The 57,671-nt window shown below is 47.5% G+C and carries 35 protein-coding genes (2 of these 35 running past the window's edge); 4 read left to right on the top strand and 31 right to left on the bottom strand.

What is annotated here, in order from left to right; genetic code table 11:
* The 14 genes from BUB18_RS22120 to BUB18_RS22185 form a co-directional block, all read right to left on the bottom strand.
* On the bottom strand, nt 1-140 hold the start of the coding sequence (locus BUB18_RS22120) for an RICIN domain-containing protein (protein WP_083550535.1). The gene continues 4,798 nt to the left of window position 1, outside the view; only the first 140 of its 4,938 coding nucleotides appear in the window; it begins with the start codon at nt 138-140; its stop codon lies beyond the left edge, outside the window.
* A 104-nt stretch (nt 141-244) separates the two neighbouring features.
* Nucleotides 245-2,269: an alginate lyase family protein gene (locus BUB18_RS22125; RefSeq protein ID WP_073085227.1), complete on the bottom strand. Its 2,025-nt coding sequence runs from the start codon at nt 2,267-2,269 to the stop codon at nt 245-247.
* Nucleotides 2,270-2,321: 52 nt separating this feature from the next.
* Nucleotides 2,322-3,764: a glycosyl hydrolase family 28 protein gene (locus tag BUB18_RS22130; RefSeq protein ID WP_073085228.1), complete on the bottom strand. Its 1,443-nt coding sequence runs from the start codon at nt 3,762-3,764 to the stop codon at nt 2,322-2,324.
* A gap of 16 nt (nt 3,765-3,780) precedes the next feature.
* Complete coding sequence (locus tag BUB18_RS22135; protein ID WP_073085229.1) at nt 3,781-4,269, bottom strand: CHRD domain-containing protein; 489 nt, start codon at nt 4,267-4,269, stop codon at nt 3,781-3,783.
* Between the two features lie 23 nt (nt 4,270-4,292).
* Nucleotides 4,293-6,062 (bottom strand): RagB/SusD family nutrient uptake outer membrane protein, encoded by a 1,770-nt coding sequence (locus BUB18_RS22140; protein WP_083550539.1) that lies wholly within the window; start codon nt 6,060-6,062, stop codon nt 4,293-4,295.
* Between the two features lie 16 nt (nt 6,063-6,078).
* The gene (locus BUB18_RS22145; protein WP_073085230.1) at nt 6,079-9,159 is read right to left on the bottom strand and encodes a SusC/RagA family TonB-linked outer membrane protein; all 3,081 of its coding nucleotides are present in this window, start codon (nt 9,157-9,159) and stop codon (nt 6,079-6,081) included.
* 27 nt (nt 9,160-9,186) lie between these two features.
* Nucleotides 9,187-10,965, bottom strand: a complete 1,779-nt coding sequence (locus BUB18_RS22150; RefSeq protein WP_073085342.1) for a RagB/SusD family nutrient uptake outer membrane protein — start codon at nt 10,963-10,965, stop codon at nt 9,187-9,189.
* Between the two features lie 16 nt (nt 10,966-10,981).
* Nucleotides 10,982-13,846 carry a SusC/RagA family TonB-linked outer membrane protein gene (locus BUB18_RS22155; RefSeq protein WP_073085231.1) on the bottom strand — a complete coding sequence of 955 codons (2,865 nt, stop codon included), beginning with the start codon at nt 13,844-13,846 and terminating at the stop codon, nt 10,982-10,984.
* A 97-nt stretch (nt 13,847-13,943) separates the two neighbouring features.
* Complete coding sequence (locus BUB18_RS22160; protein WP_073085232.1) at nt 13,944-15,014, bottom strand: LacI family DNA-binding transcriptional regulator; 1,071 nt, start codon at nt 15,012-15,014, stop codon at nt 13,944-13,946.
* Nucleotides 15,015-15,424: 410 nt separating this feature from the next.
* Nucleotides 15,425-19,633: a hybrid sensor histidine kinase/response regulator gene (locus BUB18_RS22165; RefSeq protein ID WP_083550545.1), complete on the bottom strand. Its 4,209-nt coding sequence runs from the start codon at nt 19,631-19,633 to the stop codon at nt 15,425-15,427.
* A gap of 116 nt (nt 19,634-19,749) precedes the next feature.
* Nucleotides 19,750-20,607, bottom strand: coding sequence for an alpha/beta hydrolase (locus BUB18_RS22170; protein WP_083550549.1), 858 nt, complete (start codon nt 20,605-20,607; stop codon nt 19,750-19,752).
* Between the two features lie 7 nt (nt 20,608-20,614).
* Nucleotides 20,615-22,069 (bottom strand): cellulase family glycosylhydrolase, encoded by a 1,455-nt coding sequence (locus BUB18_RS22175; RefSeq protein WP_073085235.1) that lies wholly within the window; start codon nt 22,067-22,069, stop codon nt 20,615-20,617.
* Nucleotides 22,070-22,146: 77 nt separating this feature from the next.
* On the bottom strand, nt 22,147-23,739 hold the full coding sequence (locus tag BUB18_RS22180) for a RagB/SusD family nutrient uptake outer membrane protein (protein ID WP_073085236.1): 1,593 nt from the start codon (nt 23,737-23,739) through the stop codon (nt 22,147-22,149).
* Between the two features lie 17 nt (nt 23,740-23,756).
* On the bottom strand, nt 23,757-26,879 hold the full coding sequence (locus tag BUB18_RS22185) for a SusC/RagA family TonB-linked outer membrane protein (protein WP_073085237.1): 3,123 nt from the start codon (nt 26,877-26,879) through the stop codon (nt 23,757-23,759).
* Nucleotides 26,880-27,198: 319 nt separating this feature from the next.
* Here BUB18_RS22185 and BUB18_RS22190 point away from each other — a divergent pair, with 319 nt between their 5' ends.
* Nucleotides 27,199-28,164, top strand: coding sequence for an alpha/beta fold hydrolase (locus BUB18_RS22190; RefSeq protein WP_083550552.1), 966 nt, complete (start codon nt 27,199-27,201; stop codon nt 28,162-28,164).
* On the opposite strand, the gene BUB18_RS22195 is transcribed toward BUB18_RS22190, so the two are convergent.
* The 3 genes from BUB18_RS22195 to BUB18_RS22205 are packed head-to-tail and all read right to left on the bottom strand — an operon-like array spanning nt 28,161 to nt 32,197.
* The gene (locus BUB18_RS22195) at nt 28,161-29,237 is read right to left on the bottom strand and encodes an NAD(P)/FAD-dependent oxidoreductase (protein WP_073085239.1); all 1,077 of its coding nucleotides are present in this window, start codon (nt 29,235-29,237) and stop codon (nt 28,161-28,163) included. The two genes, BUB18_RS22190 and BUB18_RS22195, sit on opposite strands and share 4 nt — an antisense overlap.
* A gap of 5 nt (nt 29,238-29,242) precedes the next feature.
* Nucleotides 29,243-31,147 carry a LodA/GoxA family CTQ-dependent oxidase gene (locus tag BUB18_RS22200; RefSeq protein WP_073085240.1) on the bottom strand — a complete coding sequence of 635 codons (1,905 nt, stop codon included), beginning with the start codon at nt 31,145-31,147 and terminating at the stop codon, nt 29,243-29,245.
* 24 nt (nt 31,148-31,171) lie between these two features.
* Entirely contained in the window at nt 31,172-32,197 is a 1,026-nt protein-coding gene (locus BUB18_RS22205; protein ID WP_218588082.1) for a catalase family protein, read from the bottom strand.
* A 403-nt stretch (nt 32,198-32,600) separates the two neighbouring features.
* Here BUB18_RS22205 and BUB18_RS22210 point away from each other — a divergent pair, with 403 nt between their 5' ends.
* Nucleotides 32,601-34,130: a DUF4394 domain-containing protein gene (locus BUB18_RS22210; RefSeq protein ID WP_073085242.1), complete on the top strand. Its 1,530-nt coding sequence runs from the start codon at nt 32,601-32,603 to the stop codon at nt 34,128-34,130.
* 59 nt (nt 34,131-34,189) lie between these two features.
* On the opposite strand, the gene amaB is transcribed toward BUB18_RS22210, so the two are convergent.
* The 13 genes from amaB to BUB18_RS22275 all read right to left on the bottom strand — a co-directional run bounded on the left by amaB (nt 34,190) and on the right by BUB18_RS22275 (nt 54,916).
* Entirely contained in the window at nt 34,190-35,710 is a 1,521-nt protein-coding gene (gene amaB / locus BUB18_RS22215) for an L-piperidine-6-carboxylate dehydrogenase (RefSeq protein ID WP_073085243.1), read from the bottom strand.
* A 1-nt stretch (nt 35,711) separates the two neighbouring features.
* Nucleotides 35,712-36,602, bottom strand: coding sequence for a DUF1338 domain-containing protein (locus BUB18_RS22220; RefSeq protein WP_073085244.1), 891 nt, complete (start codon nt 36,600-36,602; stop codon nt 35,712-35,714).
* 4 nt (nt 36,603-36,606) lie between these two features.
* The gene (locus tag BUB18_RS22225) at nt 36,607-38,904 is read right to left on the bottom strand and encodes an aminotransferase class III-fold pyridoxal phosphate-dependent enzyme (RefSeq protein WP_073085245.1); all 2,298 of its coding nucleotides are present in this window, start codon (nt 38,902-38,904) and stop codon (nt 36,607-36,609) included.
* 4 nt (nt 38,905-38,908) lie between these two features.
* Nucleotides 38,909-40,807 carry an MGH1-like glycoside hydrolase domain-containing protein gene (locus BUB18_RS22230; protein ID WP_143160047.1) on the bottom strand — a complete coding sequence of 633 codons (1,899 nt, stop codon included), beginning with the start codon at nt 40,805-40,807 and terminating at the stop codon, nt 38,909-38,911.
* Between the two features lie 5 nt (nt 40,808-40,812).
* Nucleotides 40,813-43,920, bottom strand: coding sequence for a beta-galactosidase, LacZ type (locus BUB18_RS22235; protein WP_143160048.1), 3,108 nt, complete (start codon nt 43,918-43,920; stop codon nt 40,813-40,815).
* Nucleotides 43,921-43,962: 42 nt separating this feature from the next.
* A complete protein-coding gene (locus BUB18_RS22240; RefSeq protein WP_083550561.1) occupies nt 43,963-45,492 on the bottom strand; it encodes a RagB/SusD family nutrient uptake outer membrane protein in 1,530 nt (509 codons plus the stop codon).
* Nucleotides 45,493-45,512: 20 nt separating this feature from the next.
* Nucleotides 45,513-48,584, bottom strand: a complete 3,072-nt coding sequence (locus BUB18_RS22245) for a SusC/RagA family TonB-linked outer membrane protein (RefSeq protein WP_178372180.1) — start codon at nt 48,582-48,584, stop codon at nt 45,513-45,515.
* A gap of 203 nt (nt 48,585-48,787) precedes the next feature.
* Nucleotides 48,788-50,455 (bottom strand): tetratricopeptide repeat protein, encoded by a 1,668-nt coding sequence (locus BUB18_RS22250; protein ID WP_083550569.1) that lies wholly within the window; start codon nt 50,453-50,455, stop codon nt 48,788-48,790.
* Nucleotides 50,456-50,494: 39 nt separating this feature from the next.
* Nucleotides 50,495-50,995, bottom strand: coding sequence for a tetratricopeptide repeat protein (locus tag BUB18_RS22255; protein ID WP_073085254.1), 501 nt, complete (start codon nt 50,993-50,995; stop codon nt 50,495-50,497).
* A gap of 101 nt (nt 50,996-51,096) precedes the next feature.
* Nucleotides 51,097-51,651, bottom strand: coding sequence for a hypothetical protein (locus tag BUB18_RS22260; protein ID WP_073085256.1), 555 nt, complete (start codon nt 51,649-51,651; stop codon nt 51,097-51,099).
* Between the two features lie 266 nt (nt 51,652-51,917).
* Nucleotides 51,918-52,820: an aromatic alcohol reductase gene (locus BUB18_RS22265; RefSeq protein WP_218588083.1), complete on the bottom strand. Its 903-nt coding sequence runs from the start codon at nt 52,818-52,820 to the stop codon at nt 51,918-51,920.
* A 100-nt stretch (nt 52,821-52,920) separates the two neighbouring features.
* Nucleotides 52,921-53,814: a helix-turn-helix domain-containing protein gene (locus BUB18_RS22270; protein WP_073085260.1), complete on the bottom strand. Its 894-nt coding sequence runs from the start codon at nt 53,812-53,814 to the stop codon at nt 52,921-52,923.
* 229 nt (nt 53,815-54,043) lie between these two features.
* Entirely contained in the window at nt 54,044-54,916 is an 873-nt protein-coding gene (locus BUB18_RS22275) for an AraC family transcriptional regulator (RefSeq protein ID WP_073085262.1), read from the bottom strand.
* Between the two features lie 86 nt (nt 54,917-55,002).
* Here BUB18_RS22275 and BUB18_RS22280 point away from each other — a divergent pair, with 86 nt between their 5' ends.
* Both BUB18_RS22280 and BUB18_RS22285 read left to right on the top strand, forming a co-directional pair.
* On the top strand, nt 55,003-55,569 hold the full coding sequence (locus BUB18_RS22280) for a short chain dehydrogenase (protein WP_073085264.1): 567 nt from the start codon (nt 55,003-55,005) through the stop codon (nt 55,567-55,569).
* 6 nt (nt 55,570-55,575) lie between these two features.
* Nucleotides 55,576-56,067 (top strand): lipocalin-like domain-containing protein, encoded by a 492-nt coding sequence (locus tag BUB18_RS22285; protein ID WP_073085266.1) that lies wholly within the window; start codon nt 55,576-55,578, stop codon nt 56,065-56,067.
* A gap of 530 nt (nt 56,068-56,597) precedes the next feature.
* Here BUB18_RS22285 and BUB18_RS22290 read toward each other — a convergent pair.
* Nucleotides 56,598-57,671: the 3' portion of a hypothetical protein gene (locus tag BUB18_RS22290; protein WP_073085268.1), read on the bottom strand. 1,023 nt of this gene lie beyond the right edge of the window; only the last 1,074 of its 2,097 coding nucleotides appear in the window; the start codon falls outside the window, past its right edge; it ends in the stop codon at nt 56,598-56,600.

The raw sequence follows: 57,671 nt of genomic DNA on the forward strand, positions 1-57,671 counted from the left end.
ATGGTCAGGTCCGAAGCGGACAACGGAATACCGGGATGCACAAATTGCTGTGCATGTATTTTGAGGGAACAGAAAAAAATCAACAGCACTGTTCCTATAACCCGGAACAGGCTGGTACGTGGAATTAAAGTTTTCATCATATAATACTATTGGTGAGGGTTAAAAAAAGACATATTCTGCTGCACGCATTGCTTTCTCCTACCGGCTCTTATATTGATGCTGATACTATATCCGTTCGTATATACTATTTCCTTGTGAAGCGGTTTACCACCGTTACGCTGTCAAATGTTGCAGTGTTTAAATTGGCGTTACCGGATGATACGGCCATGCCTACATAATAGTCAGCAGCCATAGATACTGCTACCGGCGTACCTATTGCAAACCAGGTGCGGCCATCGGTGGACTGATACGCCGTAATAGTATTCCCGCTTTTCTGCAGGCGGAACCAGGTAGGCGTGCGCGTGTAGGCGTTACCGGTAGTAAAGTTCATTTTGCCACCAGTGGTGGTACGACTACCAAATCTTGCTTCCCGCACACCTCCATCACCGGAGGTCATACTGAAACTAACCGCATCAGCGGCGAGGGACTCACGTATCATGATCCCCGTTTTCTGGCCTCCGCCACCATGCCAGGTAGCAGCCGCCAGGCGGGCAGTAAGGGTAACATCTCCCGATATTTTTTTATACACATAGCTTGCACCATCCGCCGTACCACCAACGCCAGCACCTGAGCCGCTGACTACGAAAGTGCCGTTGCTTACATTCGCATAGCCGGCGCTGCCTGCGGTGGCTACAGTACCAATGTTAGCAACAGCCCAGCCCGCAGGTAATGCGCCGGTAGCGGCAGGTGTGGCATTAGCTTGTGCCGACTGCTGACTACTGCCCGCCTGATTTACCGCTTTTATCACATAATAATAACGGGTACCGTTTGTAATAGCTCCATCTTCATACAACGGGTTAGTTCCTTTGTAGGAGGCGATGGTCGTATAGGGGCCACCGTTAGTGGTAGCCCGCAACACTTCATAGCCATTGGCGGTAGCCACAGGATTCCATTTGAGCCAGACTTTTCCTACACTGGCAGTTGCCTGCAGACCAGCAGGTGCGGCCGGCGCAGGAGCAGCCGGATAAGGTGAGGCTGCGGCATTGAGCGTATAGCAAAGCGTGCCAAAACCCAGGTTATCGTCGTGGGCGTATCCTTCCGGGCGGTTTACTTCTGCCATGGCTTTTACATAGGGCGCATTCAGCCCCTTTCTCACCACATAATGATTGTAAATCATTTCCCAGATGGGGCGCTGCAACCTGCCCCTGCCAAAACTATTTTGTTCGGATGCCCAATAATTCATCACCTCATCACAATTATTGTAAGTGGTATAGGGCACCTCCTTCCAGAGATTGTATTTGGCTGTGTACTCTGCTCCTGCCAACAGGCGGTTATTATCGTAGCCATACAAATCCTGCCCCTGGTTCCAGGCTATCTGGCAAAAGGTGGCCAGCATGCCTATGCCCAGCAGGGCATGTTCCTGATCGCGGCCGGTTTCCTGCCACTGTGCGAGGCCACCCGGATGCAGAAAGGGGATTGCTTTCGTGATATTTCCATTGCCTGCCCCGGATTTAAAATAGGTGACGGCTTCATTGTATTTGTCCCTGTCGTCGCACAACACACCAATGGCCAGGATGGCGGTGATATTGCAGATATCCCAGTTAGCCCAGTAGTGCGTGATGCAGGTATTGTTATGGCGGGTTAAAAAGTCGTGACAGTTCGGATACAGGTAGTTGGTCATCATGTTTTTAAACTGCTGAAAATCCGCCGGCGACCAGTTGGGGTACAGCCGTAATATTTCACCTGCCACCGCAAATTCATACGTCGCTATACCCATCAGGCCGGGAATATCCTGCCCACTTGGTACCTGGTTAACTGTATAAGCCCAGGCGTTCAGAATTTTGCGTGAACAGGCAGCGTATGCCGTATCGCCGGAAATGTACCAGCGTAATGCATTCAGGTAGGCCGCCACTGCATCTGCCGAAGCACGCTGCCTGCTAACACCCATGTTAGGCTGCGGGGCCGGCGTATAGGTATGCTGTGCTTTGGGATGCTGTGTTAAGGCAGTCCAGCTGTCGATCCAGGGATGTGCCCCGGCAGCCACCTGTGTTTTCATGCGGTCTAAATCAACCCGCGAATGCAGGCCTCCCGGATGTATAAAATTTTGTGCAGCCGCCACCAGTGGGTTTAATAGCAACAAAAATATTAACCCGTATTTTATTTGATTCATGGTAAGACATTAATTTATCATTCCTAACAATCCTGCGTTACTTCGCAGGCCACTATTTCGTTACGCCTGTCAAACTTTTTTTAAGAGACGGCAGGTTTTTGAAGGATATATTTTCGGTAAACTCCCCGGTTTTAATATTGGCTTCTTCCAGGCTGGTCATAACTTTACCGTTGATTCGCAGGTTTTCGAAGGATACATCCTTTACCAGGTGCGCTTTATCCAATCCATCAATGAGTGAAGGAGAATGATTGAAACCGTTATAGCTGATATTCTTAAAAGATACCTGTTCTATACCTCTGCCCGGCGCGGCATTATACTTCTCGAAAAAAGCTACTTTTAACTGCAGCAGCTTCCCTTCCTGGAAATTATCTATCCGGATATCTTCAAAACGAACATTGCGCACCAGGTTCAGATCCGCAGCCTGTATAGCCATACAGCCTTCTGCACTGGGGTCATCCTCATCCAGCTCCAGTATGTCGATATTTTTAAACAGGAGGTTTTCAATCACGTCGCCGGTAGTTGCTGTATTGCCGTGCACACCGATGTTAATCGTATGCGCTACATCTGCCCACAGGATGGAATTAGTAACCGTATAGTTTTTTGCGTCCCCATAAAACTCCCAGCGGTGGCCGTATACGGCGATACAATCATCGGAGTTACGCATAAATACGTCGTCCACGGTTACATCACTGCAACTCATAAAGTCCAGTCCGTCGCTCCAGGAGCTGGCGCTAAACGACTTCAGGTTACGGATGGTCAGGTGATCTGATTCACCGGCAAACACCGTGTAATGCTTAGGATTAACTACGATGATGCCATCCACTGTCACATTACTGGAATGCCGGATCTCCACGCCTCTTTGTGGCTGATCAATAATACCACGGCCGATGATTTTTACATTTTTCACTTTATCGCAGAGCAGTTTCCCCCTGACCACGGCACCACCAGCTATGTATACGGTTTTGCCTGAGGTGATGTTAAACGCGTCGCCGGGAAGGTCTTTCGGCACATGCAAGCCTGGCCCGAAATAGACCACGTTCGGGTCTTTCGGGTTCGGCTGAAAGGTTTCGATCGGATTGGCGAACAAATGGAGGTTATGCAATTTGTCCCCATCAAATTCTATAGACAGCTTGGAAGGTTTGGTCAGCGTAAAGGTGATACTGTTACCATTCAGTTCAGGTTTTATATCCGCTGCATAAGGGCGAATTTTTATCGTGTTGGCGTTCCCGTTATTCTTCTGAACAAACACCTCCACCGTTCCTGAAAAATCAAAATACACCATGGAGGCATCCTGTGGTTTGTCCAGGTCTACTTTTACATTGTATTCATAGAGGTCCTGCCACTCCCCGCCTTGCTGCCTTACCTTTACGGTATAATCATCATTGTGCATACCGTACACCACCGCTTTGGGAGCCGGATAGGTTACCAGTTGCTGGGCCTTTGCGGTGAAGCAGCACAAGCCTGCCAGGAAAATCTGAAATAAAATCTTTTGCATATTTAACTTGATAGTTTTATTGTTTGGTTGGGGCCAACTGCCCGCGGATAATACCGTTTGGATACTTTTTGGTATTAATGGTGAAGTACCAGGCTCCTGCAAGGAAGTCTTTCCTTTCATCCGCGGTAAATCCTTTTATCCCTGCCAGTCCCAGGTTGATGCTGGATGCACTGTGAGTACTCACAAACGGCAGGGAGCGCACTAAAGGGCCATTTTCTGCCGGACCCGCAGGGCCGTAAAAATTCACGGATATGATGGTATCTTTCGCGGCGCCCCATAAGTCTTTCCAGCCGATGGTAAATGTGAGGCCATTCCCCTGCTCATCGTAAAAACCGTTGAAGGTTCCGCTGAACGTTGTATCCAGGCCAGGCACCAGTTGCCTGCTGCTGGCCAAGGAAGTAACGGTATACTGTGTACTGTTGATCCGCTCCAGTTCACCTCCTTTAGTACAGCTGATCGCTGCCAGTACAACTATCACCATCATCGCAGTTATCATGCTTTTCATAATTCTATCATTGAAATTGTGTTTTAATACCCGGGCGTTTGTTTCAGTGCCGGTGATTTCGTCAGCTCACTTTGTGGTATAGGCCAGAAATACATCGCATCCGTAAACACGTGTTTTCGGATGGTGATTACACGATAGGAAAAACTTCCGTTGGCGGCCCTGGTAATTTCCATCCCGTGGGTTTCTGCATTTTCTGTTTGCGGCGCTATTTTCCAGCGGCGTACATCCCAGAACCGGTGCTCTTCAAAGGCCAACTCCACGCGGCGCTCATGCCGGATGGCTTCACGCATTTCGTCTTTGGTCATACCCTGCTTCAATCCGTACATATTATTGGCGCCAGGGGTTATTCCTGCGCGACTCCTGATCAGCTTTAACCAGTCGTAGACATCTGCTGTAGGACCGGCGTATTCATTAGTGGCTTCGGCTGCATTTAACAGCACTTCGGCATAGCGCATTACTACCCATGGTCGATACAATTCGCCACCACCGCCATTACACATCTTGTAACGGAAGTAGCCGGTGAGGGTGCCCGTGGAAGTGTAGATACCATCCAGGCTGGCGCTGGTGGCAGCCGCATTTCCTGTGGGAATTACCCCGGTATAGGTATTCACACGCTGATCACCGAAGTTTCCCAGCAAACGTATGGAGCCGTTATAGTGCACGGTATAGGTGAGCCGTGGGTCCCTGTTTTTATACATATCATCACCAATCCCCGGATAGCCCGATGCAGGATCAGTAATCCGCAAGCCATTACTCATATCAAATTCATCCACCAGCTCTTGCGTAGGAAAGTATTTCACACCTGCCCAGCCATTCATGCCTCCCCGTGAAGTTGGGTTGGCACTGGCCTCGATATAGAAATTATTAGCGGTGGTCCAGGGTTGCCAGTACACCAGCACGTGTTCTGTTTGCGGAGTATTTTGTAAGAAGAAGGTATACAACGGCGTGGAAGATGCCGTGTAAAGGCTATATACACCCAGGTCAATAACCGCTTTAGCAGCATCTGCCGCCAGCTTCCAACGTTGTGGATCTGCCGCGGGGAAAGTGAGTAAATGTTCAGGATCATCTCCTCTGGGGCCGCTATTCACGAGCGGACTGGCAGCATACAGGAGCATCCGTGCCTTTACGGCTAATGCGCTGCCACGTGTCACCCGCAATTGGTTTACATCACCGGAACGATACGATGTGGGAAGTGCAGCGGCGGCGGCATCCAGCTCTGCTGTCAGGTACTTTATGCAATCCTCGTAGGAGCTGCGCGGCACATCTATTTTGTCGTTGTCGCCATATATTTTGTCGCCAATCAACGGTATGCCACCGTAGTGTTTTAACAAGGTGAAAATATACCAGGCTCTTAAAAACCTGACCTGTCCTGTCCAGTAGTCCCGTGTTTCGGGAGCCACCGGAATACTGTCCTTATTCTTCAAAAATATATTCGCGATGCGCACCATCTGAAAGGTGGTGCCCCATAGTCCTTTGTCGGCATTATTAGGGTTGATACCGCCGCTTGAAATTTTGTAGGTGAAACTGGCCGGGTCCGGCAGCGGCTCTGATTCATCACAGGCGGCATCCAGGCCGGTATTACTAAATCTCCGTGGGTTGAATGAAATGCCGAGGTTAGCGTATAAAGAATTGATGACTCCCAGCGATCTTGTACTATCCTGATAAACAGCTGTTTCATCTATCGCCGATAATTTTTTTTGATCGAGGAAATCTTTTTTACATGCTGTAATAAAACAGGCTATGCTAAACACGCCTGCCATCCAGATCTTCCCGTATAGGTGATGTAAGGTCATTCTTAAATATTTAACATTAAAAACCGAGTTGTACGCCGAAAATAAAATTGGCCGTATTGGGATATGCGCCACCTGTACCGTTGGCGATTTCAGCGTCCTGCTGAAACTTTCCCATCTCCTGTATATTTACCAGATTATAACCTGAAGCGTACACCCTTGCATTTTGCAGCACCTTTGATCCTTTGATCCAGGCTTGTGGCAGCTGGTAAGAAAGTTCCAGTGACTTCAGCCGTACATACCAGGTATCGGCAAACCAGAAATCCGAAATCGTTTGCCAGGAGATATTATTGATGTTGGTATTCAGGCCAAGGCGAGGATAGGTAGCAGTGGCCGCTGTGGCGGGTGTCCAGCGCTCCAGGTTCCATGGGCGCAGGTTGCCGTTAAATGCATCACCTGCTCCTTCTGCCGTTACCTGTACCGCATACCCATAAGCGCCCTGCAGCAGGGCACGGAGCGAGAGCCCCTTGTATCCGATGGTAAATTCAGCACCTAAAACGGTGTTAGGTAAATTCGGTTTGGAGAGTAATGTTTTATCTGCATCCGTAATAATACCATCCCCATTCATATCCGCATATTTCAGGTCACCTGGTTGTATTACACTCCACAGTGGTGCAGGAATGCCCTTCTTCACCTTACCATTCTCATCGAAATCGCTTTGCTGATAAAATCCTATGTTATGATAACCCGGATTTAAGCCGATTTGGGTACCGGTTTTAGCCTGGTAGGGGTAATCCGGCGCTTCACTGATATAGAGTATCCTGTTGATGGCATAAGACGCATTTGCGCCGATGGAATACCTGATCTTACCACTTTCATTTTTGTAGGTAATCATGCCGTCAAAACCTTTATTCTCTGATTTACCTATATTCTTTTTTGGAAGCCCCTGCCCTATGAGCAGTGGCACACCACCCTGGTCAATCAACTGATCATACCGGTAGTTATAAAAATAGCTGCCGCTAAAAACTACCTTTCCCTTAAACATATTCAGCTCCAGCCCCAGGTCCGTCTTCCTTTCCTTTTCCCAGGTAACATCCGGGTTCACCAACGCCCCTTCCACCGTCGTATTGCCGTAATAGTTAGAGCCGGTGGTAGCATATTGAATAACCGATGTTACCGTACCGGGATAATTAGCATCTGATCCCACCAGTCCGTAGGAGCCCCTGATTTTAAACAGGTCAAAAAACGGGAAGAGGTTTTTGAAGAAAGCTTCTTCCGACAGGTTATACCCCCACGAAACAGCCGGAAAAATGCCGTAGCGGTTATCTTCCTGAAACAGGTCATTCCCGTTTCTGGCAACCGTAACGCCTAAGAGGTATTTTCGCTTAAAATCATAGTCGAGCCTGGCAGTGGTACCGCGGTAATTAACCGGGATGGCAGCACCGTTGATGTAATTACGCTGATTCAGCAATAACAGTCCGGTGAAGTGGTGACTGCCCAGTATTCGATCATAATTAAGGGATGCCTGCAGGATGGTAGTGGAATTAAATACGTTGCCGGTGGAAGCTACAGCATAAGGTAACATGCGGTATTGCGCCGCATCCCTGATGGAATAGGTATTGGTAGCTACATTGTACTTGTAGGCCGGCAAGCCGCTCCTGTTCAGGTTACGGCCTTCATTATTGTTGCCGGCATAGGAAACATTTACTTTTACGGATAAGCCGCGGGTGATAAAGTCCAGCTGCTGGTCCGCCCCTACCACAATATTATAGTTGTTCCGAAAGCTGCGGATGTAACCACCGTTTCCCAAACGGAATGCAGGATTGATGGCGCCGTTGTTGGTTGCTGCGCCCAGGTGTGTGGCATAACTGGCCGTACCGTTAGGGTTTGTTTCCGGCATGGCATAGGGCGCCATATACCGGAACGCTCCCAGCTCATAAAACAGCCCTGCATTTTCAACTCCGCCACTGGGATTGTTCACCGTTTCAAACCGACCATTTACATCAAAGCGGATTTTTAGAGTTTTAGTGGGCGTAATATCCAGGTTGGAACGATAGTTATATCGCCTGTAGAAATAATTGGTGTTTACATAGTCGCCCACCGGCTGAAAATCTTTCAATGCCCCATTCTGAGAGTAATAGCCCAGCGAGGTAAAGTATCTTACCAGGGAATTACCACCGGAAATATCCACATTGTAGCGCGACTGCGTAGATACCTTCCTAAACAATACTTCCGACCAGTTCACATTTGGATGGCCATATGGATCGGAACCATCTTTAAATTTCTGCAGGTCATCCGGCGTAAAAGGCAGCACCGGCGCCTGCGACTGACCATAGGCATCATTGATGGTAGCTTCGTTGCGGAGCAGGGCCGTTGTATAGGAATCCAGGAAAGTAGGCATGCGGATGATTTTATTAATACCTGCTTCGGCCGTCACGTTGATACGCGGCTTTCCGATACGCCCCCTGGTAGTTGTTACCACCAGTACGCCGTTGGCTCCCTTTAAGCCATAGATAGAAGTGGTGGCAGCATCTTTAAGGATGGTAACTGATTCCACTTCATTTACGTTTAGCTGCGACAACTGCGTATAGTCGTACTCGATATCATCTACAATGATCAAAGGCTTATTATCGCCGGTGAGGGAGTTAATACCGCGGATAAAGAAATCCGCTGCATCTGCACCTGGCTGCCCGCTTCGCTGCTGGCTAAAAAAGCCCGGTAACCGCCCTACCAGTGTGTTCTGAATACTGGCGGTTGGGATAGACTTAATCTCCTCGGCCTTAATGGAACTCACTGCGCCCGTACTGGTAATTCTTTTCTGACGGCCGTACCCTACTACTACCACATCTTCCAGCCCTCTCACGTCCCTGATCAGTCGCACCGGCGTCAGTTTCCCCGGCACCGCCGTCACCACCTGCGGCAGGTAGCCTACACAGGTAATCACCAGCACTTTTGCTGAACCAGGCTTTAAGGAAATGGCATAATTGCCCTGCTCGTCAGAGATAGCACCGTTCTTTTCGTTGCCTTGTTCTGCCACCGTAGCACCTGTTACCACTTCATCTTTATCATTGACGATATGCCCTCTTACAATGATATTTTGCGACCATGCAACTGCTGACAGCAGCATACAACAGGTCAGTATGAATAGCTTTATCTTCATTTTTATTTTTTTATTTCATGAAAGCAATCAATAACCCGGGTTCTGTTCAAGTCCTGGATTTACCTGTGTTTCCTTGATGGCGATAGGGAATAAATACATGGCATCCGTAAAGTAGGGAGTGGTAACTTCCTTAGGAGCATAGCTAAATGTGTTATTGGCATTCTTTGTAACCGTAACACCATGTAACGCCGTACCATATACGCTTTTGGCGATCTTCCAGCGGCGTATATCCCAAAACCGCTGTTCTTCAAATGCCAGTTCAATACGGCGTTCATTGCGCACTATCTCACGCATTTGTTCCCTGGTCAATCCTGGTGGTAACGTATATGGAGAAAGGCCGGCCCGCTGGCGGATTTTTTCCACGGCAGCATACACGGTGGCTTCAGGCCCTGAAAATTCATTCTTCGCTTCGGCATACATCAGGAGGATGTCCGCATAACGGATCAGGCACCAGGGTGGTATGAACCCGCCATCCCGAATAAACGTAACGGTGAAATTTGCACTGCTGCTGTCGTTGGCACAAAACTTTTTGGCATAATACCCGGTTTTTGTTTGCACGGCAGCGAGGGTGGCATCGTTCGGTTTGTCCTTCCCGCCTTCAAATGTTTCCACAGGCCGTTGCAACCATTTGGCACCATTGTAAAACACGGTTTGCTCTAAACGTGGATCGCGGCCTGCATAAGGATTAGCAGGGTTATAACCGGATGTAGGGTCAGTGATGGGCTTGCCGTTTTTCATGGGAAAAGCATCTACAAATTCCTGAGTGGGGCTCACGCGTCCTTCGCTGTTGCGGTTGCCAGGCTTGAATCCTGGCGGCGACATATAATAAGCATATACGTTATCCGTACGGGGATCACTCATTCTGAAAAAGATATGTTCCTTGTTAGCTCTTGCCAGCACCAGGGTGTAGCGATTCGCTTCCAGGTCGTACAAGCCCAGGTCTATGAGTGCTTTTGCTGCATCGGCCGCTGCGCCCCATCTTTCGGCGCTGTAAGCAGCGTAGCCGGTAAAAGTTTTTTGCGGTGTGGAAGAGGGGTTAAACAATGGACTGGCGGCAAGGAGTAAAACTTTGGCTTTGATTGCCAGCACAATGCTTTTGCGCATTTTGCCGTAATCGGCATCTGTGGCCCTGCCGGCGAGGGAGGCATCCGGGCGCAGACTATCTTTCACCCTATCCAGTTCCGAAACAATGTAGTTCACGCATTCTTCAAAGCTGTTGCGCTTTAAATTCAGGAGTTCACGGTCGTTGGAATCGTAGATTTTGTCGCCCAGCAATGGCACCCCACCATAGCGCCTGATCAGTTCATAATAAAAAAATGCCCTGAGCGCCCTGGCTTCATTCGGCAGCCATACCTTGCGGGATGAATCTGCCCATGGTACCCGCTGATAGTTTTGCAGGAAGATGTTTGCTGCTCGGATGGCGCTGTAACAATTGCCCCAGGTATCGTCAAATGTAGCGATGGGGCTATATCCTCCCCGGATAATATTCCAGCCGTCGTTTCCATCGCCACTTGGTACCGCATCATCGGAAAAGCATTCCAGTGGCACCAGGGAGATATTCGATCTGGGATTGCTGTTAAAAGCCCAGCTGGAGCCGCCCAGCATACGGTTATAGCCGGTAGGGATTTTCGAGTATATGTTAGTCACCCACTTAAAGGCCTGGTCGCCGGTGGGGTCATTCTCATCAAAAATATAATCTATGGTAAGGAGTTCAAGCGGCTTGTCTTCAAACGCTTTTTTGCAGGAGGATACCGCAACGAAGCATGTGATCAAAATAAGACAGCACCATGCGTAATTCTTTTTCATACCACCAATCATGCCGTTAAAATTTAATGTTGATACCAAAATTGAAAATCTTCATTATGGGATAGGCCGCGCCCCAGGCCTCCGGATCTACATCTTCCCTGACGTCAAAAATCTCTGACCAGGTAAGCAGGTTTAATCCGTTGGCAAACAGCCGTACCGATGGAGAGCCGATTTTACGGGTGAGCTGTTCAGGCAAGGTGTAACCGATCTCCAGGTTTTTGAGCCGCACAAAATCGGTGTTCTTTAACCAGAAAGAAGAGAACTGTGTATTGTTGGTATTGCTACCTAACCACAGGCGTGGCTGCGTGGCTGTAGCTGCGGTTTCAGGGGTAAAGCGCCCCAGGTTATAGGCGTAAGCATTGTTTTGACCACCGTTGCCAAAGCCATTCATAAAATCGCCGCTCATATAACTCTGACGGTTACACGTTCCCTGGAACAATACGGAAAAATCAATGCCTTTAAAATTAAAGCCGGCATTAAGTCCGTAATAGATCGTAGGTTTTGCGTTGCCGATAGGCCCCTGGTCATCAATGGTGATCTGTCCGTCGCCGTTGCGATCGAGGTAACGTATATCGCCTGGCCGCAGCGACGACTTAGGAGCAGCGGGCATTACAGCGGTGGCAGGGTCATTGATTTCTTCGTAGGATTTAAACAGGCCGATGGCGGTATAACCATATTGTAAACCTACCGGCTTGCCAGTAGTGATCTGGTAATCGTAATTTTTCGGCAGCTCTGCATTGTACACCACTTTAGATTGCACCAGCGAAAAATTGGCGGTAACAAAATAATGGAGTGCCTTTACCTGCTGTTGCCAGTTAACTGAAATATCCGCACCCCGGTAATTGAAGCGCTGATAGTTTTGTAATGGATACCCTGCGCCAAAAACCGCCGTGGTAAGGGTGGGCGCGGCAACAAGGTCATAGAACCTGTTAAAGAAGTAATCAGCCGTAAGGGTGAGTTTATTTTGCCACAGTCCCAGGTCGATGCCGGCATTGAGCTTTTTGGCTTTTTCCGGACTCAGGCCGCTGTTGGCAATCGCATTTTCACCGGTTCCTCTTTCCAGTGAGGAGCCGGAGCCAAACCAGTAGCCACCATTATTGAAATAGGTTTGAATGTAGGTATAATATCCTGCATTTACCTGGCCGGTTAATCCATAATTGGCTCGCAGCCGCAGGTTACTGATCCATGGCAGGTGCTGGCTTACAAATGCTTCCTGGTGAAGGTTCCAGCCAAGGCCTGCGGCCCAGTAGGTAGCATGGCGCTGCGCCGGTGCCAGCCAGTTGTAACCTGCATAACTCACCGCGCCTTCTGCCAGATATTTTCCATCGAAGCTATAGTTCAGTCTGCCCGAATAGGCGGTGTAATTTTCCGGCAACTGGGTAGAGCTGAATAGCAGCCTGCTCTGCTGGTTGGCTACTGCCAACACGGAAATCGCATGTTTATTAATAGTACGGTCATAACCCAGTGATCCTTCCAGGTACACGATGCGAAACCTGTCGTTTGCCCCACCTGCTGTGGTTTGCTCGGTAGTAGCGCCATACTTGGTATATGTATCATTCAGATACTGGTATACTTCGAAATTTTTCTCCCTTTTAGTAGTATAGTAAACCGTGTTATTGTTGGATGCTTTAGCCTTTAGCACTAAGCCTTTTGTGATTATATCCAGTTTTTGCGTTACTTCCAGGTCCACTGCAATATCCCGTACATCCTGAAACTGGTACCCGCGTGAAACGGTTTGCCCCCATATATTCGCGTTGCCCTGGTATTTATCGCTTCCACCCAGTGTGCCATCCGGATTAAATACAGGATAGGCCAGCTGCGGGGTACTTAATAAAGCGCCGAGGATACCTCCTGCACCGCCGCCTCCGGGCTGGTTATAACGCTGAAAGCGACCGAAGAGGTTCAGTTGTACAAACGTTACAGGCGTTACATCCACACCCACGTTTGAACGCAGCGCATAGCGGTTAAGCTGGGAGTTAGTGTTGTATTTATTTTCACTGCTGGTTTTAAAAATCCCGTTTTCCCGCGCATTATCCAGGTCTACAAAATACCTGAAACCTTTGCCACTCCCCTGTATATTCAGGTTATAACGGGAGATGCCAGCGCTGTTATTCAGTACCGTATTGTACCAGTCCACATCAGGATAGGTATAGGGATCTGACTGATTTTTATAGGCTTCAATCTGTGCGGGGGAGTATTGCGGCGTTACGGGTGATAATCCCGCATCATTTTGCTTTGCCTCATTAAACAGCGTAGCGTATTGCCATGCAGGCAGCGGCTTTGGAAGTGTAAGCGGGGTTTCGAATCCTGACTGCGCGGTAAAGGAAATGCGCGGTTTGCCTACATCTCCTTTTTTTGTTTTTATGGAGATGATACCGTAGGAGGATCTCTGCCCAAACATTACGGTAGAAAGTGCATCTTTCAGGACAGATATGGATTCAATCTGCTCCGGGTCGATCGACTGATACCCCCGCTCCACGCCATCAATCAGGATGGTTTGCGCCCTGGCACCGCGGATATTAAAGCCCATTCCATTGCCATCCAAACCAGGGCCGCCGCTGCCGAAGGTGATATTCAAGCCCGGAATGCGACCGGGCAAAGCCTGTAAAAACTGCGGACTTGGTGTGGTGATCAGCTGGTTGGTATATACCGTTGCTACGGACTGCAGCATCCTGCTTTTGTCCTGTTCACCATAGAGCACCGGCACCACACCCGTATTTTTTACCGGCTCTTTTACAATGTGAACGGTATCGGCCACCTGTGCCTTTGCGGAGGAATAGATAAATAGAATAGCAGTCAGCATACCCAGGTGTACCCTGAAGTATACCTGCCTGCCGCTACCCGGCGATAGCAGCGGACCTGCGGTAAATTTTTGTTTCATAGTGGAAGTTTATAAAGACAAAAGATTACTCTCAGGGCAAAAACCGCATTTTCGCCCTGGTCATCATTAGTGGAATTGTACTGGATTACTTAATCGATTAACTGTTTTTCATAACTGATGTTTCTGTGTGTATCTGTTCTAGTTTTGCCTTGGGAAAGGAAGAATTCCTGATAACTAATTTAACCGGTAAGGTCACGGTTCTGCGCTTTTTGTTTTCCTTTTCATCTGATAAAGCACTCAGTAGCTGCAACACTACTTCCTGTGCTATTTCTTCTATTGGTTGTGCTACTGCTGTAATGGACGGTGAAAACAAATTAAAGTGTGTGTTATCATCAAACCCTACTACAGCTATATTTTCCGGTATCGTTAAGCCTAAACTGCTGATGGCCCTTAATCCATTTATCGCTAAATAATTGGTGGCGAAAATGATAGCGTCTATATGATCATTGGCTTTTATGAATGCGGCTACCAGCTGCGCTGCACTGTCGTGGTGGCTTAATTCATAAGGTATCCTGGCTACCAGCGGCGTACAATCACGATCTTCCATTGCTTTATGATAGCCCTGCAGGCGTGCCATCATCTGCGTTTGTTCTGATTGCAGGGTAATAAAGGCAATATGCGCGTAGCCGTTTTCCTTCAGGTGCTTTACGGCCTGGTAAGCGCCGGCATAGTTATCTACAATTACGCTGCTGGTATTTAAAACGGGCAGGTAACGGTCAAACAGGATTACCGGTACATTATCATCCATGAGTGCCTGTATCTCTTCCTCCACACCTGGCGGCGGTGCTATAATATAGCCATCCACCTGCCGCTCCCGGAAAGCCCGGATTAAGGTCCGGGTCTTTTCCACATCATTTTCCGTACTGGCAAAGAATATTTTATACTGATGATGGTAAGCGATGGATTCGATCCCCCGGGAAATGCCTGAAAAGAACGGATCGGCAATATCTTCCACCAGCATGCCTATAATATTGGACTTTCCTGTCCGCAAGCTCTTAGCGATCATATTTGGCTGATACCCTACCTTCTTAATATAATCCAACACTTTCTTACGGACGTCCCCGCTGATTTTTTTCTCGTCTGCCTTGCCATTTAATACAAAAGAAATGGTGGCAGCAGAAAGATGAAGTGCTTTAGCGATGTCGTGTATGGATACCTTCTTTTTCATTATGGCCAGCAATCAGGACCTCCCTGATCCTATTCTTGTTAATCGATTAAGTGACGGACTTCACCAAAGCACCGGAGCATCTTACAAAACACATGGACAAAAAACCAATCATCCCAAACCCGCAATAGATCAGGATCAGAACAAATTGCATTACGTAAAGCTACCGGTTTCAATCTGAACTTTCCGGGAAATCAGGAGGGGGGTACACTCCCAAAAAGGGGGGTGGAAACGCCAACACATGGTATTAAACAGTACTGAGAATCAATGCAACATATAAAAAAGCCTTTCCAGTTGAGGAAAGGCCGGTAGCCAGGTTGCTATTTTATGAAAATCGATTAACTACATAAAACGGTGCCGGATATACGCTGCAAAACTGGCATACGCATGAAAATAAAGCGTCAGTTTGACAATTACTCTCCCGGATCGATGGCTTCTTTATCTACCGTAAATTGTTTTCCATGTACTTTGCGGTACTTCTTTATATATGCCGATGGATTCATCCCAAAGAGCTTATTAAACTGTTCGCGGAAATACTTAATATCTCCTATACCCACTGCATAGGCCGTTTCCTTGATGCTGTAATCCGTATTAATAAAGAGCTCCGCAGCTTTCCGAAGCCGTATCGAGCGAATGAATATATTTACCGGCTGCCCCGAAACCAGTTTTACCTTGCGGAGCAGGTTGGAATGACTCATTCCCAACTCCTGCAGCAGTGTTTGAATACTAAAGTGCTTATCTTTTAAATGTTTCTCGACAATTAAAATGCACTTTTCCAACAACTCCTTATACTCCGCGGAAACTTTGAAGTTGCTTTGGGTGAGCGTAATCTCATTGTAAAAATACTTCTGCAGGGCGCTGCGGTTCCTCAGGAGCGTAGCCACCAATGCAATCACCAGCTTACTGTCAAACGGTTTAACGATATAATCATCGGCTCCTCCTTCCACTCCCTGCAGTTTGAGTTCATCGGAGGTGGCTCCCGTAAGCAGGATCACCGGGATATGGTTTAACTGTTCGTTTTCCTTTATGGCTTTGCACAGCTCAATACCGCTCATCTGCTTCATATGGATGTCGGAGATCACCAGGTCCGGCAGATATTTCTTCGCCATCGCCAGACCTGTTTCACCGTCGCCGGCCAGGTAAGTGAGGTAAGTATCTTTAAATAGCCGGGCCAGGTATTCCCGGATACCCTCATCATCATCAATGATCAGAATCGATTGCTTCCCGGAAACCAGCTCCGGCAAAGGTGCTGACGTGGCAGTTTGCACGGCGGGGTTCACATCTTCCTTTAATACTTCCGGCAACTGCGGGGTGGGTATCGTTTCTGAGATCACCACATCTTCCGGAAAATGAGCTTTCCCTTTGTGAAACGTCAGCGTAAAAGTGGTACCCCGGCCTTCTTCACTGTTATAAAAGATGGTTCCCCGGTGCTGTACCGCAAAATGCTTCACCAGGAAAAGGCCAATGCCAAATCCGGGGCGGGAAGTGCTTCCCGATTTTTCTACTTTATAAAATTTTTCAAAAACTTTATCACCAGTGTCTGCTGGAATACCAACGCCGGTATCTTCTACTCTAATCACTACATCCGTTGCAGCGTCTTCCACCAGCAGCCGGATGGTGCCACCAGCCGGGGTATATTTCAGTGCATTGGAAAGCAGGTTATATAATATAATCTCCAGCTTCTCCGGGTCGGCATACAGCTCCAGCTGTTTGTCCGGGCAGTCAAATTCGTAGGTAACCCGCTGTGCATGCGCCTGCCGCACGAAGCACAGATACACTTCACAGGCCAGGTCGTGCAGGTTTAACCGCGATGGCCTGATATGATCCAGGCCGCTTTCCGTTTTTCTGAACAGCAGCAACTGATCCACCAGACTAAGCATACGCCTGGCATTGCGGTACACTATATGCAGCTCCCCTTTCGCGTACTGCTCCTCGAAATCTTTATCCAGCAACTCCTTCACCGGATTAATAATTAATGTCAGTGGCGTTCGGAATTCATGGGAAATGCTCGTAAAAAATGAAATCTTCTTTTCGGTGATTTCTCTTTCCCGTTTGTTTAAGATGCGTTCCTTTTCACTTTCTGCCTGTTCTCTTTCCCTTTCCGCGCGCTCCCGCTCCAATTCAGTTTTTTCCTTCGCCAGTTCGGCCAGGCTTCGCTCCTTTTCCAGCCGCTCGTTTTCTGCATTCAGCTTTGCAATTTTCACTTCAAACTGCAGCCGGACGCGCCTGGAACGGTATTGTAAATAATAATACAGGGTTACAATTGCCAATAAAGTATATATTAACCAGGCCCACCAGCTCCTGTACCATGGAGGCAGTACAATAATTTTTACCTGTGCTTCTTCAGGCATCCACTGCCCTTCAGCGTTGGTGTTCTTTACCCGGAATGTATAGGTTCCTTCGGAAAGATGGCTGTAAACCGCTTTCCTGGAATCGCCACTATAAATCCAGCCTTTATCCGAACCTTCCAGGAAGTAGGCGTACTGAATTTTATCCGGTGCGGAATATTCCAGTGCAGCAAACCCGAACGACAAGATAGCTTTATAGTATGGAATGGTGATCTGTTCAATTTGATTGTGGCCTGAACGCAACTCAAGTGCGGTATCCGCCTCCAATGGCATATTGGAGACTTTTATGTTCGTCAGAAAAACTTTGGGGTTACTGTTGATCCCAGCCATATTTTCGGGATGGAACAAAGAAAAACCCTTTATACCCCCAAAGGCAAACTCCCCGGACGCCAGTTGAATGGCAGCATGATAATTAAACTGGTTGCTCTGTAGCCCATCGCCCTGGTAGTAACTCCTGAATGTTTTAGTGGTGGGATTAAATTTAGCAATACCGTTAAAGGTGCTCATCCACAGGTTACCGGCTGCGTCTTCCAGGATGGTGAGTACGGAGTTGCTACACAGGCCTTCATCCGTTGTATAGCGGGCGATAATCTTTCCCTGCTTCCTGTCAAACAAAATCAATCCCCCTCCTTCAGTACCGAGCCAGAAATTTCCTGCGCGGTCCTCTTTCATCACATTTACAGGTTTACCGATGAAAAAGGCGGCATGTGCCTTCTGCCGCCTGTCAATGCGAAATACGTAGTTGATACCGCCGCCCCAAAGCACCTGGTCTCTATCTTCTCTCAAAGCATATAAATCCTTTAACTGGCTGTCAAATAATTCAAAAACCTTTTTCTGGCGGTTTAATTTAAAGAGACCATATTGCTGCGTGGTAAGCCAGCAAGTTTTCTCCTGATCTTCCAGCATGCCGGGCCCAATAGGATGTAGTACCACCTGTGGATGCAGGGGGTCCACACAATCGTACCTTTCGAACTTCCCCTTACTAAAGCGGTTTACGCCCCCGCGGTAAGTGATTATCCAGGTGTGCTGCGGATCATCCGCACGAATATCGGTAACAAAATTATCGCTCAGGGAATAAGGGTTCCCAGGTTCATGCCGGTAGTTGGTAAACGTATTTGTTTTCCTGTTCCAGATACTTAGCCCGTCCCCGTCCGTGCCGATCCATACATCCCGGTTGGGTGCTTCGTAGAACGATAAAATATAATTGCTCGCAAGCGATTGATCACCCGCGGAGAAAACGTTGTGAAAACGCTCTTTATTCGGGTCTATAATATTTACACCTCCTCTCAGGCAGCCAATCCATTTCCTTTCCTGTTTATCAATCCAGATAGCATACACCGCATTGCTCGATAAAGTATTCGGCTCATTTGAAACGGATAAAAAATCGACTTGATCTGTATCCGTATTTAAAACCGCCACTCCGCCCCCATTGGTGGCAATCCAGAGTTCATTGGGCTTATTCACCGTGATACCCGCAACGGCATTGTATTTCAGCTTCCCATTTTCTACACGATATACCTTATCGAAAGTATTAGCCGTGATGTTGTATCGCTGTAGTCCGTCGTTTGTTCCAATCCATAAAAACTGGCGGAGTGCTTTAATACAATTGGCGGATCGCAGCACTTCCGTTACCCGGCTGCCTTTATGGGTAACATAGTCATAACGATACAACCCTTTATCCGCTACAAAAAACCACACCTGCCCGTCATTTGCCACTTCCACCGTTGTTACATCATACACGACATGCGCATTGTCCTGTAATACTACAGTGGCACCAGTGGTTTTGCCATGTTCAAAAAAAAGCAGCCCATTATCTGCTGTGGCAACAAACATATTGCCCTTGCCATCCGCTTTAATGGCTTTTACTACCGACTGTAACTGCGCCTGCTTTCCTTCTCCCGTTTTATAATACAGGACGGAGAAGTCATCGGTCAACTGGTGGTAAATACTGGCGCCCTGACGGGTCCCTATCCATAAATTACCCTGTTGATCTTCACTGATCGAATTAATCCAGTTATTAATGAGAGAGCGGGTATTTTTAAAATTATTTCTGAAGATTTTGAATTCATAACCATCAAACCGATTGAGTCCATCATAGGTTCCAAACCACATGAACCCGTTCCGGTCCTGGTAAATACAGCGCACAAAATTGTTGGACAGGCCCTGGTCAATTCCCAGGTAGGCCCTCACGGGGTAACCGGCATAAGATGCAATGCTGGTAAGCAGCTGCAGGCATATGATCACGTGGAAAAATTTCTTACAAAACGATTTCATGGTGACAAAGGAGACGCTACACGTAAAAAAAGGAATAACTTAACCCGCTGTGAAAATGGTTAAATTATTCCTTACAATATACCCTAAAATGGAGAAAAGTTGAAATTAAACGCCGGTCATCTTCCTGACATATACCACGTAAACTGGTACAGATTGCGATCCCACTCCTTGTTGTCATGCCCGTTGGTATCCACTACATAAATATGCGGTAGCCGGATGGAGTCCAGGTAGGCATGCACCTTTTCACTGATACTAAATAAGCCATCCTGATTACCACAACCTACCCAGAGTAACTTTAAGCGCTTCCGTGCTTTGGTCATATCCGGGATGAACGGGATATCATACATTCCGCCAAACTGGTTGGTATTAGGAGCAGCGGAAAAACCACCCACGTAAGCAAATGTATCCGGGTGATACAAACCGATGTTATACGACTGCCCGCCTCCCATGGACAAGCCCGCCAGTGCGCGGTGCTTTTTATCAGTGCCATAGTGCGCATCTATGTAGGGAATGATATCCTGCAGCAGATCGTCTTCAAATGACTTTCCGTAACCGGCATAACCATCTGCTTTACCGGAACGCTTGCCCTTCGCCGTATCTCCCACCGTAAGCCAGGTATCGCAATTCGGAAACACCATAATGGCAGGCTTGATCGTACCTGCAGCGATGCCGTTATCCATGATCACATCCGCCTGGCACCATTCCGTCCATTGCCCGTAATCCTGTCCTAACCCGTGCAACAGGTAGATGACCGGATACTTTTGTTTCGGGGAATACCCCGGTGGCGTATACACGTTCATTTCCCTGCGCTTGCCCAGTGTTTTTGAATCATACTGCACCGCCACGAGTTTGCCATGTGGTATATCTTCCCGTTGAATGTTAAACCCTGCCGGAGGATCAGGAATATTGGTGGTCTGTGCCACAGCAGCCTGGCCGATCATCAGGCAGGCTATACCCATCATTATGTTTCTCATATTAAACTTAATTACTTCCTGCTAACAATGCACTGATGGTCCGTTGATCCAGCACCGTGTTATTACGCCTGTCCAGCGCGCCACCAGTGTCCCAGTAAAAAGGTTTTACCCCATTGGCTACTGCTTTTTGGGTAACATAGGTTAACCAGTAATCTACTGCATCATTATGCGTTGCCAGGTCTTTAGGCACATACTTACTGTTACCACGTCTGTAAGCCCCATATTCACCTAGTATCACAGGAATTTGTTTATCAGTAAATTTGACTTTCATTTTCGCAAACGCAGCAATCACATCACTTTCCTCCCCCCAGGTTGCATTACGCTCCGGCTCAATGGTGGAGTGATGCCCCGCACCCCAGTAGTAAAACATTTTACCCCAGGAAGCATCTCCATCCATCAATATACAAAACTGCGAAGGTGTATAATAGTGTACCTCTACCATCAGGCGGTCTTTCACCGCATCGGTAGGCAAAGTGTTCATCAGCTGGTTTGTTTTGTCGATGTCAGTAGATGGCCCCTGTACTACCAGTACGCGGTAGCTGTTACGCCCACCGGTGGACCTTACCGCGTTAATAAAAGTCTGGTGGTAACTCTGCAGAATAGCCATCTGTTCCGCAGTTTCTACCGGCGGTTCATTGGCACTGGCGAACATGAGGTGTTCATCAAAGTCGCGCATGGTAGTAGCGATTTGCTCCCAGAAAGCTTTTTGTTTGGCGTTGGTGGCATCCTGTCTTACTTTGGAAATATTTTCATCCAGCCAGCCACCGTCCCAGTGAATGTTAAGTAGCACATAGATATCATTTTGCACGCAGTACTGTACTACCTGCTTTACGCGTGTGAGCCACGCGTCCTGGATCTTGGCGATGTTTTTATCCGCATACTGATCCCAGGAGCAGGGAAGGCGTATGGCATTAAACCCTTGCAGCTTCACAGCTTTGATATAACTTTCGCTGATCAGCGGATTTCCCCAGGCGGTTTCACCACCTATTGCTTCTAATGTATTGCCTATGTTCCAACCCATTTTGAATTTCGCCGCCAGCTGTACCGCATTGCTTTCCATACCGGTGGCGTTTGCCGGCTGCGGGGAAGTGTTGTAGCTGGGATAACGGCTGCTGCCCTGGGTTACGGTAATTCTTCTCGACTGGCTGCTGCCGGCATCTACTACGAGAATGGCGGACCTGCTGTTACCGGTTGCATTAGGCGTGGCCGTTAGTCGTACGGAGGATTCACTGCCGCTGCCGGTGGACTTACTGGTCTGCAACCAACCGGCAGCAGGGTTAGAAAGCGTCCAGGTGATGTTGCTGGATATGTTTACATCAGCAGTACCGCCATCTTCAGAAAAAGTGAGGTCGGAAGAAGAAACGGATAAAGTGGGCGCATCTGTACTGCTCTTACCGCAACAAACGAGGGTTACGGCAAATAGTAACAGGCCCGCCATGGGGATTTTTACGTGGAATTTCATATGTAATGTATTTAGAGGGAGTATTTAAATCAGGGTATTGGTGCCGGCAATGCGACACCAATACCCCGTTACATATTTTACCAACCGGCATTTTGTTTCAGCACATTATTGGACAACGTGATCTGAGCGTTAGGCACCTGTACCAGGCCTTTTGTTTCCTGTATCTTCGCGGCCTGAATAGTTTTGGTGGTATTCACACCACCATTTTGCACCGTCACCGATTCCGCAATAGCCGCAGCTGCTACGTTGATGCCCTGGCGTAGTAAGTCCCAGTAACGAATACCTTCTGCCACAAACTCCAGTCTTCTTTCATTCATAATATTTGCCTGGCTAACCGGTGTTTGCACAAAGGCTGCGCCGTAGGCTCTTTTACGCACCTGGTCAAAATAATCCTGTGCAGCAGGCGCGCCCAGTTCCGCAGCCATCAGCAATACATCTGCATACCTGATGGATACAAAATCCTGGAACTGGCTGATCATAAAGCTGGCACCTCCCATTTTTTCAGGAAGACTCCTTCCCGCTTCATCTGCCAGCGGCGTATACTTTTTAATGGTGTAGCCGGTATATTCCCGCTGGTCTTTAATATTCTGAAAATCCAGTTTCTCATCAGCGAAAGAAATGATAGAAGCACTTCTGCGGCTATCATTGGCAGCAAAGGCATTCCAGGTCTTAGGATTAATGGTAGCACCTCCCCAGCCCATGCCGTATGGATAAATGCTTTGAATACGGATGCCATTCATCACCATCCACGTGTTACCGTCTACGTTACCATTCCAGTCACTCGTATAGGTGTACTTGATAGCGAACACCGTTTCTTTGTTATCTTCTCCCACATAATTATTGAGAGATGCCGGAGGCCACAGGTTAGCGAATTTATCCACCAGGCCAAATCCTCCGTTGTTCACCACATCTTCCGCGTAAGCGAGCGCCTGCGCTTTGGACACTTCCCCTACCAGGTCAGGCTTTCCATAATAGCCCGTATAATACAGGAACACACGTGCTATCAGTGCTTCCGCTGCCCATTTGGTTACGCGGCCACGGGTAGAAGGGTCCTGGCTGCCATAGCTGGTGGTGGCCAGGTTAGCCGCTGCAAATTTCAGGTCCGCCGCAATCAGGTGGTATACACTGTCGGGATTAGCCTGCGGCACATTGTCGGTAGTGGGTTTGGTAATCAATGGAATGTTGCCCCATAACCTTACCATATCAAAGTAGCAAAAGGCACGGATAAACCTGGTTTCTGCTTCGTAGGTATTACGCAGGGTGGTATTGCCTTTCCAGTCCACCCCGTCCAGGTGAGTCAGGAGCATGTTAGCGCGGTAAATGGCTTTATAATACAGGCTCCACGAGTCGCCAAACAAATCCTGATCGGAAGGAGAACGCAGTTTATCAAATTCGTCCATCATCTGGTAGCCAAAGCCGTCGGCATTGCCTGTAGCCCCAAACGCTTCGTCCGACATAATAGTGGAAGCAACGGGAAAGGCTACCCCACCGGACCAAACGCGTTGTAACCCGTCATATACACCTACCAGCGCTTTCCAGGCATCTCCCTGGGTTCTATAGAAATTCTGTTCTGTTGCGGAGGTTACATCTTCCGTATCCAAAAAACTTTTTTTACAAGCCATCATGGATAGTAAGGTTGCCACCAGTATATAATATTTTACGTTTTTCATCGCCTATTCATTTTAAGTTAGAAACGGATGTTTGCACCTGCCATAAAAGTTCTTGGCCTTGGGTAATACCCTAAGTCCACTCCGGAAGAAAAACCTTCATTGTAGCCCACTTCAGGATCCATCCCGTTGTATTTGGTAATGATAAAAGGATTCTGAACGGATGCATATATTCTCACTTTACTGAGATAGCTTTTTTTCAACAGGCCGGAGAAGTCATATCCCAATGTGATGTTGTTGATGCGCAGGAAACTGCCGTTGTAGATATACAGGTCGGAGAACTGTGCCCAGTTGGCGCCGTCTTCTGTTACCCGGGGGATACGGTTGGAAGTACCGGGACCATGCCAGCGTTCCAGGATTTCAGCGCTGTAGTTGCCAAAGCCACCAGGGCTTCTCCACGACTGCACCAGCTGATTACCGGAAACACCGGATGCCTGCACCTGGAAATCGAAGCCTTTATAACCCAGGGCAATGTTGAACCCGTAGGTGAAGTCCGGATTAGGATTTCCGATGTTTGTTTTATCGTTGTTATCAATTACGCCGTCACCATTTAAGTCCACATACTTTACATCACCAGCTTTCGCATCCGGCTGAATAGGGTTGCCTGTTTTTCCTTTATAGGCCAGCACCTCATCCTGGGTCTGGAAAACGCCGGCAGTCTGGTAGCCCCAGAAGTAGCCTACCGGTTCACCGTTTGCAGCACGGTAAAACTCACCGGCATTGTTGTAAAGCACATTGGTATTACCGTGCAGTACATGGTCGTTGGTAGGAATATTCCCGATCCTGTTTTTATTGATAGCACCATTTACCCCGAATGAATAGGTGAAGTCCCTGCCGATTCTGTTACTGTAGTTAAGCGCCAGTTCGAAACCTGTATTTTTTACATCGCCGCCGTTGATCAGCGGGGCATCCGCACCGCCTGTTGCCAGGATAGGAACGGTGATCAACCAGTCTTTCGTTTGTTTTGCGTAGTAATCAAACACTACGTTCAGGTGTTGAAACAGCGTTGCATCGAAGCCGATGTTGGTTTGCTCGGAAGTTTCCCATTTAACGTTGGGGTTCGCGATACGGTTAGGATAGGCTCCCTGTGTGTTGGCACCTTCAACAGGTCCGAAAATATAACCGGCGTTGCTGAAGCTGATAGGCGATAAAAACTGGTAGGCGGCCACGTTCTGGTTACCCACCTGTCCCCAGCTGCCCCGTAATTTCAGGAAGTTGAGCCATTGCACGTTTTGCATAAAATTCTCCCGGGTGATCACCCAGCCGGCGGATACGGACGGGAAGTAACCCCAGCGCTTATCCGGCGCAAACTTGGAAGAGCCATCCGCTCTGAACGTAAGGTTCACGATGTATTTTTCCTGGAAGTCGTATGACAACCTGCCGAAGAAGGACAACAAGGCGCTCTCCGTAGGGCCACCGCTTACGCTCATGTAAGGAGCGCCGCGCGTAACGTTCTGCGCAACAGATAAATACGCATGTTGCATATCGGCCACGCGCAGGTCGAAGTTATTACCCCGCATGTCCACCGTTTTTGTTTTCAGGGAGGAGCTACCTGCCAGTACGGTGAAGTGATGATCGTTGTGCAGGTTGAAATCATAGCTGAGGGTGTTGTCGAACTGGATGGTGCGACCATTGCCCATTGACTGTGATACTTTTGCCGTGTCGTTAAACGAGTAGATGGACAGGTGGTAAACTGGTGTATAGCCGTGGCTCTGATTAGAATTATAATTTAAGCCCAGGCTGGAACGGAATTTCAATCCTTTAATGGGTTCTACCTGTAAGTATACATCACCAAATAATCCCTGGCTGCTGTTGCGGTTCCTGGTAGTGTAATCCATTACGGCATACGGATTGGCCTCTCCGTTATTCCACGACTGATCAGGCTTTCCGGGATACCATCCTTTATTATCACTGCTGTAATAATTGCCGGCAGCATCGTACATCGGCAGGAACGGACTGGTAGTGAAACTGCTGCGTAGGGTGTTATTGTAAAGTCCGTCTACCAGGATGCCGTGATTATTCTGGTAGTTGAAGGTGAGGTGTTCGCCTATTTTAATATAGTTGTCGTATAAGTTATGTTCAGAGTTGATGCGGAAGTTATAGCGATCGAAATAAGACATATCCGAACCGCCTACGATGCCGCCCTGGCTGGTATAACCCAGTGACAAGGAGTAGGCGGAGCTGCCACCGCCACCCTGTACGCCGAGCACATAGTTTTGGGTGGGTACATTACTTTTAAACATCTGGTCCAGCCAGTTGGTGTTTACCGGCAGGTTGTTCACCACATCGTCGCTGAAGTAAGGTGCTTTCCCGGAGTTCACCGCCGCTTCGTTGATGATAGTGGCGTATTCTTTCGCATCCAGCAGCTTTACGTCGCGTGGCCGCTGTTGTACACCGTAGTAAGCGTCCAGTGTTACCTGTGGCTTTTGGTTTACCTTACCTGTTCTGGTAGTCACCAGTATTACCCCGTTTGCCGCCTGGGAGCCGTAGATGGCAGCAGAAGCGGCATCTTTCAGGATATCAATGGAAGCGATATCGGCAGGGTTCAGGTAGGAGATATCGCCGGTTTGCACCCCATCCACTATATATAATGGACCGAAATTACCTACCGTACCTTTACCGCGGATCACTACGTTCATCCCTGCGCCCGGTTGCCCGGAGTAGCTGGTAATCTGAACGCCGGGGGCCTGCCCCTGTAATGCCTGCAGGGCGGTGGTGGTATTTTGTTTCTGGAGGTCGTCCCCTTTTACCTGTACGTTGGCGCCGGTAACGAGTTTTTTCTTCTGGACCCCATATCCTATCACCACTACATTTTCGAGTTGACTTTCCGCATCCTGCAGTTGTACGGTCAGGTTGTTGGAGGTTACTTTTACTTCTTTCGGGATAAAACCTACGGAAGAGATGACCAGTATATCGCCGGTGGAGGCGTTGATGGTGAATTTACCGGTTTCGTCGGCAATGACAGCCGTTTTGGCTCCTTTAACCGCTACGGAGGCGGCAGACACCGGTAGGGAAGTTTGCTGGCTGGTGATCGTTCCACTTATCTTTCCAGCTTGCGCAAAGGACTTTTCACTCATGGTAAGCATCAGCATGATGGCCCAAAGGAATAATAGTCGCGTGCGAATGATTTTAGTTGACTTCATACGTGAGAATTTAATAATATAAATAGAGCGTCGGTATTCGATGGCAGCCTGACTTAAGCAGGAGCACCGGCGAAAGGTTCATTAAAACTGGTAGGAACCAGTTGGCAAAACAGTAGCACTGTCGGATTCATATACGTGGATTATGTGCTGTAAAGCTAGCTGTAAGGCGGCAGTTAGCAGGAACCTGATTGATTCAATCAGGGGGGAAAAATGTTACATACCGGCAAAAAAAAGCCAGAAAGGGAGGGGATCAGGGGATTTATGCTATCTTGGATATTGACTGTTTATTCGGTCCGGAAAACCTAAACACACCTATTTTATGAGAACACTCTTCTGGCTATGTACTTGCCTTTCCATGCTTCATTCAGCGCATGCCTTATCGCAGCAGGTAAATTATTATGATACATTACTGATCGGGGGGATTAAACAGGTGATTGCCGTAAATGGCAATCCCAAGGGACCGGTTTTACTGTTTTTGCATGGTGGCCCGGGCGAATCCCGGATTCCCCAGATGGAGAAAGTTACGGGGCTGTTGCGGGAACAGTTCTGCGTGGTGAATTGGGACCAGCGCGAAACCGGGCTGACGCTCCGGTTAAATGCTTCACCGGTACCTCCTTCCCTGCCGCTGATTGCGGATGATGCTTATAGCCTGGTTGAACAGTTGAAAAAGAAGTTTAACCAGGATAGAATTTATTTGCTGGGGGAGTCGTGGGGTTGCCTGGTAGGATTTAAAGTAGCGGCGGCCCATCCGGCATCGGTGGCGGCATTAATGGTAGCATGTCCGGTAACAGACCAGGAGCGCAGTGAGCGTTTTGCGCTCGACAGTGTTATCCGTTGGGCAAAGGCGGGCAACCATCAACAGGCTTTAGCGGAGGTAAGCGCCATCAAGGTACCTTTCTCCCGGCCAGACGACCTGTACTATTCCAGGAAATGGATGAACTTATTATCCGGCAGGCCGTTTCCGGATAAGGACACCACCTATATTAAAGGCTTCCTCAGGGAGTGGAATAAAACCTGGATGAAGCCCTGGAACGACGCTACGGCGGAGCCGCTGGCCAAGTCAATAACGAAGCTGGAGGTACCAGTGTACTTTTTCCTGGGCGGCAAGGATTTGCAGACCAACGCGGAAATGTCTAAAGCCTACTTTGAGCAGCTGAAAGCCCCTAAAAAGAAATTATACTGGTTTAAGGACGACGGGCACCTGTTGATGTATGTTTCACCCCAGGAGGTGGAGAAAAAAATCATTACTGAGGTATTACCGGAGGTAAAAGCATACTGGCGTTAATTCCTCCTGCTCCAGAAAGTGGATGTGGGCCATCGTTTTTCCTGGGCATATTGCCCGATCAGCATTTTCATATAGGTGGTAAATGCTGTGCTGATGGCCCAGTCGTAGGCATGCAGCGCATCCGGATCTCCATTCAGGCAGGCTGCTATTGCATGGCCGGCATAAAAGCCACCTTCCAGTGCGGAGGTAATGCCGTAGGATGAAATGGGGTCGTAGGCGTAGGCGGCATCTCCTACTGCCAGCCAGCGTTCGCCGGTGCGTTGGGACAGGTAGCCCGTGGCGGCGCTGGAAACCACCAAGTTTTCGTCAGCACAACGGGTATTTTGCAGGATGCCGGCTATCAGCGTAGTGGCGTGTGCGTTAGTCAGGAGGTCCCTGGCGGTACGTAAGTGACCGTGTACCAGGTCGGTATCTGTCATTAAACTTAGCACCAGCTGGTTTTCTGTTAGTGGGGCGGCATACCACCAGCCATTTTCCACGGCTTCCAGGTAGGTGAATTGCTGAATGTTTGCAGGCAGCGTATAGCAGGCGGTGATGCCTGCCAGTTTATCTATCATTTTTCGTTGAAAACCCAGCTTTCTTGCCACGCGGGATTTCCGGCCGGTAGCATCCACGATAAATGCTGCGGTAACGGTCTGTAGTTGCTGGTGGGCGTCGGTATAGGTCACGGTCCATGTTTTATTACTGTAAACTGCGGAGACCATATTACAACCACAGTAATATTGAACTCCTTTTTCTATGGCTAGTTGCTGCAGCTGTGCTTCAAAAATTGCACGGTTTACATGCCAGCCTTGCGCCACCGGGTTTTGAAAGAAGGATTTATCCGCGGGTACGGGGCTGCCCCATATAAACCTGTTGCCATAGCATGCCAGGTGGGCCGGGTGTTGGAGCAGGATATCCAGTCCTGATTTCTTTAGCAGGCTAAATGCTTGCGGTGGTATGGTTTCTCCGGGTTTTCTTTTGGGAGATGCCAGTGCTTCCAGGATCATACAGTCGTAACCGTTATGCCTTAACTGTAAAGCGGTGGCAGCACCAGCAGGGCCGCCACCGATAATAATAACAGGGATATTCATCAGTTTTACATTTCGTCTCTTCGCAGGGGTTTGCGTTCCAGTATTCGGAGGCTGCTGGCATCCACACCGGCGGCATCCAGGAGCATGGCTCTTGGTTGTTCCATCATTGGTACCTGTGCATGTTCAGCCACCAGTACCTGTTCAAAGGTAGGATCATCCGTAGTGAAGCCAGGGCGCCCCGCTTCCACCCAGAACACATTTGGAAGGGCCGGGTTTTGCCGGTCCGCCGGTAGTTGCACTTCCGTGATAATTCCCAGGAAATGCCAGCGCTGCACCATTTTTTTCAGCTTGGGAAGGTATTGCGTGCCCAGGTCGCGCAACCAGTCCTGGCGGTAATCAAAGTGTTTTAGTCGCTGGTAAATATTTAAATCTTTATCCGTTAGTCGCTTGAAGGAGGATTCCGAAAGCACCTGGTTTGGCACGCGTGCTGCCCAGAAGGATGGCAGCGTTAAATAAGTGGTGGTATCGTAACCGGAGAGGCAGCTGGCTTCATCCGTTTGCCATGGAACGCCCAGCCAGCGTGTAAGTGAGCCGGGGCCGCTACCATCGATCGGGCCACCGGGGCCTACGGCTACTTCCGGTGTCAGGAATTGTCCGTAATCATCTTTAGGCGCTTCATTTTCAGGAAGTATTTTAATACGGAACGGCGTATCCCAGAAGATGCGCTGGCGGAAAGGCCAGGTGATTTCAATGCCGGGGTGGAATGGTCCGCCGAGGCATTCTTCCAGCGGGGCTTCTGTCAGGGACTGTACCTGTTGTTCCAGCGTGAAGTTTTCGAAATTTGTTTCCGGCTTGTTGCCGGGTACAAACTCACCCTGTGCCCATTTGGCCATTCTTTCATATTGCGTTTTGGTAAGTGGCAGGTCTACGTTGTACACATCTGTATATTCCCCGAATGCATCGCCGTAGAACGGTGGGATTTTCACCGGTTCATAATTTTTATTGGCAGGGTCCCGGTACCACTGGAACACTTCAGTGCGCAGGTCGCGGTACAGCGGATCAGGGCTCATCAGCTTCAGGAGGTTCTCGTGAGAGAGGTAATCACTGGGCGAGTTTTGTCCGAACAGCATAAAGAAGCCGTGGTTCACCCACTGTGTTTGTACCGTTCTGGAGATAATGGGATAGATATGTTTCCAGAATTCCAGTTCTTTAGGCTGGGGAATTTCGCCCAGTTGCAGGAACAGGTCTTCCACTACGTCGTACATGGTAACCACGGCAAACAGCCCCGGGCCAAAGTTTGGTGGCGTCACAGCCACCATGGCCGGAGTAACCGGATAAGGCGTACCATTGATGGTAACGGTAGCGTAGATAGTACCGTCGGCGGTATCATCGTGCCAGCCTACATTGTTGGCGAAGGTGGTAGGATCTTCGTTAAAGGCGGATGCGGAGGTGCCGTCAGCAGGGATAACGAGGAGGCGGCCTTTGTCATCCGTTTGCAGTTCACCCAGCGGTACATTGATGTCATAAAAATAACCTTCATTAAAATAAACACCTTTTTGATCCGTGCCCTGGATTTTTTTAGGGGTGGGAAGGATGTTTAGTTTGCTGCGATCTGTTTCTTTTATGTTACGATGGTCGGGGGTTTTAGACTGATTATCCGGCAGGTCCAGCGCATTCAGGAAATTATACCAGCTGGCTTTCCTGTTGGCCAGGTTTACGCGCCATTCGATAGTGGTGCTGCTGTCGGCCGTTACTTCCCTTAGCGGCTTGTTGTTTTCGTCGAAAGCGTATATCCGGAAACGTGGTACCTGTTTTTTAATGCGCCCCTGGTTATCCTTATACCCGTTTTCGTGCGGTGGTTCTATGCCCGGAACATCAGACGCAAAGAAGTATTCATCTGAGTTGCCTAACCTGGCAATGCCAAGAGGTGGATAAATCGCCAGTTTGGCGAAATCAGCTTTTACTGCCATAATAATTTTTTTTTGGTGAGATGGTTATTTACGTGCCGTACGTGGTTCAGTTAAGGGAATGCCGTTGCGGTCGCGGCGGAGCCGTGCGCCTTCTTCATACACTACCTTCCTCACATCGCTGATACTGCCGATGGGTTGATGCACGGCGAGGGTATGCCAGGGGTTATAAGAAAGATTTTCGCCATAGGCTACCTGGCCAGGAGCGTCAATATCTTGCTGATGTATAATTAGGGTCGCAAATAGTTCAGGTGCGGAAATGCTTTCCGGCCAGCGGACCATTGCTTCATCCAGTGGCATGGTTGCCGCATCTGTTCTGAACTGCAGGTAGAATCCGAAGCGAACTTCTTCTTTAACCAGGCGTTGTTTGAGTTCATCACGCAGGTAGCCGGGGTTATTATCCGGTACCGGTGGACCGGGAGGGGTATTTAATGGCACCAGTTTATACTTTACATAATCATTGCTGCCAAATGCGTACGGCAGGCAGCTGCCGTAAACGGCGGTGGCTACACTGGGTTCCGGCTTTTGCATGTCATCCAGGATTTTGGCAGTTTCCGGATGATCTTTGAGGTAGGAATCGTAGTCGCGCAATACCACACCGGCGTGTGTAAACTCGCACATATCCTTTGCCGTGTTTACAAAAAATACATCGTGGTTCTGCAGGATAAAGTCCGCCGTTGATGCATCCGGTTCACTTTCGAGCAACTTCTCCCCTGCTACACCAAAGAGTTTAATGGCCACGCCAATAGTTGTTTTAACATCTCCCAAACCTGATTTGGTATCACTGGAAAATCTTACCCAGGCATCCAGCTGGTCATATTGAAATACGCCTATGCGTTTTTCGGGCGACAGCGCTTTGTTTACCACAAACGTAGCTTTCACCATGCCGTGTTGTTTGGAAAATACAGGTCGCCTTACGGGGCATTGGCCATCCAGTGCGCGGGGTCGCTGAATCATGTCTATAAACATTTCTTTCAGACTGGAAGTAGGATCGATGTCACAATTCACAACGCGTGCGCTTTGGGAACTATGCATGGGGTGTAATTGGTGCATAATTAAACAGGGTTTTATGTTGGAGATAAATCGTTGGAGGAAACGATTCGACTGGTTATTTTGATGGATCAATAATACAGAAAAATATATTGACGCCAAAAAAAAGTTCCCTGTCCTAACTTATCCAATATAGTACCATATAAGTGGAACTATTAAAAATTATAATCCTCGAACAAAGAGGAACTTATTAAATCCATTTTTTGTGTTTTCGCGTAGGTATATCCAGATTATCGATATCTGAGCAGATTAACCATCCAAATAACATATCCATACACTGTATGGTTCAGAATTATTGCTGCTACTATTGTTGAAACCTCGCCATTATAACTACGCTGACCCTGGCTATAAGGGATACAAACTAATAGCAGCATGTATGTAAAGTTTAATTTTAAAATTTCTAACAATGAAACCACTGACCTATTTTTTGTACCGTACAGGTATGGTGTATGGCATTATGGCTATACTATTGTTTGTTTCGTGCAATAAAGATGACGATTCTCCTGGTGAAAATGGCATTACCGGCCCTGACCTGGCCATGTATGCATTAACCAACAGCAATATGCTGCTGAGTTTAAATGCCAATAACCCATCGGCCATCCTTAATCAAAAAAGCATCTCCGGATTACAGGCAGGAGAAAGCCTTTTAGGAATTGATTTCCGGCCGGCAACCGGACAACTGTACGGTGTTGGAAGCAGCAGCCGTATTTATGTGCTTAATCCGCAAACTGGTGCAGCACGCGCCATTGGTGCAGCAGCTTTTACACCAGCTATCAACGGCACCGCCATAGGACTCGATTTTAATCCAACAGTAGATCGATTACGCCTCGTTACCTCCACAGGGCAGAATCTCCGGCTAAATCCTGAAACCGGGGGCACAGCTGGAACTGATGGCAATTTAAACGGGGTAAGTAACCCTAATGTTACTGCCGCCGCTTATACATCCAACCGCGCAGGGGCAGCAAGTACTGTTCTGTTTGTGATTGACGTTGCCACCGACAAACTTTATAAACAGGATCCGCCCAATGATGGCAAACTGGTGGAAGTGGGAAGTATAGGTTTTGATGTGGAACAAGCTGGTGACTTCGATATAAGCCCAGACGGAAAGGCTGCGTTGGCAGCGCTGAAAACCGGCGGTAAAACAAATTTATACGCGATAGATATAACAACAGGTAAGGCAACAAAAATTTTAAGAGAATTTAGCAGCAATATCATTAGTGTGGCTATACCTACAGAGCCCGTAGCTTATGCTATCAGCTCCACCAATGAATTGGTGATATTTAATCCATTAAATCCTGCCCAGGTAAATAAGCCCATTACAGGACTCGTTGCAGGTGAGGCTATACTTGGGTTAGACTTCCGCCCTGTCAACGGTCAGCTGTATGCTTTAGGAAGTACCAGCAGACTCTATACCATTAATGCGGCCTCTGGTGCGGCAACTGTGGTGAGTGCAGCGCCATTCTCCACCTTATTGGCAGGAACTGATTTTGGTTTTGACTTCAACCCGATGGTAGACAGAATCAGGATAGTGAGTAACACCGGTCAGAACATGCGGTTAGTACCTACTGACGGCACTGTTGCCGGCGTCGATGTAACATTGACACCTGGTACGGCATTGATCACCGCTGCGGCATACAACAACAATATTGCAGCAGCCCCCTCCACTATCCTGTTTGACATTGATGCAGTAAACAACCGTCTTTATAAACAGGACCCACCAAATAACGGCACGCTGGTGAGTGTAGGACCATTGGGAGTTACGGCCACAGCTGCCAATGGATTTGATATTGGCAGCACAAGTGGCACAGCATATGCCCTATTAACCGTAGGAGGTGTAACCAGGGTTTACACCATAAACCTGACCACGGGAACCGCTACTGCTGGCGCCACCATCTCTGGAACAATAAAAGGCTTTACCATCGGCCTTGGATTTTAATAGCAATCGTATCATGTATGCTGTAAAAAGAAAACCCCGCGACAACCGCGGGGTTTTTATCAAACATCAAACTTTATCCCCTGCGCCAGCGGCAACTGCGTCCCATAATTAATCGTATTCGTTTGCCTGCGCATATAATTCTTCCAGGCATCACTGCCACTTTCACGGCCTCCGCCTGTTTCCTTCTCTCCACCAAAAGCACCGCCTATTTCCGCACCGGACGTACCAATGTTTACATTGGCAATACCACAATCACTGCCGGCAGCAGACAAGAACAGCTCCGCTTCCCGCAGGTTTAAAGTCATGATAGCGGAAGAAAGCCCCTGCGGCACATTATTCTGTATGGCAATCGCCTCCTCCAGCGTGCTGTATTTCATCAGGTACAGGATAGGCGCAAAAGTTTCCGTGTGTACGATAGGGTAATCCTGTTCCACTTCCGCGATGCAGGGCTGTACATAACATTCACTCTCGTACCCGGGACCGCTTAACACACCTCCTTCCACGATAAACCTACCTCCCTGCGCTTTACAAGCGTTGATAGCCCCCAGGTAACTATCCACCGCTGCCTGATCAATCAGCGGACCTACGTGATTGCTTTCATCCAGCGGATTACCAATCCTAAGCTGCCCATATGCCTTTACCAGCTTCGCTTTAAAGCTCTCGTATACCGATTCATGAATAATCAGGCGACGGGTAGTGGTACAGCGCTGACCAGCCGTACCTACGGCGCCAAATAAACTTCCTACCAGCGCCATATCCAGGTCGGCATCACGGGAAATAATAATGGCATTGTTCCCGCCTAATTCCAGCAGGCAACGACCTAACCTCGCAGCCACCGTTACAGCCACAGCCTTACCCATCCGGGTAGAGCCGGTGGCCGATACCAACGGTACCCGGTGATCGGCTGCTAACAACTCCCCGGTTTCGTGCCCGCCATTAATTAAACAAAGTACACCTTCGGGTACACCATTGCGCTCCAGCACCTCCGCCACTATATGTTGACAGGCAATGGCCGACAAAGGCGTTTTTTCACTCGGCTTCCAAACACATACATTCCCGCAAACCATTGCCAGCATGGCGTTCCAGCTCCACACCGCCACCGGGAAATTGAAAGCGGAAATGATGCCCACTATCCCCAGCGGATGCCATTGCTCATACATCCGATGCGAAGGACGCTCACTGTGCATACTTAATCCATACAACTGCCTACTCAAACCCACCGCAAAGTCACAGATATCGATCATCTCCTGCACCTCTCCCAAACCTTCCTGCAAACTTTTTCCCATTTCATAACTCACCAGACTACCCAACGCCTGCTTTTTCGCACGCAGCGCGGCTCCTATCTGTCGCACCACCTCACCCCTGCGTGGTGCAGGTACGGTACGCCATTGTTCAAATGCCCGTGTAGCCGTTTGCATTACTTCCTCATACTCGTGTTTCCCCGCCATTCCTACCCGGCCAATCAACAACCCATCCACCGGTGAAAAGGAAGCGACATCACCACTCCCCTGCATCCATTTTGTACCGGTGCTGATACCAGGATTCACTGCCTTTATACCCAGCTCTTCTAAAAATTTCATTCTATTTATTTGTTTGTGATGAATATGTACTTTCAAAAATCTTATTGGCATTAGCCGCCTCAAAACCTTCGCGGCGGTGCTCCCTCCTCCGCGCTCCTGGCGGCAGATGCTCATACCCCGGCAATAACCTGCGCTCCGCAAATTCCACATAGGAACCCGGAATTGGGTGCTGCTCACCATCGGCAAAGGTGGCGGTGATCATGCCGGCAACCGTAGAGCTTTGTAACAGCAGCCCGTCAGGACTCTTCTTAAACTTACCACCGGCATCATTTAACTTCAGTCCATGCTTTTCCAGGAACTGGTTAAAATGCGCAATATCTCCATACACCCCCTGCAGGTTATGTACACTAATCGTAAAATGATTCAGGTAGTAGCGGTTATAAATCGTCCAGGAAGCATATTCGCTTTCAGCTGCCAGGGCCGCGTAATCAGCGTAGGTCGGGAGCCGCCATAAACCACTGTGCAGAAACGCATCCACCTGTGCGGCATCATCGAGGTTCAGGGCATCCACCGGGTCCGCAGTTACCTCATCGGTATAGCTGTGTATGATTTGCTGCGCCCCGGCCGACAAATCCTTCACCCGTAGTTCACTGATGAAAATGCGGGGCAACTGAGGGGCAGGCGGCGCATACCAGTAGGCATCCAGTTTCTTCTCCCCGAAATAATAATAGTCCTTCTTCGTATAGCCATGGTAGATAAAGATCTTTTCGAGCGACTGTATCCCCAAATGCGGCACCCCAATGGTGCGAAAAGCAATATGATCGTTTTCAATATCCTGTGCGGCTGTTATCAGTCCCTCCGCTATCATGGCCGCTATCACCCGGTTTACATCCGGTACCCTTTCCTTATAGCGGCGCATCAGCCCATCCAGGATTAGTTCCAAATTATTCATAGCATTAATAATTAAGTGCAGTTAATACTTCATCGAGATGGTGTACCATATCAGCGGCGTTTTGCCTGTTAAATACCATCGGTGGTTTAATTTTCAGTACATTATGCAGCGGCCCGTCCGTAGAAAGCAGGAAGCCTCTTTCTTTCATTTGCTCCACTACTGCATTAATTTCATCCACAGCCGGCTCCATAGTAGTATGGTCTTTCACCATTTCTGCACCTATGAAGAGTCCGAAGCCGCGTACATCACTGATGATGCGATGTTTAGCCATTAGACTGCGCAAACCGTCCATGAGATAATTGCCGGTTTCCAGGGCATGCTGCTGCATTTGCTCCGTGCGTATTACTTCCAGCACTGCGCGACCCGTAACCATCGACACCGGGTTACCACCGAAAGTATTGAAGTACTCCATTCCATTATTAAAAGCATCCGCTATTTCAGGTGTCACCACTACTGCCGCCAGCGGATGACCGTTGCCAATAGGCTTACCCAGTACCACAATATCCGGCTGCACCTCCTGCAGTTCAAAGCCCCAGAATTTCTCACCTACTCTTCCAAAGCCCACCTGTACTTCATCGGCAATACATACCCCACCGGCGGCGCGTATATACTTGTAGACCTGCGACAGATAATTATCCGGCAAAGGAATCTGTCCGCCTACGCCCAACAAAGTTTCACAAATAAATGCCGCAATTTTCCCAGGGTTGCGCTCCAGAATCTGTGCTACATCCGCGGCGTACTTTTCACCCGCCAGCGGATCATCATAGCGGAATTCGCCCCGGTATAAATCAGGCGACACCGCTTTGTGGATATAAGGCATCTGTCCGAATCCACCTTTACCATCAAATTTATACGGACTCATTTCCATGGCTACCGTAGAGGTGCCATGGTAAGCGTGATCCAGTACCATCACGTCCTTGCGGCCGGTATAGTGGCGACTCATTCGAATCGCCAGGTCGTTGGCCTCACTTCCGGAGTTGGTAAAGTATACCACCGCCAGGTTAGGCGGCAGCGTGCTAAGGAGTTCCTTTGCATATTCCACCAAGTGATCACTCAGGTAGCGACTATTCGTATTGAGTGTAGCAATCTGCCGTTGCATAGCCCTGACTACCACCGGGTGGCAATGCCCCACATGACTGGGGTTATTTACGCAGTCGACATAAGTCTCTCCCTTATCATCATATAAATATTGCAACGCACCTTTTACAATTTTCAGCGGCTTACGATAGCTGATGCTGAGGTTGCGGCCTATCACTGCTGCCCGCTCATTCAACAGCTGACTATAATCTTCCTCCTTATTGATTGCCGAAGGCATACCGCAGGCCTTACGGAAGGTATCCGCAGCCCGGAGCGGATTGATACGGATCAGTGTATTCAGCAGTTCCCAGGCATCTTTTTCAGTCACAAAATGATGGCTGTTGGATGATCCCTGTGAAGCCTGGTAGGCAGACTGTGTAACGCTGATGCATAAACGACCAGCGATCAGGTAGTAGATGAGATCCACCTCCTGCTCCGTGAGCGGGAAGGCTTTGTGATAGCCTTCAATTACCCAGGCCGCTGCCTGCAGCGGATCTTCGGCGTTGAACATGGCATAGGTACAGGCAATAGCCACATTATTAACGAGTGCGGTGTATACCATATCCCCCAGGTCAATGAGCCCACTGACTTTACCATCTTGCACCAGTACATTATAATCATTGGCATCCCCGTGAATACAGGCATGCCGCAGCTCCTGCAATACAGGCACTACCTCCGTTTCAAAAGCCAGCAGGAAATAGCCTGCCAGTCTTCTTTTTTCAGGGTCCGGAATATGATGTAATAATTTATTCGCTTCCGCCGCGGTGCTGATATCCCAGGTATAATGCCGGTGTAGCGCATCATGCTGGAATTCCCGCATGGCTTCATCTGTTTCTCCTAAAAAGTGGCCCAGGTCCAGGTACAGCTCCTTCGTTTTCACGGGTACAGTGGCCCAGCACTCTCCTTCCAGCCAGGTAAGGATACGCACGTAGTATTGCTTTCCATCTTTGAACACCGGTGTTAACTCCTGCCGGTTTTTATTACGCAGAATCTGTTGGAACTTCCAGGCTACATCCGTTACCGTTAGATGATCCAGGATACGGAGTTGTGCATCCAGGAAAGAATATTGCTTTTCCTCGCCGGTTATTTTGAGGATAAATTTCCGCCCGGAGGTATCAGTGATCCTGTAGTTAAATTCATCGTAACCCTGCAAAGGGGCTACTGCTACTCCCAGCAGGTAGTGCTTTTGCACCAGCTGCTGTACTTCGTTTGCTGTAAATTCCATGACGTTATTTATTTTTCAGTATCATTAACAAATGCGCTGCGGACCAGCTGAAATTCTTTGCATTCAAACCCTTACCACTTAAGGGATGATAGTTTTCAGATATGGGTGCATCCGCGAGTAATCCTGCTGCATTTTCCAGCAGCTGCTTTTCAAATTTTGCTGCCTGTTTTTTATAGCCATACCGGCGAAGACCGGTGGTGGCAAAAGCTGCCTGGTCCAGCCATACCGGTCCTCTCCAATATCCCTTCATCGGGTCAAATGCCGGATGATCGGCGGCGAGTGTTGGAAAGGGGACTTTAGTATTAAACTTTTTCGGATCGTTCATGCGGGCTATTACCTTTTTAGCCTGATCGGGCGTGGCCAATCCGGCCCATAAAGGAATCCAGCCTTCTGGTCCATCCACCCGCACCAGCTTACCGGTGGCGGGTTGCAGGTCATAGAAAAAGCCCTGCTGCGCATCATAAAATTGATCGCGTATCATCTCCCCTAGTTTCACCGCTTGTTCCTCGTAAGTGTTTTTTTCACCCACGACTGCAGATAGTAAGGAGAGATATTTTTTCTCGGCATATAAATAGGCATTCAGGTCTACACTTTCCTGGTTAAGAGAAAAGGCCCCATCGTTATTTTTAAGCATGATGGCACTGTCGAAACGCACGGCATTATCCATACCGCTTTCCCAGGCAGCTGCGATGCGGGTGCCATCGGTAGACCCATACTCACAAAATCCATTCTGATCATGATCCCTGTTGGCATACCACCAGTGGTGGTAGCGAACCAGTTTAGGCAACATTTCTTTTACAAAGTCAGTATCTTTTGTATGGAGATATACTTCCCACACAGCCCAGGCCGCGAGTGGCGGCTTGGTATCGCGCCAGTTGTTTTCCCGCCGGTCAGCATAAATGCAATCTGCCACCATCCCGTGCTCGTCCTGGTAGTCGAACATGGAACGAATGTTATCCTTTGCCAGCTCCGGATGAAATGTAACAATGCCTGCCGCCTGTTTCCAGCTGTCCCAGCTCCATACGCCGTAAAAGCCCTGGTAATTCACCGAAGGAAATACGCCATCATGCAGAATATCCTGGGAAGAGCTACGCCAGTTCGTGATCAGTGTAACCATACATTTCACCGCCAGCCGCTGCTGCGCGGCGGTAAGCGTTGGCGCTGCGGAAAAATAGCGATCGAGGTAGCCGTTCCATCGCTGCTCATTTTCCGCCAGCGCTTTACGGAAATCGTATAACGCCGGCGTATATACGGAATCAGGATAATAAGCCTGCACCTGCGTCTGATTATAGCTGCCGCCGGGAGCAATGGCCACAGCTGTACGGCTGGCACTATAGTGCAGGCTATCCACGGTCAGCTTTACATCTCCCGGAAAAACAACTACAAAATTACCTGACTGCAATACGGCCTTATTCACTGTAATGGGCTTATATGATTGCCCTACATACCGCACCTCCAATGTTATGGCAGCGTTACCTTTGTTAGTGATAGTAGTATGCAGCAAGGCTTCCCTGGCCGATACAAAAATCAGTTGCTGCTGAATGTCCAGGTGATCAATTTCCAGCTGCTGCAGCAACATCCCCGGGTAGTAGTGAAGGCTTGCACGGGCAACGGAAAGGTCTATACGCTGCTCATTCTCCATCAGCTCCAACCTTGAAAAGGCATCGGATAGCCACGCTCCTTCCATGCCCATCACTAACGGCCCCATAAACGCACCGTTATCAGCAGGCCGTTGCGGCAGCGCATAAGCATGCCAGGCGCCCATATCACTGAAAACGTTACATTCAATACTTTTTGGGGAAGGAGCATCTGTACGCAGGTTCAATACATCCGGGTATTTGCTCCGTTGTGCATGGGCCTGTTGCAGCCACAATCCAAGTAGAAGGATCAACCATTTGCTCATATTCATCATTTTTTTGCGGGACATAGTATAAACGAATAGCTGTAATCCTGGTAGGGCAACATGAACTCCGCATGTGGCGTGGCTCCCCAGCTGTTATCCCCACCCACACCGGACTGCTTATAATCAATATTCCACCATACAAGGTCTTCATTGGTCATACTGCCACCATGATTATTTTCGGCAGCATCCCGGTCAAATTCCAGCTTATCCATATTAAAATGCAGTACACCTGCGCATATTTGCGGGTTACCTTTTGCAGTGAGTCCTATCCCCTGCTGATTGGTGAGCGACATCCAGCGTACACCTGTTCGGTAGCCACTTTCCTGTGCACGCGGATAGGGATGAAACAACTGATCCGCTTTCATGCGATATAAGTCCACCGCAGCAGCGGTGTGCCTGTCAGCATAATTATCGAATGGACCACGACCCAGCCAGGCCACATTATCAAATGCCCCACGGAGGATCGTACGCATACCGAAACGCGGCAGCTCAGGCATGGCATCTTTTCCTGTTTTCATGGTGACAGTTACCTGAACAGCACCATCACCCGTCACCGTATAAGTAGCCATATACCTGGCTTTTACCGCAGGGAGCGAATGCCAGGTACGGATGGTTACCTGATAAGGATTATCAACTGAGGTGACGATGGAATCCAGCTGCGCAGTTTTTAGTACATCCTTCCAAACAGCACAACGCATCTGCTGACTATTACCGATATCATTATCCGTTGGCGCCCGCCAGAAATGTGGCTCCAGCGGCGATTGCAGGATAGCCTGATGCTTATAACTGTAAGCGCTCAGCCAACCAGTTGTATTACTGAAGCTGATCTCAAAATCATCTCCTGTAATCTTTAGTTGTTCCGGGCTTTTGGAGAGATTAATTTTTTGTTTGATAAGCGGAGCTGCCGTATCCTGCGAAAGTGCTGGCAATGCAAATTGTTCCCAGGCCAGCAGGTGATTTGCCGGCAGTGCTGCTGTTGCATTTTTTGTTCTCATTTCCACCGTCAGGAAATATTCCTTACCGGGCTGCATTTGCAATGCCGGCAGGTTTAACAGGATAGTTTTTTCCTGATGCGGCTGCACGGAACCTACCTGCAACGGGCCTTTCGCCAGGGTTTCACCCTCGCAACGTATCAACCAGTAGCATTCAAACTGATCCAGGTTGGTAAAATCCAGGCGGTTGATCACCCGTAATTGATTGGCGGATAAAGGCACGGCTTCAAATGTGGCTGGCTGAATCACTTTTTTCAACTCAAAAGCCTGCGGATGCGGGGTTCTGTCAGCTGCAAACAAACCATCCGCACAATAACTGGTATCGCTGGTAAGTCCTACCTGCCCCATATCCCGGCCATAGGCCCATATATCGCGGCCCTGCTTATCTTTTTTCTTAAAGGTCTGGTCCGAAAAATCCCAGATAAATCCGCCCTGCAACTGAGCATGCTGATAGATCAGGTCCCAGTATTCCTGCAGGTTACCACCGCCGTTGCCCATCATATGCGCATACTCGCATTGAATAAACGGCCGTGGATTCCATTTCTTCACATATTCCACCATTACGCCCGGCGATTTGTACATCGGGCAAACGATGTCAGTATATTCACTTCTGCCGGCGGCTTCGTATTGTACGGGGCGGGTACTATCTATTGCCTTCAGGTAGCGATAGGTAGCGATAAAATTTTCCCCGAAATCACTTTCATTGCCCAGCGACCAGGTAATAATGGAGCAATGATTCTTATTCGTTTCAAACATCCTGCGGGTACGATGCAGGTACGCTTCTTTCCATTCCGGCTTGTCCGACAGCGTTTTGAGCGGCGAAAACGACATACCATCGCACTCAATATTGGCTTCATCTACCACATACAAGCCGTATTCATCGCAGAGTGTATACCAGTCCGGACTATTGGGATAGTGACTGCTGCGTACCGCATTGATATTGTATTGCTTCATCAGTTTGATATCCGCAATCATTTCCTCCCGCGTAATCACCTTGCCGGTGTACATATTATGTTCATGGCGGTTTACCCCTTTAATTTTTACAGCTACCCCGTTTACCAGCAGCAGTCCGTTCCTGATCTCCACCGTTCTGAAACCGGTGCGGTGGTTTATTGCTTCCACCACTTTTCCATTTTTATCATGGTAGGTTATTACCAGGTTATAGAGAGATGGATGTTCGGCATTCCAGGGTGTAACGTTGCCGGCAGCAAGGTTTAGCTGATAATTTTCACTACCCGTCAGCATTGCGCGACGCGTAACTATTACCGTATTGTTATTGTCCATTAATTTGGCTTGCAGGTACCCGCCTTTCACGGCGGTATTAAAGCGTACGTCCAGCTGCAGAACGCCGTTGGTGTAGGTACTGTCCAGCCCTGCTTTTACAAAAAAGTCCTGCACCGCTACTTTTGGCCGGGCAATTAATTGAACGCTACGCTCAATACCACTGAGCTTCCACATATCCTGGCCCTCGAGGTAGGTAGCGTCGCTAAAGCGAAATACCTGCACCGACAAGGTATTGCGACCTTTGCGCAGGAAACGCGTGATATCAAACTCACTCGCTGTTTTACTATCTTTCCCAAGACCTACATATTTGCCATTTACCCAACAAAAGAAAAAAGAGTTCACGGCACCAAAGTGGAGGATCACATTTCTATCTCCCCAATTACCAGGAATGGTAAAATCCCTGCGGTAAGACCCTATGGGATTATTTTGCTCCGGTGGATATGGCGGGTTTACCGGAATCGGGTACTCTACATCTGTAAAAATAAACCGGTCAAAACCTGCTGTTTGCCAGTGGGTTGGCACTTTAATATCTTTCCAGTTGCTCACATCATAATCGTCTGCAAAAAAGTTTTGCGGGCGGGCAGCGGGCGCTGTATCCAGCCTGAATTTCCATATCCCGTCCAGCGACTGCACAAAAGGTGATGGCTGATTTTGCAACGCTGCGGCTTCCGTAACTGCGGGAATAAACCAGGCATGAGGTGCCAGGGCATTTTCTGTTTGAATCTTCGGGTTACTCCATGGTGGTGTAGGTTGCTGTGCCTGTACGCTGATGGAGCATAATACGGCAAGCAGCCATCCAATACTGTATTTCATCATCTCTTTATCCGTGCTAATCAAAAAATAGGTTTGCCGGCAGGCAATGCGCTGCCGGCAAACATCTTAATACAAATTGTTCTGCTTCAGGAGCGGATTGGTATTGATCTCTTTCAGCGGTATAGGATATCGAATATGTTTATCTTCTACATAGTTGCTGCTGAAAGGCTTCCCGTGATTTTGCAATACAGTTTTGATAGCCTGTTTAGCCGTATTGCCACGGCCCCAGCGCACCAGGTCGAACCAACGGATACCGAATTCCATGGCCAGTTCCACGGGGCGTTCGTGATGACGAATCTGCTCACGCAGTTGATCTTTGGTCATACTACCAACAGCCAGCGCTTTAGCATGACTGCGTGTACGCACTTCGTTTACAAAGCCGATGGCTTCATCTGTTTTACCATTTTCGTTGGCCGCTTCTGCCAGCATCAGCAGCACATCTGCATAGCGAATCAGAGAAATGTTGTAACCTACATAGGAACCACTCCTATCGTTGGGATAGGCGTACTTGTTATAATAAGCGGGGCGCGAGAGATCGCTGGCCACCGATGAATAAGGAATCTGTGAAGCAGGAACATTCAGGTCCCACATGGTGGATTTCGGATCATCGAAGAAGATATTACCGTATACACGGTCGCTGTACTCACCTGCATCTGTTTTATCTTTCTTCAGTTCTGCCACCACCCAGTCAGAAGGGTAAAAAACTTCCCAGCCATCCAGTGCATAAGGCCTTCCTTCAAAGTTGAAAGGATGGCGTTCATCCGATACCGTCCGATCGCCACTCCATTGAATTTCGAAAATAGACTCCGGACCATTTTCTTTTGTACCGTTGAAGTTATCTACGTAGTTGGCATTGAGTGCATACTTACCATGGAGCTCTCTGAATTTAGCCTCCGCCTGCGCCCATTTTTCCTGGTATAAATAGGTTTTGGCCAGCAGCGCTTTAGCGGCGCCTTTCGTAGCGCGACCCTTATACTCACTGGCATAGCTTTCCGGCAACACGGCTTCCGCTTCGGTCAGGTCTTTTTCTATCTGTGCCCATACATCCGCGACAGGCGCCTGTGGCACCTGGAGCTTGTCGAGGTCTTTCACAAATTCAAGCACCAGCGGCACATGTTCAAAACCATTTACCAGTACGAAGTAGTTATAAGCGCGCAGGAATTTAGCTTCGCCCACTATTTCTTTTCTTTCCTGTTCCGTCATCACCGTGATTCCGGGCACTTTTTGGATTACCTGGTTTGCTCTGCCAATACCGGTGTAGCAGGTAGCCCAGAGGCTCCATGGGCCTGATTCGTCTGCACTGTTTACAAACGCTGCCAGGTTTTTCCCATAGGGTTCATTTTTATTATTATCAATATCATCTCCCTTAAAAGCAAGGGTAACGTATACCTGTTCAAAGAAGGTCCACTTATCGCCGTCATAGCCCTGTAATGCACCATAGGTGGCTGTGATGCCCTGCAAGGCGTGCTGGCGTGTAGCCCAGAACGTGCTTTCTGTAAGGTTTTGTTTATCCTGCAGGTCGAGGAACTTATCAGAGCACCCGGAAAACAGCATCACTGCAGTGAAAAACAGACCAGTTATTTTTAGTTTCATCATTGTCAGTTTAATTTTTCTGGTTAGAATCCAAGGTTAAGACCGAACACATAAGAGCGGCTGAGCGGGTAATAGCCCCTGTCGACCCCGCGGCTGAAAATACCGGTGTTGGATAAGTCCGGATCGAAGCCGGTATATTTTGTAAAAGTCAGCAGGTTATAAGCACCAGCGTAAATTCTTAATCGCTCCAAATGCATGGTGGTGGCCAGTTTCTGCGGCAGCGTATACCCCAGTTGCAGGTTTCTCAATCGCAGGAAAGATGCATCTTCCAGGTAATAATCAGATACCCGCATGTTTTCATTGGCGTCCGTATTGCTTAAGCGATAGATGTTGGTGTTGGTGTTAGTCGGCGTCCACGCGTTCATCAGGTCAGTGGAACGGTAGTAGCGGTAGAGGAACATTTTAGCGCCGTTATACATTTTCTGACCTTCTTTTCCGTTGAGGAAAATCATGAGGTCAAAGTTTTTATAGCTGGCGTTGAAAGTGAGACCATAGTCGAGTTTTGGCAGGCCGTTACCCATTAACTGTTTGTCGTTATCGTCGAGTTGTCCGTCGCCGTTAGTATCTACAAAGCGGATATCGCCGGGTTTAGCGTTGGGCTGGATCAGCTCTCCTGCTTTATTTTTATAAGCGTCTATTTCAGCCTGTGACTGGAACAGTCCATCTGTTTTGTACAGATAAAATGAAGCCAGCGCTTCGCCTGTCTTAGTAAGCGTAGTACCGCGGTTGTTATAATCCACGAAGCCATCGGCGATTACGCCACCTTCATAGCCCAGGCGGATGATTTTGTTGCGGCTATGGGAAAGGTTGGCCGTTACATCCCAGCGAAATGCTTTATTGGCAGGGCTGCGATAGGTCAGGGTAAACTCCCAGCCCTGGTTTTCCATGTCAGCAATGTTGGTGAGTGGCATGGCAGTAATACCGGAGGAAGTAGGGATCGGTGTTTCCGCCAGCATGTCACTGGTTTTTGATTTGAAGTAGTCGAAGCTACCGCTGAGCGTACCTTTCAGCAGACTAAAATTCACCCCTCCGTTGAAAGTGGCCGTTTGTTCCCATTTGATGTCATTATTGGCCAGTGATGCCGCAATGGCACCTACATACACCTGTTGGGCGGGTAAGTTACCGAACGGATAGTTCAGGTAAGGATCTGAGTTGGCCAGATATATTTTAGCCAGGTACTGGAAGTTGTCAATATTCTGATTACCCACCGTACCATAGCTGAAGCGAGGCTTCAGCTCCGTGATCCAGGGCACATTGAAGAAGTTTTCCTTATGCACGTTCCAGCCGCCGGACACGGAGTAGAAAGTACCGTAGCGGTTGGCGGTACCAAAACGGGAGGAACCGTCGCGGCGCAGGCTACCCTGCAGGAAATATTTATCGTCGTAGTTGTAGCTGGCGCGTCCGAAGTAGGACTGCAGGTTATTACCGTAGTTCCATCCATTCACGCGGATATAATCGTTTTTGCCTTCCAGTATCAGGCCGGACAGCGCTTCGATCAGCGGGCTGCTGAGGTGGTTGCCGGCGCCGGAAGTTCCCTGGTATACATTTTTTTCACGGGAAAAACCGTACATGGCTTTGATGTTATGTTTGCCCAGCTGTTTTTCGTAGTTGAGGAGGTGGGTATACAGGGAATTCTCTTTTCTGCCGCGACTCTCAGAGCGCGTCGGATTTTCGACCAGGGAGAGTGCACCGAAGTCGAACGGACTGGTTTGGCTATACGAATACGTATTTACGATATTCTTACCGATGGTGAAGTTATAGGAGAAGCCGTACCAGAGTTTTAGATCTGCTGCCACATTGATTTGCAGGTAGTCATCTATGGAGCGGCCGTTCCACAGCATTCTTTCCCCGATGGGGTTGCCGGAGCCTAGTTCGATTTCAGGTTTGGCGTAGCCGTTAGGGGAATTTTCGTCATAGATTCGTTTATGCGGCAACGTTCTGTATACTTCCATGAATGGAGAGAAGCCGGCGTTGCCGTCCCCGTTCACGTCGCTGTAGTCCTGGTTGTTGAAGCGGGTGTAGGCTACAATAGGCATGATTTTCAGGCGACTGTCCAGCAGTTTTATTTCGCTGTTGAGGCGTACGTTGTCTCTTTTAGCGCCGGAGTTGATGATGGTACCGGAGTTTTCCCAGTGGCCATACGACAGGCGGTAGGTGAGTTTTTCGGAGGCGCCGGAAACGTCCACATCATATTTCTGTTCGGTGCCTGTTTTGGTGAAGGCGCCTACCCAGTCGGAGTTGGCGTATTGGGAGTCGTCCTGTACGTATACCGGAGCGGTGAGGTTGTCGTTGGCGAAAGCATCGCGTACCACTTTGTTCATGCTTACCTTATCCATTAAAGGCAGGTTGTTGTTGAGGTGCAGGGAGGAGTAGTATGCGCTGAAGTTGACATGTGGTTCCCCGGATTTACCTTTTTTGGTGGTGATGATGATAACGCCGCCGGCTGCACGCGCACCGTAGATGGTGGCGGCGGAGGCATCTTTAAGCACGTTGATGGACTCTACGTCGTTAGGGTTGATGTCGTAGGCATATTCCAGCGGGATACCGTCTACCACGTAGAGTGGGCTGGCGTTGTTGATACTGTTCATGCCTCTGATCAGCACTACCGGCTGGCCGGAAGGATTACCGGTGCCGGAGCTTACTACCACGCCGGGCGCCTGGCCCTGCAGCATGGTACCGATATTACCAGAAGGCTGTTTCTCGAGGTTTTTGGTATTTACGGAAGAGATGGCGGCGGTTACATCCCCTTTTTTCTGGGTACCGTAACCGATCACGAGCACTTCGTCCAGGCCTTTTACATTTTCTTCCAGGGCGATCACCAGGTGTTTGCTGGTGGGTGTTACTTCTTTGGCGGTATATCCCATGGCGGATACCACAAGGATGGCATTGGCAGGTACGCCAGGGAGGTTGAACTCCCCTTTGGCATCGGTAGCAGTGCCTTTGCTGGTATTTTTTACAGCAATACTGGCTCCCGGGATGGGGGTGCCTTTGGCATCCGTTACCTTACCCGTTAGGTTGGCATTTTGGGCGAAGACGGTTAGCCCGGTAAACAATAGGAATAAAAGCATTCCACTGCTCCGTAGTTGTTTCCACATACGCATTTTGGTTTTAATGTCTGCTTGTTGATAATTACCCTCCGGTGCTTTGTAGTTTTTCTAACGTGATTTTTGGAGTACCGGAAGTGGAAGTAAAGTAGACAGGAAAATCAAAGGCATAGTGGTTTGGGACCTCTATACAGGCATTACAGGGACCTCTACACGACCCCTACAAAGCATATAACTATATAATAATCAAATATTTAAAATTGCTGCAGAAAATCCGAGAGGTTGTCTTTATGTTCGAGGCGGAAGGTTTTACGGAGGCGGTAGCGGGCCATTTCCACCGATTTTACGGAGATATTATTGAGTGAGGCGATGTCTTTCATGGAAAGATTTAGTCGGATTTGGGCGCAGAGGCGGCGTTCATTTTCGGTGAGGTCCGGGAACTTTTGCAGGAGGTTAAAGAAGAAATCTTTATGGATTTCATTGACGGAGAGGTTAAAGTCCTGGGTGTCTTTATTGCTGTCGAGATCGTACTGGAATTTATGGATCAGGCGATTGAACCGGGCGATATTTTCAGGTTTTGCTTCTCCGTTTATATCCAGTGCCGTTAGTTCATCAATGAAGTTACGGATCATATCATTCCTTTGGGAGATGAAGAGGGCGTAGTTTTTCAGGTCATTATCCCGGTATTCTAATTTATTATTGAGGGATTCCTTTTCATGGATGGCCGCCTCGAGTTCACGTTTAATGAGTGCCTGGCGCATTTCTTCCAGCTCTTTTTCCTTTTTGCGCTTTTGGTTCATTTTGCTGATATAGAGGGCGCCTATTATAATAAGGAGTATCACCCCGGCGGCCAGAGCGTTGCGCTGGAAGGCCCTCAGTTCTTTCTGCGCTTCCAGGGTAATGATGTGCCGTTCATTTTCTTTGGCTTCCCGTTGGATCTTCAGGGCGGAAATAGCTTCGCTTTTGTTTTTAGAGAGAATTTGGTTGCGCACGGCAGTGTATTCCTGTAGTGCGTTAAAGGCTTTCTTGTATTCGCCCAGGTCCTGGTAAAGTAGTGCGGAACTGGTGAGGTTGTCCAGGAGTTTTTCTTTCCTGGTATTCGAGTTCGATTGATTTATCAGCTCCCGTGCCTCTGCCAGCAGCTTTTCGGCTACCGGATATTCTTTTAACTTGATCCTGGAAAAAGCCATCTGGTTCAGCAACTCCGCATGCGCCAATGCATCGCCGGTCCCGAGTATGCCCAGGGCCTTTTCAAAATCGGCCAGGGCGTTGTGGTAGCGGCCAAATTCATTTTCGCAGATACCCCGGTTGCCGAGGGCGCTGGCCACCATGCCTTTGTTGTTGGATTGCTCCGCGATGGCGATGGTACTATCAAAGTACTTCCTGGCGGTTTCGAACTCGTCTTTCATCAGGTATACCAGTCCGAGCGCGTTCATGGAAAGCGCGATCCGGCGTGGATTCCCCAGCTTCTTATACAATTCATGCGCCTGCTGGTGATATTGCAGGGAGAAGTAACCGTTCTCGGTATCATAAAATATCCATCCCAGGTTGGTAAGCGCGCGGGCGGTGGCGCTATCGTTCCCCAGTGCCTCGCAGATGTCCAGCGCGGAGTAGCCGTAGTTCAGCGCCTGGTCATACTGGTCGTTATATAAATACCCCTCCGACAAATTGAGCAGCGATGCCGCCTGTAACTTCCGGTCGGTTTCCTTCAGGGAAAGCAGGTAGGCTTCGTTGGCCATTACCAGCGCGGGATTGGTGGAGTCTTTATTGTAATAAGCAGCCAGCTTGTTGAGCGTGTTGATGCGTTCCACACTGGTCATGTTTTTATTGGAAAGGGACTGATACAGGCTGTCCGGATTCAGTTGAGCGGTGGTGATGTTGGTGTATAGACAAAAGATGAATAGAATTGGCAATAGTTTCATGAGTGGAATGTAAGGAAAATTGGGGAAAATTCTCCAAGGCTACATAGTTATCTTGATTCTTCTGTTTAGGTATAGATCGGTCCATTGCTGTTTCAGGTGGGGCTTGGGAATGTTGGTGGAGAGGTTATCACTTTTTCGGATGCGCAGATACAAATTCAGGTATCTCCTCGCCATAGCTTCCTGCTTCAGCAAGAAGTACATCACGCTGATCCGGAACCTGCAATCGTTTTTAACTGACTTCGCCATACGTTCATCTACCCCGCAATCCCGGCACATTTTATTAAGGTTCCACTTAATGATTCCTTTTGATAAGGTGATTGAATCCTCATACCAACCCAACATGCCTAAATCCACAGCCAGATTAGCCAGGTGAATCACATTCTTGCTATTAACCAACCAAGCAAGTCGGTCGTACACATATGCCTTCTCAAAATTTCCATCCTGGAAATAACTGGCAGCTATTTGTGAGAGCAGGTCTGCATTGTTAGGGTCTTTTTTGGAGGAGGCGATGAGTTGGCGTCGGGTTGGTGGTTTGGGCATTTTAGTACGTCATCGGGTTTAAAAGTTCCTTTAGTTCTATTGGAATAAAACCAGGCAGGTTCTATTTTCATAGAAAAATACAATTATGCCCCGACCATTTTTCAATTAATAAACCGGAAGGATGTGGCAACGGAATCGAACAACGGCCTATAGCGGCCAGCATCCTTCGTTTGCGTCCCAGCAGTAATGATATAAGCGATATTATCCTTTGGAAACACATAACTCACCAGGGTTGCTTTAATACCACGAGGTTCCATATTATATTTGTACCAGGCTCCTTTGAGGCTGTCGGTTTCAATTAGTCCCTGATCCAAAATGACCGCGCTTGGAATAGCTTTCATTACTGCCTGAATCGTTTTTTGCATATACTCCTCCAGCGTATAATGCTGCATATCCTCAGTAATTACATTGATGTTGGTATTTGGATCAGCAGCTGTTTTAGGCGCCAATAAAAAGTAATAGTCGATGCCATATTCTGTTCGGGTATTTGTTGTCCAGCCGGCAGGCACATATATATTGTACCTCCTGTTGCCAACGTTTAGGTGGTGATTCGCAGGGATTTGTTCTACGATTTCATCAGCGGCTTTGCGATATACTGATTTGTTGTTGCATGCGAGAAGGGTGAGTAATAGGCAGAGTGGGATAATTATTTTCATTGGGTTCTAATGTTAAGGCGGATTAAAAGTAAGAAATAATTATAATTTAATAAATTACTTCACTTTCCAATCGTATACAACAGGCTAATGCCAAATTTTACCAGTTCGTGTCGATATCAGCAGACAGGAACTTTTTGCTTATCACACTCATTTACCAGGAGGAATTAAAAAAACAAAACCCCGCGTAGCGCGCGAGGTTTTAATATAAATATCTAGTGCTGCCGTTCGGAACGAACACAGAATGTATTATTCCACCAACCAGCATTTTATGAAAGCAGATTTTTCTTTGCCCAATCGACAATACCGATGGTCGGTATCTGCACATGATAATTAAATGTCTTTTCCATTGGCCATTTGACTCCCGGATGTGTGAATACCATGCGATATTTATTGAAAACATTATCCGGATCTTGTTGTAGGGCCGAGGATAAATATTCTCTGCTCCAGAGGACTCGTTCAAAAGTGGTGTCGAACACCTCTTCCACCCGCTCAGCAATCTGTGTAAATGTGGCTGTTTCCCCTGAAACAAATACGACCTCATTAACAAATTCCGGTTGGTGGAATAAAATCTGGACGGTTAATTTTCCGATATCCTCACAACTGGTAAGCGTCAACGAATGGTTCCAATCACCCAATGCATGAATGGTTTTGGTTTCCAGACTGATCACACCAAAATCCTCACGAAATAAGAAACTTGTAATCATCCCGGTAGATACAATTACCCATTGCGTCTTATCCTGGGCACGTAAGAGGTCCCTTACATCCAGTTGCTCATCAAAAACAGGTTGTGCACTTCCTCTTCCAATCTGGTCATAATCAACTCCAAATTGCCAGGGAACATACCGTCTTACACCACCTTGTAATACGGCCTCAGTAATTTTAACCTGCATTCCCTGTCCAATTGAAAAGCCACTACAACAGATCACCGTATCGTAGCGCCCAAATACTTTTGCCAGTTCGGCGACCGAACTCGTAACAAGGTCAACCGCCTCCAGGTGTACATCCCGGAATGTCGTATTTTGTTCAAAATCCAGCATGACTGCAGCATCTGGTTGTACCAGTGCAGCAATATTTAAGTCTAACTGATGTTTTTCCTGATAGTCATACAAGCCTTGCAGCATAGACAATCCGACTTCCCCTGTTCCAATTACTAAAAATGAGTTATTCACCTTTGCTCCATTTTATGTTACTAAAATTGTTTCCTGAACAAAGGTATATTGGCAGAAAAGTTATCAAGCTGCAAGAAAGCCGGAAATAGATGCAAAAATCCTATGTTGCTCTATAAGCGAGCGGAGTGGTGTTAGTATGTTTCTTATAGAAGGTCAGGAAATGAGGCGTTTCCTGAAAATTTAAACACCAGGCAATCTCTTTTACTGAATAGTTGGAGTGCCTTAACAGCACGTTTGCTTCTTCGATGATACGTTCGTGAATGATTTGCTGGGTTGTTTTACCTGTTGCCTTTTTAAGCGAGTAATTAAGATAATCAACTGTGGTATGTAGCAAATCAGCAAAATAAGCCGGCGACTTACCTGCTAATGTGTTTTCCGGGTTAATATTAAGAAATGCTTTTTCAAGGACATGGAAAAAACGTTCGTCCAGCGTATCTTCCTTATGCACAGGAGTAATATCGTTACGCTTTACTGATTTTTGAATGTAATGGATGATGTCAAATACGCGACTACGCAGCAGATGTTCTTTAAAAGGATAGTCGGAATTCTTCTCTTCTTCTATTTCCAACATCAGCCTGGACAGATCATGATACTCCTCCTTGCTTAAGGATTGAACATAAATTTCCCGCCCTTGAAATACCGGCCAGTTACGCAAATTCAATTTCGTAGCCCCTTTAAGAAAGCTTTCACTGCAGACACAATAAGTAGCACTAATTTTTTCATCATCCGTTTTGAAACGTGATCTTGTCATCGGTTCCAAAAACACAATTGTATAACCTGATATGGGGAATTCTTCTTTATTAGAATAATACGTTGCTATGCCATTTAACAAGGCAATCTTGTAAAAAGGTTTGCGTTGTAAATTCGCGCAGGCAGATAAATCGTTTTTGAGACTCCCCCAATGAAAAATATCAAAATGACCTAAAAATGATTGCTCATTAAGCTTAGGCTCATCAATGTATTGATCATAAAACATTTCTATTTCCTTGTACATATGCCCAATTGTTTATTAAACAAACCTGCTGACAGGCTAAATGCTGCGTCCGTTTAGTATATGTCGAGCCTATTTTTTTATATTTATATAAATAGCTCGTTACATTGCATAAAGTTCGGGAAAGAAATTGGAATGAAAAAAACATGCAAAATGCCAACTTAAAATTTCCAATTTGCATTCCATGGTTTGACTTACCGACTCCGTTGCAATCACTTATCAATCTAGATGATCATATTTTGGATAACTTAACGACATCCATTTGTTGACCACCTGCTTTCCTAAACTCGGAAGGATTTACGCCATAATATTTTTTGAAAGTACGGTTTAGATGACTTTCATCTGTAAAACCAAGTTCATAGACGATTTCACTCATGCGCATATCGCTGTGTAAAAGTCGGGCCTCTACCAGTCTGATTTTGTAATGGGTAATGTAGCTCTGAAGGGTTTCTCCGGTTTGCTTTTTAAAATATCTCCCCAGATAATTTATTGAAATATTAAAATGATGGCTTAGTTTTTCAGTATGAAGTTTTTTCGGGTCAAAAATATTTAACTGTATATAATTTAGAATTTCCAGAATTGGCTCGCCGGTGTTTTCTTTTATATTCTTGGGTAATTTCAGCGCAATATTTCTTGCTACGATAGTAATAATGGTACTGATGATCTGCGCTGATATACGTGTGAAATAGATCTGTTGCCTGTTGTGTTCGTCCACGATAGCACTTACCAAAGACGCAATTAAAGGCTTATCTGTTTTATTTTTTAAGATGCAACCTGGTCTATGACTGGCGTTTTGTAATATATATGCTATATGCGTAACTGTATCATAGTCATTGCCTGTTTTTTCTCTGACATAAGATTCATTAAATCTCAGAAAAAAGAAATTGGTTTTTTGGTCAATATCAAACGAGTAAACGTCTTGTGGTGTTAACAAAAACAAATTTCCTTTTCGATAATTAAACTGATGATTATTGACATACTGTACCCCTGCTCCCTGCATCACATAGATGAGCTCAAAAAAACTGTTATGCTTCAATGGTTTTTCGAAGCGCTCTAATTCCTTCCATTCGACTTCATACTGCTGGTGTAATGTTGCTCGTCTCATGCTTTAAATATACAAAATTAGTGTAAAAATATACAAGCCCTAGCCACGCAACCTTGTATATTTTTGCTATACAAAATACTACTAAAATGAAAATACTAATCATTGGTGCAGGCGGAACTATTGGCAAGCAGGTTGCTGTCGCACTGAAAGAACATGAAGTCATTACAGTGGGGAGAAACACCGGAACTATTAAAGCTGATATCTCTGAAGATGATGCTGTGGAGCGTTTATTCAAGCAAGTGCCGGATATTGATGCCGTTATTTGTGTTGCAGGCGATAGTAATACTGATAATTTGTCAGCTATAACCAAGGCGCAATTCATGGTTGGCATTGAGCAAAAGCTATGGCCGCAAATAAACCTGGTGCTTTCCGGCATGAAGTATTTGAATGATAATGGTTCGTTCACGCTTATTTCCGGAAAAATGGGTGACTTACCCATCAGGGGGTCATCTGGAAAAGCGTTTGTGAATGGCGCGATCAACAGCTTTGTAAAGGCGGCGGCACAGGAAATGCCAAGAGGTATACGGCTAAATGCTATCAGCCCCGGAAAGGTCCTCGATATTGATAGTAATGCATTAGTCGCTGCTTATTTGATATGCCTGGAAACGGACATAAATGGAGAAATTGTAAATGTAGGCTATCAGAAAAATTAATGAGTTATGAAGCACCTGTTATATCTCTTTTTCACTATGTCGTGCTATATTTCGCAAGCACAAGATACACATTCACAGCAGCTTTGGGGTACATGGTCGCTGGTATCAGTAGAAAATATAAACCCCGATGGAAGTACTACTGCGCCATATGGCGATCATCCTGTAGGTATCCTTGTTTTTACCGCATCAGGAAAATATGCTATCCAGATACTAAAAGCTAATAGAAGCAAAGTTGCCACCAACGATAAGGATAAGGCAACTGCTGAAGAAAATGCAGCGTTGGTAAGAGGTAGTAATGCTCATTATGGCATTTATACCGTTGATGAAAATAAACAGACAATAGTATTTAACGTGCAACATGCGTTTTACCCAAACTGGGAAGGTGGTACACAGGTACGTTCGTATGCTATCCAAAACAATCTGCTAACGTATACGGTAACCACTCCTACAAACGGAGGCGCCTCCATGGCGAAGGTAGTATGGAAGAAAGATCAGTAGAAATACATATTTCAACCTAACTGGATTTATCTTGTTGAGCACGAGTGTAAAGGATAGGCAAGGAATTCGAGGCTCAATGGGTGGAGCTCGACTAAACCCTGACTAAAAAAGAAGACCTCGCGCAAGCGCGAGGTCTTCTTTTTTCCAGTGATCACGTTGGGACTATATCAAAGGCTTAATTAGCGCCGCTTTTCGAGGATTTATAAGCTAGTGTATCCGATTTTGTATCCTTCCGGAATAGCTTATTTTGTAGAGGTTTGAAAGAACTTGTAAACGGTACAAAGGTACGAAAAACCTTACTAAATCGGTTCAAAACAAGCAGGAACTTGTTGCCAATCAACCCTTTATTATACAGGTTGAATACACAAAACATCATTATAACAGGAATTCCTTAACAAGTTCTGATCAACCCATGAAAAACTCACAGAATTTAGGTTCATATTAATTACAAATATTGGATTAGTTATTTCGACTTGTCATAGGAAAATGTTGAAAATACAGCTACGCATCTTATATCGATATATGTCCAGTTAATGCGCTTTAATCCAATAATACCCAAGTAGCGTAAAATTGCTCACATTGGTCTTAGTCCCATCTAGGCAAGAAGAGTGCTGACATCTTGCATATTCCATACCACATTCTTGACAAGTTATTTCTTGAATTTGAAATAACGGAGAATAATAAATATTATTGGACTCTATAACATCCGCCAGCTCCCTAAATTCGTCTTTTAACTGAATAGAAATATTTACCCCTTCACGTTTATCTGTATTAATCATGGCATATTTCAGTACTGGTTCTCTTTTAATATATAGGGTCCCGTCGTCATATAATATATCCGTAAGGCGTGGATTATCATTCGAGGTCGGAAAAGAATCTAACCATTTGCCAACTGAATCCAACCAATCGCGGAACTTTTTATTCTCAATTGGAATCGTGGGATACTTGTTAAACCAATCAATTAAAACTTTACTAGTCCCGAGTAACGATACTACAGTTTGCCTGTCTAGATTCTTTTCTTGCCAAGCGAATGTGAATGAAACTGTTTTCTCGGGATGATCCTGGGCAACAAGAATACTAACAACAGCCTGAAAAAGAGCAGCGATGTAATTTGATAGATTTCCATCATTTTGAAGCACTATTTTAGGGATATTCCAATGCAATCCATCATAGCAATCAACTAATTTATAATCGTCGGGAATATGTAGTTTATATCCTTGTTTCAAAAGGGATTTCTTTATTTCAAGAATATCAACCTCAATAATCTTCTTTTCCACATTTGATGCAACTGTATCTATTGTATCGTGTCCCAATAAATTATGAGTTGAAATCTCATTAACAGTCTTATCCACCTTTAAATAACTAACTGCCATACGAAATCCATCATCATATCCCAGTGTTACAGGAATCAACATTTGATCAATTGACAAAGGTTCATCCTCTACAAATTTAATTTCATGTCGATCGTCTTTGCATTCCCCCTCTAAATATTCTTCAATTAGATGGTTCCCTTGAAAATAATGATGCAATAACAATTTCCAATCTGCCAAAGGTAACTGCCCATCAATTCTAAACAGTTTTGTATATAATGACTGCTTCCCGGC

Origin of the sequence: Chitinophaga jiangningensis, from assembly GCF_900142605.1 — a bacterium.
GTDB lineage: Bacteria > Bacteroidota > Bacteroidia > Chitinophagales > Chitinophagaceae > Chitinophaga > Chitinophaga jiangningensis.

What these genes read in the sequence shown, in the direction of transcription:
- BUB18_RS22195 (WP_073085239.1), bottom strand. Translation starts at nt 29,237, where the DNA reads ATGAATATCCCTGTTATTATTATCGGTGGCGGCCCTGCTGGTGCTGCC.
- BUB18_RS22225 (WP_073085245.1), bottom strand. Translation starts at nt 38,904, where the DNA reads ATGGAATTTACAGCAAACGAAGTACAGCAGCTGGTGCAAAAGCACTAC.
- BUB18_RS22160 (WP_073085232.1), bottom strand. Translation starts at nt 15,014, where the DNA reads ATGAAAAAGAAGGTATCCATACACGACATCGCTAAAGCACTTCATCTT.
- BUB18_RS22140 (WP_083550539.1), bottom strand. Translation starts at nt 6,062, where the DNA reads ATGACCTTACATCACCTATACGGGAAGATCTGGATGGCAGGCGTGTTT.
- BUB18_RS22165 (WP_083550545.1), bottom strand. Translation starts at nt 19,633, where the DNA reads ATGAAATCGTTTTGTAAGAAATTTTTCCACGTGATCATATGCCTGCAG.
- BUB18_RS22185 (WP_073085237.1), bottom strand. Translation starts at nt 26,879, where the DNA reads ATGAAGTCAACTAAAATCATTCGCACGCGACTATTATTCCTTTGGGCC.
- BUB18_RS22255 (WP_073085254.1), bottom strand. Translation starts at nt 50,995, where the DNA reads ATGCCCAAACCACCAACCCGACGCCAACTCATCGCCTCCTCCAAAAAA.
- BUB18_RS22135 (WP_073085229.1), bottom strand. Translation starts at nt 4,269, where the DNA reads ATGAAAAGCATGATAACTGCGATGATGGTGATAGTTGTACTGGCAGCG.
- BUB18_RS22145 (WP_073085230.1), bottom strand. Translation starts at nt 9,159, where the DNA reads ATGAAGATAAAGCTATTCATACTGACCTGTTGTATGCTGCTGTCAGCA.
- BUB18_RS22240 (WP_083550561.1), bottom strand. Translation starts at nt 45,492, where the DNA reads ATGATGAAACTAAAAATAACTGGTCTGTTTTTCACTGCAGTGATGCTG.
- amaB (WP_073085243.1), bottom strand. Translation starts at nt 35,710, where the DNA reads ATGAAATTTTTAGAAGAGCTGGGTATAAAGGCAGTGAATCCTGGTATC.
- BUB18_RS22260 (WP_073085256.1), bottom strand. Translation starts at nt 51,651, where the DNA reads ATGAAAATAATTATCCCACTCTGCCTATTACTCACCCTTCTCGCATGC.
- BUB18_RS22220 (WP_073085244.1), bottom strand. Translation starts at nt 36,602, where the DNA reads ATGAATAATTTGGAACTAATCCTGGATGGGCTGATGCGCCGCTATAAG.
- BUB18_RS22155 (WP_073085231.1), bottom strand. Translation starts at nt 13,846, where the DNA reads ATGAAACAAAAATTTACCGCAGGTCCGCTGCTATCGCCGGGTAGCGGC.
- BUB18_RS22130 (WP_073085228.1), bottom strand. Translation starts at nt 3,764, where the DNA reads ATGCAAAAGATTTTATTTCAGATTTTCCTGGCAGGCTTGTGCTGCTTC.
- BUB18_RS22170 (WP_083550549.1), bottom strand. Translation starts at nt 20,607, where the DNA reads ATGAGAAACATAATGATGGGTATAGCCTGCCTGATGATCGGCCAGGCT.
- BUB18_RS22285 (WP_073085266.1), top strand. Translation starts at nt 55,576, where the DNA reads ATGAAGCACCTGTTATATCTCTTTTTCACTATGTCGTGCTATATTTCG.
- BUB18_RS22150 (WP_073085342.1), bottom strand. Translation starts at nt 10,965, where the DNA reads ATGAAAAAGAATTACGCATGGTGCTGTCTTATTTTGATCACATGCTTC.
- BUB18_RS22190 (WP_083550552.1), top strand. Translation starts at nt 27,199, where the DNA reads ATGAGAACACTCTTCTGGCTATGTACTTGCCTTTCCATGCTTCATTCA.
- BUB18_RS22280 (WP_073085264.1), top strand. Translation starts at nt 55,003, where the DNA reads ATGAAAATACTAATCATTGGTGCAGGCGGAACTATTGGCAAGCAGGTT.
- BUB18_RS22250 (WP_083550569.1), bottom strand. Translation starts at nt 50,455, where the DNA reads ATGAAACTATTGCCAATTCTATTCATCTTTTGTCTATACACCAACATC.
- BUB18_RS22210 (WP_073085242.1), top strand. Translation starts at nt 32,601, where the DNA reads ATGAAACCACTGACCTATTTTTTGTACCGTACAGGTATGGTGTATGGC.
- BUB18_RS22205 (WP_218588082.1), bottom strand. Translation starts at nt 32,197, where the DNA reads ATGCACCAATTACACCCCATGCATAGTTCCCAAAGCGCACGCGTTGTG.
- BUB18_RS22230 (WP_143160047.1), bottom strand. Translation starts at nt 40,807, where the DNA reads ATGAGCAAATGGTTGATCCTTCTACTTGGATTGTGGCTGCAACAGGCC.
- BUB18_RS22245 (WP_178372180.1), bottom strand. Translation starts at nt 48,584, where the DNA reads ATGTGGAAACAACTACGGAGCAGTGGAATGCTTTTATTCCTATTGTTT.
- BUB18_RS22200 (WP_073085240.1), bottom strand. Translation starts at nt 31,147, where the DNA reads ATGGCAGTAAAAGCTGATTTCGCCAAACTGGCGATTTATCCACCTCTT.
- BUB18_RS22175 (WP_073085235.1), bottom strand. Translation starts at nt 22,069, where the DNA reads ATGAAATTCCACGTAAAAATCCCCATGGCGGGCCTGTTACTATTTGCC.
- BUB18_RS22125 (WP_073085227.1), bottom strand. Translation starts at nt 2,269, where the DNA reads ATGAATCAAATAAAATACGGGTTAATATTTTTGTTGCTATTAAACCCA.
- BUB18_RS22270 (WP_073085260.1), bottom strand. Translation starts at nt 53,814, where the DNA reads ATGTACAAGGAAATAGAAATGTTTTATGATCAATACATTGATGAGCCT.
- BUB18_RS22275 (WP_073085262.1), bottom strand. Translation starts at nt 54,916, where the DNA reads ATGAGACGAGCAACATTACACCAGCAGTATGAAGTCGAATGGAAGGAA.
- BUB18_RS22180 (WP_073085236.1), bottom strand. Translation starts at nt 23,739, where the DNA reads ATGAAAAACGTAAAATATTATATACTGGTGGCAACCTTACTATCCATG.